Annotated in this window: 60 protein-coding genes, 1 tRNA gene and 2 rRNA genes (2 of these 63 cut by a window edge); 14 read left to right on the top strand and 49 right to left on the bottom strand. The window is 62.5% G+C overall.

Annotation, left to right across the window (positions count from 1 at the left end; all coding sequences use genetic code 11):
- The 3 genes from H7X45_RS00725 to H7X45_RS00715 all read left to right on the top strand — a co-directional run.
- On the top strand, window positions 1-559 hold the 3' portion of the coding sequence (locus H7X45_RS00725; protein ID WP_187335679.1) for a phosphotransferase family protein. It extends 515 nt beyond the left edge of the window; the window shows 559 of its 1,074 coding nt (coding positions 516-1,074); the start codon falls outside the window, past its left edge; it ends in the stop codon at window positions 557-559.
- Entirely contained in the window at window positions 556-1,758 is a 1,203-nt protein-coding gene (locus H7X45_RS00720) for a serine hydrolase domain-containing protein (protein ID WP_187335678.1), read from the top strand. The genes H7X45_RS00725 and H7X45_RS00720 overlap by 4 nt, the downstream gene beginning before the upstream one ends.
- A gap of 109 nt (window positions 1,759-1,867) precedes the next feature.
- Entirely contained in the window at window positions 1,868-3,910 is a 2,043-nt protein-coding gene (locus tag H7X45_RS00715; RefSeq protein ID WP_187335677.1) for a 3-hydroxyacyl-CoA dehydrogenase NAD-binding domain-containing protein, read from the top strand.
- A gap of 83 nt (window positions 3,911-3,993) precedes the next feature.
- Here H7X45_RS00715 and H7X45_RS00710 read toward each other — a convergent pair whose 3' ends face one another.
- The 38 genes from H7X45_RS00710 to H7X45_RS00525 all read right to left on the bottom strand — a co-directional run bounded on the left by H7X45_RS00710 (window position 3,994) and on the right by H7X45_RS00525 (window position 30,198).
- A complete protein-coding gene (locus H7X45_RS00710) occupies window positions 3,994-4,566 on the bottom strand; it encodes a hypothetical protein (RefSeq protein ID WP_187335676.1) in 573 nt (190 codons plus the stop codon).
- A gap of 225 nt (window positions 4,567-4,791) precedes the next feature.
- Window positions 4,792-5,211, bottom strand: coding sequence for a 50S ribosomal protein L17 (rplQ, locus tag H7X45_RS00705; RefSeq protein WP_187335675.1), 420 nt, complete (start codon window positions 5,209-5,211; stop codon window positions 4,792-4,794).
- A 168-nt stretch (window positions 5,212-5,379) separates the two neighbouring features.
- Window positions 5,380-6,438, bottom strand: coding sequence for a DNA-directed RNA polymerase subunit alpha (locus H7X45_RS00700; RefSeq protein ID WP_187335674.1), 1,059 nt, complete (start codon window positions 6,436-6,438; stop codon window positions 5,380-5,382).
- Between the two features lie 147 nt (window positions 6,439-6,585).
- Entirely contained in the window at window positions 6,586-6,975 is a 390-nt protein-coding gene (gene rpsK / locus H7X45_RS00695) for a 30S ribosomal protein S11 (RefSeq protein ID WP_187335673.1), read from the bottom strand.
- Between the two features lie 115 nt (window positions 6,976-7,090).
- Complete coding sequence (gene rpsM, locus H7X45_RS00690; protein WP_022672835.1) at window positions 7,091-7,459, bottom strand: 30S ribosomal protein S13; 369 nt, start codon at window positions 7,457-7,459, stop codon at window positions 7,091-7,093.
- 201 nt (window positions 7,460-7,660) lie between these two features.
- Window positions 7,661-8,566, bottom strand: a complete 906-nt coding sequence (rimK, locus tag H7X45_RS00685) for a 30S ribosomal protein S6--L-glutamate ligase (RefSeq protein WP_187335672.1) — start codon at window positions 8,564-8,566, stop codon at window positions 7,661-7,663.
- Complete coding sequence (locus H7X45_RS00680; RefSeq protein WP_246449526.1) at window positions 8,563-9,054, bottom strand: ATP-dependent zinc protease family protein; 492 nt, start codon at window positions 9,052-9,054, stop codon at window positions 8,563-8,565. The genes rimK and H7X45_RS00680 overlap by 4 nt, the downstream gene beginning before the upstream one ends.
- Window positions 9,051-10,370, bottom strand: coding sequence for an NADP-specific glutamate dehydrogenase (gdhA, locus tag H7X45_RS00675; protein ID WP_187335671.1), 1,320 nt, complete (start codon window positions 10,368-10,370; stop codon window positions 9,051-9,053). Before gdhA ends, H7X45_RS00680 begins: the two co-directional genes overlap by 4 nt.
- Window positions 10,371-10,482: 112 nt before the next feature.
- Window positions 10,483-11,121, bottom strand: coding sequence for an SRPBCC family protein (locus tag H7X45_RS00670; protein WP_187335670.1), 639 nt, complete (start codon window positions 11,119-11,121; stop codon window positions 10,483-10,485).
- A gap of 87 nt (window positions 11,122-11,208) precedes the next feature.
- Complete coding sequence (locus H7X45_RS00665) at window positions 11,209-11,862, bottom strand: adenylate kinase (RefSeq protein ID WP_187335669.1); 654 nt, start codon at window positions 11,860-11,862, stop codon at window positions 11,209-11,211.
- Window positions 11,863-11,941: 79 nt separating this feature from the next.
- On the bottom strand, window positions 11,942-13,321 hold the full coding sequence (gene secY / locus H7X45_RS00660) for a preprotein translocase subunit SecY (RefSeq protein WP_187335668.1): 1,380 nt from the start codon (window positions 13,319-13,321) through the stop codon (window positions 11,942-11,944).
- Window positions 13,322-13,526: 205 nt separating this feature from the next.
- Window positions 13,527-14,057 carry a 50S ribosomal protein L15 gene (gene rplO, locus H7X45_RS00655; protein ID WP_187335667.1) on the bottom strand — a complete coding sequence of 177 codons (531 nt, stop codon included), beginning with the start codon at window positions 14,055-14,057 and terminating at the stop codon, window positions 13,527-13,529.
- Window positions 14,058-14,207: 150 nt separating this feature from the next.
- Window positions 14,208-14,399 (bottom strand): 50S ribosomal protein L30, encoded by a 192-nt coding sequence (rpmD, locus tag H7X45_RS00650; protein ID WP_187335666.1) that lies wholly within the window; start codon window positions 14,397-14,399, stop codon window positions 14,208-14,210.
- Window positions 14,400-14,405: 6 nt separating this feature from the next.
- Complete coding sequence (gene rpsE / locus H7X45_RS00645) at window positions 14,406-15,191, bottom strand: 30S ribosomal protein S5 (protein WP_232343565.1); 786 nt, start codon at window positions 15,189-15,191, stop codon at window positions 14,406-14,408.
- Between the two features lie 2 nt (window positions 15,192-15,193).
- Window positions 15,194-15,547: a 50S ribosomal protein L18 gene (rplR, locus tag H7X45_RS00640; RefSeq protein WP_187335665.1), complete on the bottom strand. Its 354-nt coding sequence runs from the start codon at window positions 15,545-15,547 to the stop codon at window positions 15,194-15,196.
- Window positions 15,548-15,550: 3 nt separating this feature from the next.
- Window positions 15,551-16,084: a 50S ribosomal protein L6 gene (gene rplF, locus H7X45_RS00635; RefSeq protein WP_187335664.1), complete on the bottom strand. Its 534-nt coding sequence runs from the start codon at window positions 16,082-16,084 to the stop codon at window positions 15,551-15,553.
- Window positions 16,084-16,488, bottom strand: a complete 405-nt coding sequence (gene rpsH, locus H7X45_RS00630; protein WP_022672847.1) for a 30S ribosomal protein S8 — start codon at window positions 16,486-16,488, stop codon at window positions 16,084-16,086. Before rpsH ends, rplF begins: the two co-directional genes overlap by 1 nt.
- 11 nt (window positions 16,489-16,499) lie before the next feature.
- Window positions 16,500-16,805 (bottom strand): 30S ribosomal protein S14, encoded by a 306-nt coding sequence (rpsN, locus tag H7X45_RS00625; RefSeq protein ID WP_187335663.1) that lies wholly within the window; start codon window positions 16,803-16,805, stop codon window positions 16,500-16,502.
- Between the two features lie 43 nt (window positions 16,806-16,848).
- Window positions 16,849-17,427 carry a 50S ribosomal protein L5 gene (rplE, locus tag H7X45_RS00620; RefSeq protein ID WP_187335662.1) on the bottom strand — a complete coding sequence of 193 codons (579 nt, stop codon included), beginning with the start codon at window positions 17,425-17,427 and terminating at the stop codon, window positions 16,849-16,851.
- The gene (gene rplX / locus H7X45_RS00615; protein WP_187335661.1) at window positions 17,420-17,740 is read right to left on the bottom strand and encodes a 50S ribosomal protein L24; all 321 of its coding nucleotides are present in this window, start codon (window positions 17,738-17,740) and stop codon (window positions 17,420-17,422) included. The genes rplE and rplX overlap by 8 nt, the downstream gene beginning before the upstream one ends.
- A 2-nt stretch (window positions 17,741-17,742) precedes the next feature.
- Window positions 17,743-18,111: a 50S ribosomal protein L14 gene (rplN, locus tag H7X45_RS00610; RefSeq protein ID WP_187335660.1), complete on the bottom strand. Its 369-nt coding sequence runs from the start codon at window positions 18,109-18,111 to the stop codon at window positions 17,743-17,745.
- Between the two features lie 69 nt (window positions 18,112-18,180).
- The gene (gene rpsQ, locus H7X45_RS00605; protein WP_187335659.1) at window positions 18,181-18,477 is read right to left on the bottom strand and encodes a 30S ribosomal protein S17; all 297 of its coding nucleotides are present in this window, start codon (window positions 18,475-18,477) and stop codon (window positions 18,181-18,183) included.
- 16 nt (window positions 18,478-18,493) lie between these two features.
- Window positions 18,494-18,712, bottom strand: a complete 219-nt coding sequence (rpmC, locus tag H7X45_RS00600; protein ID WP_187335658.1) for a 50S ribosomal protein L29 — start codon at window positions 18,710-18,712, stop codon at window positions 18,494-18,496.
- 2 nt (window positions 18,713-18,714) lie between these two features.
- Window positions 18,715-19,146, bottom strand: coding sequence for a 50S ribosomal protein L16 (gene rplP, locus H7X45_RS00595; RefSeq protein WP_022672854.1), 432 nt, complete (start codon window positions 19,144-19,146; stop codon window positions 18,715-18,717).
- Window positions 19,147-19,177: 31 nt separating this feature from the next.
- Window positions 19,178-19,873 carry a 30S ribosomal protein S3 gene (gene rpsC / locus H7X45_RS00590; RefSeq protein ID WP_187335657.1) on the bottom strand — a complete coding sequence of 232 codons (696 nt, stop codon included), beginning with the start codon at window positions 19,871-19,873 and terminating at the stop codon, window positions 19,178-19,180.
- Between the two features lie 3 nt (window positions 19,874-19,876).
- Window positions 19,877-20,257, bottom strand: coding sequence for a 50S ribosomal protein L22 (gene rplV / locus H7X45_RS00585; protein WP_187335656.1), 381 nt, complete (start codon window positions 20,255-20,257; stop codon window positions 19,877-19,879).
- A complete protein-coding gene (gene rpsS / locus H7X45_RS00580; RefSeq protein ID WP_187335655.1) occupies window positions 20,257-20,532 on the bottom strand; it encodes a 30S ribosomal protein S19 in 276 nt (91 codons plus the stop codon). The genes rplV and rpsS overlap by 1 nt, the downstream gene beginning before the upstream one ends.
- Window positions 20,533-20,535: 3 nt before the next feature.
- On the bottom strand, window positions 20,536-21,375 hold the full coding sequence (rplB, locus tag H7X45_RS00575; RefSeq protein WP_187335654.1) for a 50S ribosomal protein L2: 840 nt from the start codon (window positions 21,373-21,375) through the stop codon (window positions 20,536-20,538).
- A 1-nt stretch (window position 21,376) separates the two neighbouring features.
- Complete coding sequence (locus H7X45_RS00570) at window positions 21,377-21,694, bottom strand: 50S ribosomal protein L23 (RefSeq protein WP_187335653.1); 318 nt, start codon at window positions 21,692-21,694, stop codon at window positions 21,377-21,379.
- A complete protein-coding gene (gene rplD / locus H7X45_RS00565; protein ID WP_187335652.1) occupies window positions 21,687-22,316 on the bottom strand; it encodes a 50S ribosomal protein L4 in 630 nt (209 codons plus the stop codon). Before rplD ends, H7X45_RS00570 begins: the two co-directional genes overlap by 8 nt.
- A 3-nt stretch (window positions 22,317-22,319) precedes the next feature.
- A complete protein-coding gene (gene rplC, locus H7X45_RS00560; RefSeq protein ID WP_187335651.1) occupies window positions 22,320-23,219 on the bottom strand; it encodes a 50S ribosomal protein L3 in 900 nt (299 codons plus the stop codon).
- A 276-nt stretch (window positions 23,220-23,495) separates the two neighbouring features.
- Window positions 23,496-23,807 (bottom strand): 30S ribosomal protein S10, encoded by a 312-nt coding sequence (gene rpsJ / locus H7X45_RS00555; protein ID WP_022672862.1) that lies wholly within the window; start codon window positions 23,805-23,807, stop codon window positions 23,496-23,498.
- 129 nt (window positions 23,808-23,936) lie between these two features.
- Window positions 23,937-25,127: an elongation factor Tu gene (gene tuf, locus H7X45_RS00550; protein WP_187335650.1), complete on the bottom strand. Its 1,191-nt coding sequence runs from the start codon at window positions 25,125-25,127 to the stop codon at window positions 23,937-23,939.
- A gap of 158 nt (window positions 25,128-25,285) precedes the next feature.
- Entirely contained in the window at window positions 25,286-27,358 is a 2,073-nt protein-coding gene (fusA, locus tag H7X45_RS00545) for an elongation factor G (protein WP_187335649.1), read from the bottom strand.
- A 124-nt stretch (window positions 27,359-27,482) separates the two neighbouring features.
- On the bottom strand, window positions 27,483-27,953 hold the full coding sequence (gene rpsG, locus H7X45_RS00540; protein ID WP_187335648.1) for a 30S ribosomal protein S7: 471 nt from the start codon (window positions 27,951-27,953) through the stop codon (window positions 27,483-27,485).
- 23 nt (window positions 27,954-27,976) lie between these two features.
- Window positions 27,977-28,348 carry a 30S ribosomal protein S12 gene (rpsL, locus tag H7X45_RS00535; protein ID WP_187335647.1) on the bottom strand — a complete coding sequence of 124 codons (372 nt, stop codon included), beginning with the start codon at window positions 28,346-28,348 and terminating at the stop codon, window positions 27,977-27,979.
- A gap of 297 nt (window positions 28,349-28,645) precedes the next feature.
- Complete coding sequence (locus tag H7X45_RS00530) at window positions 28,646-29,167, bottom strand: isoprenylcysteine carboxyl methyltransferase family protein (protein ID WP_187335646.1); 522 nt, start codon at window positions 29,165-29,167, stop codon at window positions 28,646-28,648.
- Complete coding sequence (locus H7X45_RS00525; protein WP_187335645.1) at window positions 29,164-30,198, bottom strand: type III polyketide synthase; 1,035 nt, start codon at window positions 30,196-30,198, stop codon at window positions 29,164-29,166. Before H7X45_RS00525 ends, H7X45_RS00530 begins: the two co-directional genes overlap by 4 nt.
- 220 nt (window positions 30,199-30,418) lie before the next feature.
- Here H7X45_RS00525 and H7X45_RS00520 point away from each other — a divergent pair, with 220 nt between their 5' ends.
- The 3 genes from H7X45_RS00520 (at window position 30,419) to H7X45_RS00510 (ending at window position 35,694) form a co-directional block, all read left to right on the top strand.
- Window positions 30,419-32,872, top strand: a complete 2,454-nt coding sequence (locus tag H7X45_RS00520) for a TonB-dependent receptor (RefSeq protein WP_187335644.1) — start codon at window positions 30,419-30,421, stop codon at window positions 32,870-32,872.
- A gap of 78 nt (window positions 32,873-32,950) precedes the next feature.
- The gene (locus tag H7X45_RS00515; RefSeq protein ID WP_187335643.1) at window positions 32,951-34,000 is read left to right on the top strand and encodes a DUF3667 domain-containing protein; all 1,050 of its coding nucleotides are present in this window, start codon (window positions 32,951-32,953) and stop codon (window positions 33,998-34,000) included.
- Window positions 34,001-34,062: 62 nt separating this feature from the next.
- Window positions 34,063-35,694, top strand: coding sequence for an alkaline phosphatase D family protein (locus tag H7X45_RS00510; RefSeq protein ID WP_187335642.1), 1,632 nt, complete (start codon window positions 34,063-34,065; stop codon window positions 35,692-35,694).
- Window positions 35,695-35,905: 211 nt separating this feature from the next.
- Here the strand turns inward: H7X45_RS00510 and H7X45_RS00505 are convergent, their stop codons facing one another.
- On the bottom strand, window positions 35,906-37,312 hold the full coding sequence (locus H7X45_RS00505) for a DEAD/DEAH box helicase (RefSeq protein WP_187335641.1): 1,407 nt from the start codon (window positions 37,310-37,312) through the stop codon (window positions 35,906-35,908).
- 162 nt (window positions 37,313-37,474) lie between these two features.
- Here H7X45_RS00505 and H7X45_RS15295 point away from each other — a divergent pair, with 162 nt between their 5' ends.
- Entirely contained in the window at window positions 37,475-37,972 is a 498-nt protein-coding gene (locus tag H7X45_RS15295) for a hypothetical protein (RefSeq protein WP_343061091.1), read from the top strand.
- A gap of 86 nt (window positions 37,973-38,058) precedes the next feature.
- Window positions 38,059-39,558 (top strand): glutamate--tRNA ligase, encoded by a 1,500-nt coding sequence (gene gltX, locus H7X45_RS00495; protein WP_187335640.1) that lies wholly within the window; start codon window positions 38,059-38,061, stop codon window positions 39,556-39,558.
- Here gltX and H7X45_RS00490 read toward each other — a convergent pair.
- Window positions 39,555-39,875 carry a hypothetical protein gene (locus H7X45_RS00490; protein ID WP_187335639.1) on the bottom strand — a complete coding sequence of 107 codons (321 nt, stop codon included), beginning with the start codon at window positions 39,873-39,875 and terminating at the stop codon, window positions 39,555-39,557. The genes gltX and H7X45_RS00490 overlap by 4 nt on opposite strands.
- 478 nt (window positions 39,876-40,353) lie before the next feature.
- Between H7X45_RS00490 and H7X45_RS00485 the strand changes: the two genes are divergently transcribed.
- Complete coding sequence (locus tag H7X45_RS00485) at window positions 40,354-41,064, top strand: Crp/Fnr family transcriptional regulator (protein WP_187335638.1); 711 nt, start codon at window positions 40,354-40,356, stop codon at window positions 41,062-41,064.
- 140 nt (window positions 41,065-41,204) lie between these two features.
- Here the strand turns inward: H7X45_RS00485 and H7X45_RS00480 are convergent, their stop codons facing one another.
- The 5 genes from H7X45_RS00480 to H7X45_RS00460 all read right to left on the bottom strand — a co-directional run bounded on the left by H7X45_RS00480 (window position 41,205) and on the right by H7X45_RS00460 (window position 47,118).
- On the bottom strand, window positions 41,205-41,552 hold the full coding sequence (locus H7X45_RS00480; RefSeq protein ID WP_187335637.1) for a response regulator: 348 nt from the start codon (window positions 41,550-41,552) through the stop codon (window positions 41,205-41,207).
- Window positions 41,553-41,600: 48 nt separating this feature from the next.
- Window positions 41,601-42,644 (bottom strand): HWE histidine kinase domain-containing protein, encoded by a 1,044-nt coding sequence (locus tag H7X45_RS00475; RefSeq protein ID WP_187335636.1) that lies wholly within the window; start codon window positions 42,642-42,644, stop codon window positions 41,601-41,603.
- Between the two features lie 99 nt (window positions 42,645-42,743).
- Window positions 42,744-43,580 (bottom strand): oxygenase MpaB family protein, encoded by an 837-nt coding sequence (locus H7X45_RS00470; RefSeq protein WP_187335635.1) that lies wholly within the window; start codon window positions 43,578-43,580, stop codon window positions 42,744-42,746.
- A 335-nt stretch (window positions 43,581-43,915) separates the two neighbouring features.
- Entirely contained in the window at window positions 43,916-46,432 is a 2,517-nt protein-coding gene (locus H7X45_RS00465) for an ABC transporter permease (protein WP_187335634.1), read from the bottom strand.
- Window positions 46,429-47,118 carry an ABC transporter ATP-binding protein gene (locus H7X45_RS00460; RefSeq protein ID WP_187335633.1) on the bottom strand — a complete coding sequence of 230 codons (690 nt, stop codon included), beginning with the start codon at window positions 47,116-47,118 and terminating at the stop codon, window positions 46,429-46,431. The genes H7X45_RS00465 and H7X45_RS00460 overlap by 4 nt, the downstream gene beginning before the upstream one ends.
- On the opposite strand from H7X45_RS00460, the gene H7X45_RS00455 reads away from it, so the two are divergent.
- A complete protein-coding gene (locus H7X45_RS00455; RefSeq protein WP_187335632.1) occupies window positions 47,117-47,842 on the top strand; it encodes an arylesterase in 726 nt (241 codons plus the stop codon). The genes H7X45_RS00460 and H7X45_RS00455 overlap by 2 nt on opposite strands.
- An 86-nt stretch (window positions 47,843-47,928) precedes the next feature.
- Entirely contained in the window at window positions 47,929-49,362 is a 1,434-nt protein-coding gene (locus H7X45_RS00450; protein ID WP_187335631.1) for a helicase HerA domain-containing protein, read from the top strand.
- Between the two features lie 22 nt (window positions 49,363-49,384).
- Here the strand turns inward: H7X45_RS00450 and H7X45_RS00445 are convergent, their stop codons facing one another.
- A complete protein-coding gene (locus H7X45_RS00445; protein WP_232343332.1) occupies window positions 49,385-49,780 on the bottom strand; it encodes a hypothetical protein in 396 nt (131 codons plus the stop codon).
- 29 nt (window positions 49,781-49,809) lie between these two features.
- Between H7X45_RS00445 and H7X45_RS00440 the strand changes: the two genes are divergently transcribed.
- From H7X45_RS00440 to H7X45_RS00430, 3 genes are all read left to right on the top strand, one after another.
- Complete coding sequence (locus H7X45_RS00440) at window positions 49,810-50,811, top strand: EamA family transporter (protein WP_246449524.1); 1,002 nt, start codon at window positions 49,810-49,812, stop codon at window positions 50,809-50,811.
- A gap of 191 nt (window positions 50,812-51,002) precedes the next feature.
- Window positions 51,003-52,043 (top strand): alpha/beta hydrolase, encoded by a 1,041-nt coding sequence (locus tag H7X45_RS00435; protein WP_246449522.1) that lies wholly within the window; start codon window positions 51,003-51,005, stop codon window positions 52,041-52,043.
- A gap of 145 nt (window positions 52,044-52,188) precedes the next feature.
- A complete protein-coding gene (locus tag H7X45_RS00430; RefSeq protein WP_187335629.1) occupies window positions 52,189-52,647 on the top strand; it encodes a GNAT family N-acetyltransferase in 459 nt (152 codons plus the stop codon).
- Window positions 52,648-52,723: 76 nt separating this feature from the next.
- On the opposite strand, the gene H7X45_RS00425 is transcribed toward H7X45_RS00430, so the two are convergent.
- The 3 genes from H7X45_RS00425 to H7X45_RS00415 all read right to left on the bottom strand — a co-directional run.
- Window positions 52,724-52,800, bottom strand: a tRNA-Met gene (locus tag H7X45_RS00425).
- A 173-nt stretch (window positions 52,801-52,973) separates the two neighbouring features.
- Window positions 52,974-53,088, bottom strand: a 5S ribosomal RNA gene (rrf, locus tag H7X45_RS00420).
- Between the two features lie 133 nt (window positions 53,089-53,221).
- Window positions 53,222-54,904: ribosomal RNA gene (locus tag H7X45_RS00415) — 23S ribosomal RNA — on the bottom strand (it continues 1,109 nt past the right edge of the window).

Below are 54,904 nucleotides of genomic sequence, written 5' to 3'. Positions count from 1 at the left end.
TTTCGAACGCCAGGTCGGACGCTGGACCAAGCAGTACCGGGCCAGCGAAACCGAGGAAATGCCGGAGATGGAGCGGCTGATCGAATGGCTGCCCGCCACCCTGCCGAGCCAGGAGCGGACCAGTATCGTTCATGGCGATTACCGTATCGACAACGTAATCTATGCTCCGGACGATCCGCGCATTGCCGCGGTGTTGGATTGGGAGCTGTCGACGCTGGGCGATCCGATGGCGGATGTCGCCTATCTGCTGATGAACTGGGAGACGCCGACGGAAGGGCGCGCGGGGCTGGCGGGCCTGGACCTCGACGCGCTGGGCATTCCGAACATGCGCGCCATGCTCGATCGCTATGCCGAGCGCACCGGACGGGAAAAAATCGAGGACCTGAACTGGTATTTCGCGTTCAACATGTTCCGTCTTGCGGGCATCGTGCAGGGCATCAAGAAGCGCATCATCGACGGCACCGCGTCCAGCGCGCACGCGAAGCAGACCGCTGAGCGAATGCCATTCCTGGCGCAGGCGGCGTGGATGTTCGCCCAGCGTGCCGGAGCGAAGGCATGAGCGACCGCTTCGATCAGAGCCGTCTGGAACGCATCGCGCCGTTCCTGAAGCAAAAATATCTCGATACCGGCAAGCTGCCCCATGCGGGCGTCCTCGTCGGCCTGAAGGACGGCCCGTCCTATCAGTCGCTGCAGGGCGATGCGCGCGAGGGACAGCCGCTGGCGGAAGACACGATCTACCGCATCGCCTCGATGACCAAGCCGCTCACCTCGATTGCGTTCATGCAATTGGTGGAACAGGGCAAGGTCGCGCTGAGCAATTACGTCCATGATGTCATTCCGGAATGGAAGGATATGGGCGTGTTCGTGGCGGGCGGCGGCGAAGCACCGTTCCAAAAGCGCCGCCCCAAGCGGCCGATGCAGATGCTCGATCTGCTGCGCCATACCTCCGGCCTCACCTACGGCTTTCAGGAGCGCACACCCGTCGACGCCGCCTATCGGCGCGAGCAGCTCGACAGCTTCAACGCGCAATATGATCTGGAAACCTTCCTCAAGAAGCTGGCCGATTATCCGCTGCTGTTCGATCCGGGCGAGGCGTGGAATTACTCCGTGTCCACCGATGTGCTCGGCGGCCTGATCCAGCGCATCGCGGACCAGCCCTTCGACGAGTATCTGAAGGAAAACATTCTCGATCCGTTGGGCATGGAAGACACTTTCTTCCAAGTGCCGCCGGATAAGGCGGACCGGCTGGCCGACGCTTACTATTTCCACTCCGCCGAGACGAAGAAACTGTTCGATCCGGGCGGCCCAACCAGCCGCTGGGCGCGCCCACGCGCCATGCCTTCGGGCGGCGGCGGCCTGGCCTCCACCATGGGCGATTATGAGCGCTTCTGTCGCATGCTGCTCGGCCAGGGTGAATATGAGGGTGCGCGGGTGATCGGCCGCAAGACGCTGGACTTGATGACCGCGAACCATCTGCCCGGGGGCAAGGACCTGACCGAGCTGTCGATCAGCCTGTTCTCCGAAGCGGACAATGCGGGCATCGGTTTCGGTTTGGGCTTTGCCACTACGATGGAACCGCACAAGACGCTCACCCCCGGCTCGGCAGGCGATTTCTACTGGGGCGGCATGTTTTCCACGGCGTTCTTCGTGGATCCGGCAGAAGAGCTGTTCATGATCTTCATGACGCAGCTGATGCCCAGCTCGACTTATCCCGTTCGCCGGGAACTCAAGACGATGATCTACGCTGCCCTGGAGTAGCGTTTCATACCACACACCGCAGGGCTGAGCTTGTCGAAGCCCGCCTGTCCCTCACCGCAACGCGCCCTTCGACAAGCTCAAAGGGCCACGGAAGCAGAGAAAGAAAAATATGACCGACTCCCCCATCTCCACCACCCGCGAAGGCGACATCCTGGTCGTCACCTCGAACAATCCGCCTGTGAACGCGCTCGGCGCGGCGGTCCGCACCGGCCTCAGCGCCGCACTGGACGAGGCCGAGGGCGATGATAGCATCAAGGCGCTGGTCCTGCGCTGCGAGGGCCGCACCTTCTTTGCGGGCGCGGACATCACCGAATTCGGCAAGCCCCCGGTCGAGCCGCTTCTGCCCGCAGTGATCGAGCGCATGGAAGCGTTCGGCAAGCCGATCGTCGCCGCGATCCACGGCACTGCGCTTGGCGGGGGCTGCGAGACCGCGCTCGGCTGTCATTACCGGATCGCCGTGCCCAGCGCCAAGATCGGCACGCCCGAGGTGAAGCTCGGCCTGTTGCCGGGTGCCGGCGGCACGCAGCGTCTACCGCGCGTGGCGACGGTGGAGCTGGCGCTGGAGATGACCGCCAAAGGCGATCCCATCTCTGCAAAGAAAGCGCATGAGGCGGGCCTGATCGACCGCATGGCGGGCGAAGAGTCCTTGCGCGAAGACGCCATCGCCTTCGCCAACGAGATCAAGGATGCTCGTCCCATTCCACGCGTCAGCGAGATGGAAGCGAGCGCCGAGGACGGCGTGTTCGACAAATTCCGTGAAGCCAATGCGCGCAAGTTCAAGGGTTTCGACGCGCCTGAAGCGAACATCAAATGCGTCGAGGCGGCCACGACCATGCCGTTCAAGGAAGGCATCGCGTTCGAGCGCGAACAGTTCGGCAAGCTGATGTTCGGCAGCCAGTCCGCCGCCATGCGCCACCTGTTCTTCGCCGAGCGAAAGGCATCGAAAATCGACGACGTGCCGAGCGACATCCAGCTGCGCGACGTCAAGAAGGTCGGCGTCATCGGCGCCGGCACCATGGGCGGCGGCATTTCGATGAACTTCCTCCAGGCCGGCTATCCGGTCACCATCGTCGAGATGAAGCAGGAAGCGCTCGACCGCGGCGTGGGCGTGATCCGCAAGAATTACGAAAACAGCGCCTCCAAGGGCCGGTTTACCAATGAACAGGTCGAACAGTGGATGGGACAGCTTACCGGCTCGCTCGATCAGGGCGATCTGGCCGATTGCGACCTCATCATCGAGGCGGTGTTCGAGAATATGGACGTGAAGAAGGAGATCTTCACCAATCTCGACAAGCTGGCCAAGGAGGGCGCGATCCTGGCGTCCAACACCAGCTATCTCGATATCAACGAGATCGCGAGCGCGACCAACCGTCCCGGCGATGTCGTGGGCATGCACTTCTTCTCGCCCGCCAATGTCATGAAGCTGCTGGAGGTCGTGCGCGGCGATAAGACCGAGAAAGACGTGCTCGCCACGGTGATGGATCTCGCCAAGAAAATCCGCAAAGTTGCGGTGGTCGCAGGCGTCTGCGACGGCTTCATCGGCAATCGTATGCTGAAGCCGCGCCAGGTCGAGGCGCAGAAGCTGCTGCTGGAAGGCGCCACTCCGGCCCAGATCGACAAGGTGCATACCGATTTCGGCATGCCGATGGGCCCGTTCCAGATGAGCGATCTGGCGGGCGTGGACATCGGCTGGCACCGTGATCCGAACCGCATCGAATCGATCCGCGACGCACTGTGCGCCGAGGATCGCTGGGGCCAGAAGAAGGGCGCGGGCTTCTACGATTATGACGAGAAGCGCCGTCCCTCCCCTTCCCCGCGCGTGGCCGAAATCATCGAGGATTTCCGGACGAAGGCGGGCACAGAGGTGCGCGAGATCAGCGACGATGAAATTATCGAGCGCACGCTCTATCCGATGGTGAACGAAGGTGCGCTGATCCTCGAAGAAGGCATCGCCCAGCGCGCGAGCGACATCGATGTGGTGTGGATCTACGGCTATGGCTGGCCGGTCTATCGCGGCGGTCCGATGTTCTGGGCGGACCTGGAGGGTGCCAAGAAGATCCTTGCGGGCCTGGAAAAGCATGAAGACAAGTTCGACTTCAAGATCTCCAAGCTGCTCCGCGAAAAGGCGGAAAAGAAGGAGCGCTTTAACTAAGCGCTCTGCCGCTTAGGCGCTGAAAAACGGAAAGGCCCGGTCTCTCGACCGGGCCTTTTCTTTTATCGGCTTGGAAAGGCCGATCAGATCCCGCGGATATTCACATCGACGACGCGGCCACGCTGGACGGTGCAGGTGAAGCTGCCACGATCGTAGTTGTTGCGATAGCGATTGCCCCAGCGATTGCCGCGGCGATCATACTCGTTCACCACAATGTCTCCGCGAACTCGAACACCGCGGCGGATACGATCGACATCGTCGATCTGCGTCACGCGGACGTCGCTGCCGTAACGGCGGCCCTCATATTGAGCGGCCTGGATGCATTGCTGGATCACCTGCTGGCCCTGATTGTAACGACTGCTGCCCCGATAATAGCCGTTATTATAGCCATCATTGTAATAGCCGCCGGTCGGATAGCCATTGGTGCGATAGCGCGGATCGTTATAGCGGCGATCATAACGATCGTCGTTGTCGCTTGCCGCTGCGATTACAGCAGCAAGGCCGCCGAGGATCGCCACACCGGCGATCACTTCTCCAGCGCTCACGCCGCCGCGATCACGGTCGCGGTAATATTGCGCGTTGGCCGGGGCCGCGGCGGAAACAAGCACGGCCGCACCGACGGCCGAGCCAATGAATGCCTTCTTCAGATTTTTCATGGTCGTGCTCCTATTCGTCTTCCCCACTGTGCCTATGGTTATAACGCGGTCGTTGTGACCCCGTTCTGAACCTGTACGGCAGCATCTGTTCATAAACTAAGCGAGAAGCCTGAACATAAAAGTGGGTTGCTGATAGAGCAACGCAGCAGACAGCAAAAAGGCCATGACGCCCGTCGGCGCCATGACCCAATGCTTGTTCTAATGATGTCAGATGAACGAGAGCTGTCAGGCTTCCTCGAAATCTTCTTCCGTCATCACGGGGCCGCTGTCCTGCCCGCGTGCCTGTTCGTCACGGTCGATGAATTCGATCACCGCCATCGGCGCCATGTCCGACTTGCGGAAGCCGGCCTTGACGATGCGGGTGTAACCGCCGTTACGGCTCGAATAGCGATCGGCCAGCGTGTCGAACAGCTTGGTGAGCTGCGTTTCGTCCATCAAGCGGCTCTGCGCGAGGCGGCGGTTCGAAAGACCACCCTTCTTCGCCAGGGTCACCAGCTTTTCGATATAGGGGCGCAGTTCTTTCGCCTTGGGCAAAGTGGTGACGATCTGCTCATGCTTGATCAGCGCGGCCGACATGTTGCGCAGCAGGGCTGCACGGTGCGAGCTGGTCCGCTGAAGCTTACGACCACCCATTTTATGACGCATGCGATATTCCTTTTCGTTCGTAAGGAGGCCGTATGAGGTACCTCAGTCCCGGCGGCGCTTCGGGAGGCCGCCCTATCCCTGAACCGAAGTCCCGAGCCTAGCGAAGGACGTTTCTCCTAATCGAGAAACGCCCTTCGACAAGCTCAGGGCTTCGGCTAATCCTGACGCTTAGCCCAGCAGTTCCTGCTCGAGCTTCTTGGCCATCTCTTCAATGTTCTCCGGCGGCCAGCCGGGGATGTCCATCCCGAGGCGCAGGCCCATGCTGGACAGCACTTCCTTGATCTCGTTCAAGGACTTGCGGCCGAAGTTCGGCGTGCGCAGCATCTCGGCTTCGGTCTTTTGAACCAGATCGCCGATATAGATGATGTTGTCGTTCTTGAGGCAGTTGGCGCTGCGGACCGACAGTTCCAGCTCGTCGACCTTCTTGAGAAGGTAGCGGTTGAGTTGATTGGCATCGGACTCCTCACCCATCGGCGAAGCGGCCTGGCCGACCGGGGCGCTGGACTGCGTCATCGACTCTTCGAAGTGGACGAAGATCTGCAGCTGGTCCTGCAGGATGCGTGCGGCATAGGCCACCGCGTCCTCGGGCGTCACCGTGCCGTCGGTCTCGACGGTCAGGCTCAGCTTGTCGAAGTCCAGCTCCTGGCCGACGCGAGCGTTCTCGACCTTGTACGCCACCTGACGAACGGGCGAATAGAGGCTGTCCACGGGGATCAGGCCGATCGGGGCATCGGCCGGACGGTTGGCAACGGCGGGGACATAGCCTTTGCCGGTGTCCGCGGTCAGCTCCATGTTCAGCGTCGCGTCTTCGTCGAGATGGCAGATCACCAGATCTTTGTTCATCACTTCGATGTCGCCGGACACGGCAATGTCACCGGCCTTCACTTCGCCGGGACCGGTCTTGGAAAGCTGCAGGCGCTTGGGGCCTTCGCCTTCCATCTTCAGCGCGATCTGCTTCACGTTCAGGACGATGTCCGTCACATCCTCGCGCACGCCGGCGAGCGAAGAGAATTCGTGCAGCACGTTCTCGATCTTGATCGAGGTGATGGCCGCGCCCTGGAGCGAGGAAAGAAGCACGCGACGCAGCGCGTTACCCAGCGTCAGACCGAACCCGCGCTCGAGCGGCTCGGCAACCAGGGTCGCCTTGCGCTTGATATCGCCAGTGGACTTCAGGTCCAGGTTGCTGGGCTTCTTGAGTTCCTGCCAGTTCTTCATATTGACAGCCATGGAATTCCCCTAATGTTCGGGCCCCGGGAGCAAAGAGGACCCTCATGTGAATATGCGCGGGGCGGGAAATGAGCAGCGCCGTCCGCCCCCGGCCGGCGATCCGGACAGCCGCCCCTGCAGGATGCGGCGTCCGGACCCGTGAGGGGGTTAGACCCTCCGGCGCTTGGACGGGCGCACACCGTTATGCGGGATCGGGGTCACGTCGCGGATCGAGGTGATGGTGAAACCCACCGCCTGCAATGCGCGCAGAGCCGATTCGCGGCCCGAACCCGGACCCTTCACTTCGACTTCGAGCGTACGGACGCCGTGATCGGCGGCCTTCTTGCCTGCGTCCTCGGCCGCAACCTGCGCGGCGTAAGGTGTCGACTTGCGGCTGCCCTTGAAGCCCATCATGCCCCCGCTGGACCAGCTGATCGCATTGCCCTGCGCGTCGGTGATGGTGATCATCGTGTTATTGAAGCTGGCGTTCACATGGGCGACGCCGGCGGAAATGTTTTTGCGTTCGCGCTTGCGAATACGCTGCGGTTCACGTGCCATTCTACTCTTCCTTCAAATCTTGAAGGGGGATGCATGATATTCCCGGAAAGACCGCGCGATGAGCGAGAAAGCTTCGCGCGGCAAAAAAGAGAATTCAGTCCCCCGGACTGAATTCTTACTTTTTCTTACCGGCGATCGGCTTGGCCTTGCCCTTACGGGTGCGCGCATTGGTGTGCGTGCGCTGACCACGAACCGGAAGACCACGGCGATGACGAAGGCCGCGATAGGACGCGAGGTCCATCAGGCGCTTGATGTTCATCGCGGTCTCGCGGCGAAGGTCGCCCTCGACGGTGTGCTCTGCGTCGATCGTTTCGCGGATCTGCAGAACTTCGGCGTCGGTCAGGTCCTGAACGCGGCGGCTATGGTCGATGCCAAGCTTGTCGGCGATCTCGACGGCCTTGGTGCGGCCGATTCCGGTGATGTAGGTAAGCGCAATGATAACGCGCTTGTTGGTGGGGATGTTGACCCCGGCGATACGTGCCATGTATTCGTAAACTCCTGCTCCACAGGGAGGGCCCGGACGGGCACCCTATCTCATCGCGTGAAACCGAACGCACGAAAGCCAGCGGCGCACGTGGCGCTGCTGGTGACTTCCGTTGTCCGGATGCGTGGCGATGTAGGACCCTGTCCAGCGCCTGTCAAGCGGTGCGGAACCGCCAGGCCCACAATTGCGACGCCCGACCCTTCAGCCCTTGCCCTTGGTCTTGGTCTTCCCGCTGGCCATGTGCGTTTCCATGAATTCGATGATCCGCGATGCGACATCGATGCCGCTGGCGTTCTCGATGCCCTCAAGACCAGGCGAGCTGTTCACTTCCATGATCACCGGTCCGTGATTGGACCGCAGGATATCGACGCCCGCAACGTTCAGCCCCATTACTTTGGCCGCGCGCACTGCGGTGGAGCGTTCTTCGGGCGTGATCTTGATCGATTTGGCCGTGCCGCCGCGGTGGAGGTTGGAGCGGAAATCGCCCTCTGCGCCGGTACGCATCATGGAGGCGACCACCTTCCCGCCGATCACGAAGATGCGGATGTCGCTGGAGCCGGCTTCCTTGATAAATTCCTGCACCAGGATGTTCACATTGGCGCCGCGGAACGCCTCGATCACCGATTTGGCGGACTTCTCCGTCTCGCCCAGCACCACACCAATGCCTTGCGTGCCTTCGAGCAGCTTGATGACGACGGGCGCGCCGCCCACCATCTTCAGAACTTCGTCGGTCTGCTTCGGATCGTGCGCGAAGGCAGTGACGGGCAACCCCAGGCCGTGTTTGGCGAATATCTGCATCGAGCGCAGCTTGTCCCGGCTGCGGCCGATGGCGACGCTTTCGTTGAGCGGCCAGACGCCCATCATTTCAAACTGGCGCAGCACGGCCAGGCCATATTGGGTGATCGACGCGCCGATGCGCGGGATCACCGCGTCATAGCCAACCAGTTTTTCGCCATTGTGGCGGGCGCCGGGGCGGTGCGAGACGATGTCCATCGTCACGCGCAGGGTGTTCAAAATGTCGATTTCGTGCCCGCGCTCTTTCGCCGCCTCGACCAGGCGCTTGTGCGAATAGAGGTTGGCGTTACGCGCCAGCATCGCAATTTTCATGAATCTCTCTCCTCGGGGCGTCCGAGCATCCAGCGCCGGGAGCAGTTGACCAGGAAGCCCCGCGCCAACGCCCGTCGCCCGATGAGAATCGGAAAGGCCATGGCCCGCCTATTGGCGAGAGTTAAGTGTCCGGTCCATGCAAATTCACCGATGCGCATGCGCGTCTCGATCACATAGCGCAGCTGCACCTCTCCATTGGAGGATTTGATCTTTCGGCGCGCGACGGCGGGCGCGGTGAACATCCGCTCCGGCTCATCCTGATGCACGCGCGACCAGAACTCGACCAGCAGTCCCTCATCGGTCTCGATCGGGTTAAGTCGCGTCGCATGGATCGAAGACGTTGCCGCGCCGGTGTCGATCTTTGCGCGCACATGCTCAAGGCCCAGATCGGGAAGCTGGACCAGCTCGGCCCACCCGATTTCGATCGGCTCTGCCATCTTGGCGCGCGGCTCGCGCACCCGTTCGGGCAGTTCCCATTCGCCCTTCACAGTACGCCGTAAGCGAGCATGGCGTCGGCTACCTTTTCGAAACCGGCGATATTGGCACCGCGGCGATAATCGATGCTGCCGTCATCGCCCTTCCCCGCCGTGCGGCACTTATGATGAATATCGGCCATTATGTCGGTGAGCAGCGAATCGAGCCGCTCGCGCTCCCAGCTCATGCGCTCCGCATTCTGGCTCATCTCGAGCCCCGAAACGGCAACACCGCCTGCATTCGCCGCCTTGGCAGGGGCCAGGACGACGCCTTCGCCACGCAGCAGCTCCATCGCGTCGGCGGTGGTGGGCATGGTCGCGCCCTCCACGACGAAACGCACATCATTGCCGCACAGCTCCTTGGCCGCGTCCTTGTCGATCTCGTTCTGCGTGGCGCAGGGCATCGCGACGTCCGCTTCCACGGACCAAGGCGTCTTCCCGTCATGATATTCGATGCCGTCAAATTCGTCGGCCGCCTCGCTGATGCGCCCGCGCCGCTCGAATTTCAGTTCCTGGATCCATTCCAGCTGGTCGCGGTTCAGCCCGTCCTTGATCTCGATCGTACCGTCGCTGTCCGAAAGCGTCAGCACCTTGGCATCACAATCGAGCAGCTTCTGCGCAGCATAGAGCGCCACATTGCCGCTCCCCGAAATGATCGCCGTCTTGCCCTCCAGTTCCTCATCCTCGGCCTTCATCATTTCGCGCAGGAAGTAGACCGCGCCGAAACCCGTCGCCTCGGGCCGCATCTGGCTTCCGCCATAGGAAAGCTCCTTGCCGGTCAGCACACCTTCCCAGCGCCCGGTGATCCGCTTGTATTGGCCGAAGAGATAGCCGATCTCCCGCGGCCCGACGCCTATGTCGCCTGCGGGCACATCCACCTGCGGGCCGATATGGCGATAGAGTTCGGTCATGAAGCTCTGGCAGAAGCGCATGACCTCCGCATCGCTTTTGCCATGCGGATCGAAATCCGATCCGCCCTTGCCGCCGCCCATTGGCAGGCCAGTGAGCGAGTTCTTGAACGTCTGTTCGAAGGCGAGGAATTTCAGAACGCTTTCGTTCACGCCCGGCGAGAAGCGCAGCCCGCCTTTATATGGGCCGATCGCATTGTTGTTCTGCACCCGCCATCCCCGTTGCACGCGGATATCGTTATCGTCATCCTCCCAAACCACGCGGAAGCTGGTGATCCGGTCGGGCTCGGTGATCCGCTGCAAAATCTGCGCTTCGTGATAGTCGTCGCGATCCTCGACCCAGCCATAGATGTCTTCGGCGACTTCCTGGACGGCCTGAACGAACTCGGGTTGGTTTGGATTGCGATCCTTCACGCTCTGCATGAAGTCTTCGATGCTGGGGCATTTGCTAGAGATGGGAGGCCTCTTTTCCGGCTTTGGTTTCCTACGGAAATCCAACCGGCTTCAGCGCTCTTCGGTTCCGCTCCGCGCCCGATCACTCCTCGTCGTCGAGCGCTTTCTTCTCGTCAGTCCCAGCGGGCTTTTCAGCCGGCCCTGCTTTCTTCTCTCCCGATGACGAAGCACCGCCGCCCAGCAGCTTTGCTAGCCGGGCGAGCTGCTGCCCGATGACACCATCGACCGCGGGCGCGATCTCGTCGATCGGATAGCGCATATAGCCGCCCACCACATATTCGAAGGTGATCCGCGTGCCGCCGTCCACCGGCTTCAGGCCGACGGAGAGCGTCGCCGCCACCCCTTCGGACTGGAGCGGGCCGAGCGCGCCCACCATGCGCAGCACCTTGCCCGGCTCGGCATAAACCACGCGCATATGCTCTACACTGCCGCGATTTTCGAGCTTGCCGTCCTTGGTGACGCGGATACGCTCGCAAAAACAGCCGCCCGCCTGCATATCCATGAAGAAGTTATCGGCATCGCCTGTGAAGCTGTGCCGCGAATCCCACCAGCGATTGGGCGCGCCGAGCGCCTCCCACACTTCATCGGGAGAGGCCTTCACCTGCGCCTGGTGCTTGATCGCGAAACCCTGGGGCGAGGTGGAGTCCACCTCAGCGGCGGCGGGCGTGGCAGATGCGGCGGCGGCGAGCGCCAGAGCGGCGGATGCGAAGAGCTTTTTCATGTCGGCGAGTTTAGCGCCGCCCCGGCGGCCCACAAGCCATTACATCCGCTCGAGCTGCGCCAGTCGAAGCCGGGCAGCGCTGCTTGCTCAGTCGGCGAGCACTTTCTCGATCGCAGCGCGCACCTCTTCGATGCCGCCCATGCCGTCAATGCGCGAGACGATGCCCCGCTTTTCATAGATCGGCAGGATCGGCGCGGTTTTGGCGCGATATTCGGCCATGCGCTTGCGCACGGTCTCTTCATTGTCGTCGGGCCGACGCTTGAACTCATGGCTACCGCACTCGTCGCAGGTGTTTTCCACCTTTGGCAGCTTATAACGGTCATGATAGCCTTCACCGCAGACGGCGCAGGTGAACCGCCCGGTGATGCGATCGACCAGCGCGTCTTCGTCCACTTCCAGCTCGATCACATGATCCAGCTTGCGGCCGCGCGCTTCGAGCAGTTCGTCGAGTGAATGGGCCTGCGGCTCGGTGCGCGGATAGCCATCGAAGATCGCGCCCGCATCGGGGCCGATCTGGTTGAGCCGGTCATCGATAAGCGCCGAAACCAGATCGTCCGAAACCAGTTCACCCGCGTCCATCACAGCCTGGACTTTTTTGCCCAGATCGCTGCCCGATTTTACTGCGGCCCGAAGCATGTCCCCCGTCGATAGCTGAACCATCGCATGGTTTGCTTCCAGAAGATGTGCCTGCGTCCCCTTGCCGGCGCCCGGAGGCCCCAAGAGAATGATGTCCTTGGCCATGATAAATCCCCGTTCCGGCGCGTTTCAACGTCGCGGAGCGGCAGCGCAAAAGCGCCGCCGAATCCCCTCTCGGCCTCCCTTATAAGCGGGAGCGCCCGCCCTTCAACTTCGCCTTTTTGATAAGGTCGCCATATTGATGCGCGATCAGATGGCTCTGAATCTGGCTGACCGTGTCGATCGTCACGTTCACGACGATCAGCAGGCTGGTGCCGCCGATCACGAAGAACTGCGTCTGGCCCGTCGCGCCGATCACATATTCCGGCAACAGGCAGACCAGAGCCAGATATGCAGAGCCGAGCACGGTGATGCGCGTCAGCACATAATCCAGATAGTCCTGCGTGTTCTTGCCGGGGCGGATGCCCGGAATGAAACCGCCCTGCTTTTTCAGATTGTCCGCGGTCTCTTCCGGATTGAAGACGACGGCGGTGTAGAAGAAGCAGAAGAAGACGATGCCAAGGCCGTAGAGCAGCAGATAGAGCGGCTGACCATGGGCCAAATACTGATTCACCGTGATGATGGCGCTGCCGAAGGTGGTGTCCGGGCTAAGGTTGCGGCCGGCAAAGTTCGAGATCGTCACCGGCATCAGCAGCAGTGAGCTGGCGAAGATCGGCGGGATCACGCCCGCGGTGTTCACCTTCAGCGGCAGATGGCTGCGATCCGCCTGCATCATTCCGCGCTGCGTGGCGCGCTTGGGATACTGGATCAGCACCCGGCGCTGGCCGCGCTCCATGAAGCAGATGAGCAGGATCAGGACGACGAACATGCCGACGAACATCAGCACGGTGCCCGCGCCCAGGCTGCCTTCGGCAAGGCCGGCGGTCAGCTGACCGATCAGCTTCGGGATCTGGGCAATAATGCCCGCCATGATGATCAGCGAGATGCCGTTGCCGATGCCGCGGCTGGTGATTTGTTCGCCCAGCCACATCAGGAACATCGTGCCGCCGACAAGGCTAATGACCGCCACGACGCGGAACATGATGCCTGGCTCCACCACGGCCTGAAGTCCCGAAGACGCCGCCAGCGTCTCAAGACCCGCGGCCAGGAAGTAGCCCTGAATGGCGGTGAGGAAGACGGTACCGTAGCGGGTGTACTGGTTCAGCTTCTTGCGGCCCGCCTCACCTTCCTTCTTGATTGCAGCGAGCGTGGGCGAAAGCGCCGCGGCCAGCTGCACCACGATCGAGGCGGTGATGTACGGCATGACGCCCAGCGCGATGAGACTCATGCGCTGCAGCGAACCGCCGGAGAAGGTGTTGAAGATGTCGAGCACGCCGCCCTGTGCGTTGTTCGCATAGAGCGCGTTCAACGCCACCGGATCAATGCCGGGCAGCGGAACGAAGCTGAGCAGACGGAAAACGATGAGGGCGCCGAGCGTAAACCAGAGCCGCTGTTTCAGCTCGGTCGCCTTGCCGAATTTCGACAGGCTGATGTTGGCGGCCATTTGTTCGGCTCTGGAAGCCATGCGATCCTACCTTTTCGTTGCCTGACCGCGACTCCCGGCGCGGATGAGGCCTACTCCCGATGGGGCGCTATATCGGAGCATGCGGGGGCGCTGGCAAGGGCAGCGTGAAGCCGGGCCGGCGGCAACCGAATAGCAAAGGGCCCCGGGCCTGCCGACAATGTGCATACGCATCACCGTTCAGCAGGGCCGGAGCCCCTGAATTTGCTTACTTCTTGGCCTTGGCGGCCTTCTTCGCGTCGCTCTTGGCCTTTTTGGCCTCGCCGTCCGCGTTCACTTTGCGCTCGATCACCTGGACCGAACCACCGGCCTTTTCGACCGCTTCGATCGCGCCCTTGGACGCGCCGGCCACGACGAACTTGGCCTTCGTGGTCAGCTCACCCTTGGCGAGGAGGCGCACACCGTGCTTGCCGCCGCGCGCGAGACCGGCGGCCTTCAGCGCTGCGTGGTCGATGTCCTTGCCGGCGTCGAGCTTCTTGGCGTCGATGAACTTCTGCACCATGCCGAGATTGACCTCCGCATAGTCCTTGCCGAACGGGTTGTTGAAGCCGCGCTTCGGCAGGCGCATGTGGAGCGGCATCTGGCCGCCCTCGAAGCCCTTGATGGCGACGCCCGAACGGCTCTTCTGGCCCTTCTGGCCCCGGCCGGAGGTCTTGCCCTTGCCAGATCCGATGCCGCGTCCCACGCGCATCTTGGATTTGCGGGCACCGTCATTGTCGCGGAGATCGTTCAGTTTCATAATTCGCACTCGCTTTCGCTTTGTTCGCGCTGAAAAAGATATCCCCTCCCGCGAGCGGAAGGGGCGCTATCGGGATCGACGCCGAAGCGCAAAGCTTCGATCGACCGTCCCATTCTTGCTCCCCTCTCGCAAGCGAGAGGGGAAATCAAGTTATTCTACCACTTCCACCATGTGGGGAAGCTTGGCGATCATGCCGCGCACCTCGGGGGTGTCTTTCAGTTCGACCGTGCGGCCGATCTTGCCGAGGCCGAGGCCGGCGAGCGTTTGGCGCTGCTGCTTCGGGCGGCGGATCGGCGATCCGGTCTGGCGCACCTTGATCGTGGCGTTTTCGTTCTTAGCCATCGTTTCTTACTCCGTGACCGCCGCGGCTTCCGCCTCGGCCGTCTGCTGGTCCGCTCCGCCGCGTCCGAGCAGGTCTACCACCTTCTTGCCGCGGCGAGCCGCAACCGCCTTGGGACTGGTCTGATCGGTCAGCGCCTCGAAGGTGGCGCGGATCATGTTGTAGGGGTTGGACGTGCCGACCGACTTGGTCACCACATCGGCCACGCCGAGACTTTCGAAGATGGCGCGCATCGGGCCACCTGCGATGATGCCGGTACCGGCGGGTGCCGTACGGATCGTCACCTTGCCGGCGCCGAAACGACCATTGCCGTCATGATGCAGCGTGCGGCCTTCCTTCAGGGGAACGCGAACCATGGCCTTCTTCGCCGAAGCGGTCGCCTTGTTGATGGCTTCCGGAACTTCGCGAGCCTTGCCATGGCCGAAGCCGACGCGGCCCTGGCCGTCACCGACCACCACGAGAGCGGCGAAACCGAAGCGCTTACCACCCTTCACGGTCTTGGAGACGCGGTTGATGTGGACGAGCTTTTCGATCAGCTCTTCGCCCTGCTCTTCCTGATTGCGTCCACCGCGACCGCCACGGCGATCGTCGCGTCCACCACGGCCGCCGCGATTGTCGCGTCCGCCGCCGGGACCACCGCGGCCACGGCCACGCGCGCCCTGGCGCCCGGTGTCGTTGCGGGTGTTCTCGATCGTCTGCTGGTTCGCCTTGGGATCCAGGATCGCCTCGGGCTGATTGCCTTCGCCGGTCGTGCCGGGCTTGGCTGCGCCTTCGTTCTGGTTTTCGTCAGCCATCATTAAAACTCCAGTCCGCCTTCGCGCGCGGCATCCGCCAGCGCCTTGACCCGGCCATGAAAGAGGAAGCCGCCGCGATCGAACACGACATTCGTCACGCCCGCCTTCTTCGCAGCCTCGGCCACGCGCTTGCCGACTTCGGCAGCGCCTTCGGAGGTGGCGGCGTTCTTGTTCTTCGCACCCTTATCGAGTGAGGAAGCGGACGCGATGGTCTTGCCTTCCTTGTCGTCGATGACCTGAGCATAGATATGCTGGCCGGTACGGTGGATCGAAAGGCGCGGACGCGAAAGGCCCTGCTTGCGGAGCTTCGCACGGACGCGGGCCCGGCGGCGTTGGAAAAGAGACATTTTCGCCATGGCTTACTTCTTCTTCCCTTCCTTGCGGAAGATATACTCGCCGCGATACTTCACGCCCTTGCCCTTGTAAGGCTCCGGCTTGCGCCAGCGGCGGATCTCGGCGGCAACCTGACCGACCTTCTGCTTGTCGATACCGGAAATCTCGACCGTGGTCTGATCCGGCGTCTTGATGTCGATGCCATCAGGGATGGCGAAATCGACGTCGTGGCTGAAGCCGAGCTGCAGCTTCAGGGTCTTGCCCTGAACGTTCGCGCGGTAACCAACGCCGCTGATCTCGAGCACCTTGATGAAACCCTCGGTGACGCCGTCGACCAGGTTCTGCACCTGCGTGCGCTGCATGCCCCAGAAGGAGCGCGCACGCTTCGTCTGGTTCACCGGTGTGATCGAGACTTCATTATCGTTGAGGTCGTATGTCACCAGATCGAGCGTGGGCATGGACAGCTCGCCTTTCGGTCCTTTGACCGAAAGCTGGCCCCCGTCCATCTTCGCCGTCACGCCCGAAGGCAGTGCGACCGGCCTTTTACCAATGCGGCTCATCAGAATACCTCCGCGAGAACCTCGCCGCCGACATTCTGCTCGCGCGCTTCCGCGTCGGACAGAACACCCTTGGGCGTCGAGACAATGGTGATACCGAGGCCGTTGCGGACCCGCGGCAGATCCTGGCTGCCGGAATAAACGCGGCGGCCGGGCTTGGAGACACGCGCGACATGCTGGATCGCGGGCTGGCCCTCAAAATATTTCAGCTCGATGCGAATGCCTTCGTGCTGGCTGCGACGGCCGATGTTTTCGGCAGTGTAGCCACGAATATAGCCTTCGCGCTGGAGTACGTCGAGCACACGCTGGCGCAGCTTGGAGGACGGTGAGATCACGCTGTCCATCTTCGCCTGCTGGCCGTTGCGGATACGGGTGAGCATATCGCCCAGGGGATCGGTCAATGCCATGATTTAAATCCTTACCAGCTCGACTTGGTCACGCCGGGGATCAGGCCCTTATTGGCCAGATCGCGCAGCTGAATACGGCAGAGCCGAAACTTGCGGTAATAAGCGCGCGGACGGCCGGTAGTCTCGCAGCGGTTGCGCACGCGGGTCGGATTGCCGTTGCGCGGAATTTCCGCCATCTTGAGACGCGCGATCAGACGCTCGCTCTCGTCGAGAGACTGGTCATTCGCCTGCGCTTTAAGCTTCGCGTACTGGCCGGAATACTTCTTCACCAGCTTCTTGCGACGCTCGTTCTTATTGATGGAACTCAGTTTCGCCATGACTTAAGTTCTCTTCCTTTCTTCGGGAAAAGAGGCGCCTTGTTCAGGCTGCCTCCTTCTCCTGGTTTTCATCCTGGGGGAACGGGAAGCCGAACAGCTTCAGCATCTCACGTGCTTCGTCATCGGTCTTGGCCGACGTCGTCACGATGATGTCCATTCCGCGCACCTGATCGATCGCATCATAGCTGATCTCGGGGAACACGATCTGCTCCTTCAGACCCATGGCGAAGTTGCCACGGCCGTCGAAGCTTTTCGGGTTTAGGCCCCGGAAGTCGCGGATGCGGGGCATCGCGATGGTAATCAGACGATCGAGAAACTCGAACATGCGCTCACGGCGAAGGGTAACCTTCACACCGATCGGCATGCCTTCACGCAGCTTGAACTGCGCGATCGACTTCTTCGCCATGGTGATCACCGGCTTCTGGCCGGCGATCAGCTGCATTTCCTCGAGAGCGCTCTGGACCTTCTTCTTGTCCTGCGAACCCTCGCCAACACCCATATTGATCGTGATCTTCTCGATCGCGGGCACGGCGAAGCGATTGGCGTAACCGAACTTCTCGGTCATCGCCTTGACGATTTCCTCGTCATACTTCTTGCGGAGGCGCGGCGTATAATCAGCCATCGATAGTCTCCCCGGACTTCACGGCGACGCGAACGCGCTTACCGTCTTTTTCCTCGAAACGAACGCGGGTCGGCTTGCCATCCTTGGGATCGGCGAGCGCAACGTTCGACATGTGCAGCGGAGCCGGCTTGCGGTCGATGCCGCCCTGCGGGTTTTCCTGAGTCGGCTTGCGGTGACGGGCATGCACGTTGATGCCGTCGACGAGCAGCTTGCCGTCCTTCGGCATCACCTGCGTCACTTCACCGGTGCGACCCTTGTCCTTGCCGGCGAGTACGACGACCTTGTCGCCCTTTTTGATCTTGGCCATTCCCATGGTCAGAGTACCTCCGGAGCCAGCGAAATGATCTTCATGTGGCGCTTGGCGCGCAGCTCGCGAACCACCGGGCCGAAGATACGCGTACCGATCGGCTCCTGGTTGTTGTTGACGAGCACGGCGGCGTTGCCGTCGAAGCGGATGACCGAACCGTCGGGACGGCGCACGTCCTTGCGGGTGCGCACGATGACGGCACGGTGAACGTCGCCCTTCTTCACGCGGCCGCGGGGCTGCGCTTCCTTCACCGACACAACGATGATGTCGCCGACGCTCGCGGTACGACGCTTCGACCCGCCCAGCACCTTGATGCACTGGACGCGCTTGGCGCCGCTGTTGTCCGCGACGTCTAGAGTGGATTGCATCTGGATCATGGATCCGATTCCTTCTTCTGGGCCTGCCGGGACTAAGCCCGGTGGTTCCTACTTACGTGACAATCGAACTCAGGCTTCCGCCGGCTCGACGACTTCGCTCACTGCCGCCGGCGCATCGGCCTCGGCGCGGCCGCCAACCTGCTCGACAACGCGCCAGGTCTTGTTCTTGGAGACGGGCTTCGTCTCTTCGATGCGAACCACCTCACCCGTGCGGAACTTGTTGTCCTCGTCATGGGCGGAGTACTTCTTCGAACGACGAATGATCTTGCCGTAGAGCGGGTGCTTCACCTTCCGCTCAACGAGAACGACCACCGTCTTGTCCATCTTGTCCGACACGATGGTGCCGGTGAGTACGCGCTTGGGCATGTTCTTCTATCCTTCCTCAGGCGCTCTTGTCGGACGCGGCCTTGGCCGTCCGCTCGGTCTGCAGCGTCTTGATGCGCGCGATCGAGCGGCGCACTTCGCGCACACGCGCGGGCTTTTCCATCTGGCCGGTCGCGTTCTGGAAGCGCAGGTTGAACTGCTCCTTCTTCAGCTGACCGAGCTCGGTCTGGAGCTCGTCGTCGCTCTTGGCGCGAAAATCTTCCACTTGCTTGCTCATGTTCAGCCTTTCAGGTGCGATTCGTCGCCCAGACGGGCCACGACCTTGGTCTTGATCGGCAGCTTCATCGCGGCACGCTCGAACGCTTCAGCGGCGAGCGGACCGGCAACGCCGTCCAGTTCGAACAGGATACGGCCGGGCTTCACGCGCGCCGCCCAATATTCCACCGAACCCTTACCCTTACCCTGACGGACTTCGGCAGGCTTCTTGGAAACCGGCACGTCCGGGAAGACGCGGATCCAGAGGCGACCCTGACGCTTGATGTGACGCGTGATCGCACGGCGAGCCGCTTCGATCTGGCGCGCGGTGATCCGCTCGGGCTCCATCGCCTTCAGACCATAGGAGCCGAAATTCAGGGTAGTGCCACCCGGCGCCTTACCCTTGATCCGGCCCTTAAAGGCCTTGCGATACTTCATCTTCTTCGGTTGCAGCATGTCGCTCTACCTTATCCTTTAACGCTGGCGATCAGCGGGCCGGACGGACGCCGGAGGTCTGTGCCTCCATCATCAGCCGGTCGGTCGCCATCGGATCATGGGCCATGATCTCGCCCTTGAAGATCCAAACCTTGATGCCGATAATGCCATAGGCGGTCAGCGCCTCGGCTTCGGCATAATCCACGTTCGCACGCAGCGTGTGCAGCGGCACGCGGCCTTCGCGGTACCACTCGGTACGCGCGATCTCGGCACCGCCGAGACGACCGGCACACACGATCTTGATGCCTTCAGCACCCAGACGCAGCGCGGACTGCACGGCGCGCTTCATGGCGCGGCGGAAGGCGATACGGCGGATCAGCTGATCGGCGACGCCCTGCGCAACGAGCTTGGAATCAACTTCCGGCTTGCGGATTTCGACGATGTTCAGCGACACGTCGCTTTCCGTCATCGCGCTGAGCGCACGGCGCAGCTTCTCGATGTCCGCACCCTTCTTGCCGATGATCACGCCGGGGCGTGCGGCATAGACGGACACGCGGCACAGCTTGGCCGGACGCTCGATCACGACCTTGCTGATCGCGGCCTGCGGCACGGTTGCCATGATATGCTGACGGATCTTGAGATCCTCCATCAACAGACGGCCATAGTCATGGCCTTCGGCGAACCAGCGGCTGTCCCAGGTCCGGTTGATCTGGAGGCGAAGGCCGATCGGATTGCTCTTATGACCCATCGCTTAGGCCTCCTCTTCCTGCTCGCGCACCACGATGCGGATGCGGCTGAACGGCTTGATGATCTGGCTGGCGCGGCCACGAGCACGGGCGCGGAAGCGCTTCATGCGGATCGATTTGCCCACGCTGGCTTCCGACACGACCAGCGCGTCGACATCCAGATTGTGATTGTTCTCCGCGTTCGCAATGGCAGAAGCGAGCACCTTGCGCACGTCTTCGGCCATCGCCTTCTTGGAGAACTGCAGCACGTTCATCGCGTCCTCGACCTTGCGGCCGCGGATCAGGCCAGCGACCAGGTTGAGCTTCTGCGCGGAGCCCTTGACCATCGTGCCGACGGCCAGTGCTTCGTTCTCTTCCACGCGGCGGGGGTTCTTTGCCTGTCCCATCAGCGCTTGCCCTTCTTGTCGGCGCCGTGACCGTGGAAGGTCCGCGTCGGCGCGAATTCGCCCAGCTTGTGGCCAACCATGTCCTCATTAACGGACACAGGGATGAACTTCTGGCCGTTATAAACGGTGAAGGTCAGGCCGACGAACTGCGGCAAGATGGTGGAGCGGCGCGACCAGGTCTTGATCGGTGCGCGGCTGGATTTTTCCTGCGCGTCTTCCGCCTTCTTCAGAAGGTAGAGATCGACGAACGGGCCTTTCCATACGGAGCGTGCCATGGATTACCTCTTCTTCTTCGCGTGACGCGAACGGATGATCATCTTGTTCGACGCCTTCTTGCGGTCACGCGTACGCATGCCCTTGGTCGGCTTGCCCCACGGGGTAACCGGATGACGGCCGCCCGAGGTCCGGCCTTCACCACCGCCGTGCGGGTGATCGACCGGGTTCTTGGCAACACCGCGGGTCAGCGGACGCTTGCCGCGCCAGCGGTTGCGACCGGCTTTTGCCAGCGTCGTGTTCGAGTTGTCGGGGTTCGAAACCGCGCCGACCGTGCCCATGCAATTGCCGTGCAGGTAGCGCTGCTCGCCCGAGTTGAGCCGCATGATGACCATACCGCGATCGCGGCCGACCAGCTGGGCGTACGTGCCCGCGCTGCGAGCGATCTGGCCGCCCTTGCCCGGCTTCATCTCGATATTGTGGCAGATCGTGCCGACCGGCATCTGGCTGAGCAACATGGCGTTGCCCGGCTTGGTATCGGTCTTCTCACCAGCGACGATCTTGTCGCCGACGTTGAGACGCTGCGGCGCGATGATGTAAGCCTGCTCACCGTCCGTGTAAGTCACCAGTGCGATGAAGGCCGAACGGTTGGGGTCATATTCCAGACGCTCGACCGTTGCTTCCACGTCCCATTTGCGACGCCTGAAGTCGATCACGCGATACTTCTGCTTGTGACCGCCGCCGATGCCGCGCGAGGTGACATGGCCCTTGTTGTTGCGGCCGCCGGTCTTGCGCTTGCCTTCGGTCAGTGCCTTGACCGGACCGCCCTTGTGCAGGCCCTTCCGGTCGACAAGCACCAGGCCGCGGCGGGCCGGACTGGTCGGTTTATAGCTCTTCAACGCCATCTCAGACTCCCGTGGTCACGTCGATGCTCTGGCCTTCAGCCAGGGTAACGACGGCCTTCTTGACGTCCGAACGGCGGTAAGGCTGGCCTTTCCAGCGCTTGGTCTTGCCCTTCTGGACCATCGTGTTCACGCGCTCGACCTTCACGTCGAACAGCGCTTCCACCGCCGCCTTGATCTGCGGCTTGGTGGACGTGCCGGCGACCTTGAAGACCACCGCATTGTTCTCGGAAAGAAGCGTCGACTTCTCGGTGATGTGGGGCGCCACGATCACGTCGTAATGACGCGTATCGATATCGCCTTTCGCTTTCGCCTTAGCCATTGAAACGCGCCTCCAGCTTCTCGACCGCGGCGCGGGTCAGCACCAGCGTCTCGGCCCTAAGGATATCGTAAACATTGGCGCCGACCGCAGGCATCACATTGATGCCGAACAGATTGGCCGAAGCCTTCTTGAAGCCCGCATCGACGCTTTCGCCGTCGATCACCAGAACGCGCTTGCCGAAGCCGAGGCCAGCGGCCTGATCCTTCAGCGCCTTGGTCTTGGCATCCTTCATCTCGAGCGTGTCGAGAATGATGATGCTGTCGCTTTTGGCCTTGTCGCTCAGCGCCATTTTGAGGCCGAGTGCACGGACCTTCTTGTTGAGCTGCGGGTCGAAGTCACGCTTGCGCGCACCGTGAGCCTTACCGCCGCCGATGAAGATCGGGGCAGCGCGGTCACCGTGACGAGCCGTACCGCCGCCCTTCTGGCGACCGAACTTCTTGCCGGTGCGGGCGACGTCGCTGCGCTCACGGGTCGGGCGGGCGGTGCCGCGCGCCTTCTCACGCTGCCAGGTGACGACGCGGTGCAGGATATCGGCACGCGGCTCGAGCCCGAACACGTCGTCGGAAAGCTCGATGTCGTTGCCGGCTTTCTTGCCGTCGAGGGTCTGAACCTTCAGCTTCACGGCTTAGCCCTCCTTCTCTTCGCCATCGACAGGCTTGTCGCTGTCGGTGGGCTGGTTTTCTACCTTCTCGGCATTCGCCTGCGCTTCGGCCTGCAGCTCCTGACTGCGCTCCAGCTCGGCGGCGGCCGCCGCGATTTCCTCGTCAGACGGACCCGCCTGACGCTCATGCTCGGCAGCGCTCTCAATCATGCCGGCATCGGCACTCTCGTGCGAGAACTGGTCCGCGTTGCGGCGCATGGCACCGGGGAACGGCAGACCTTCCGGCATCGGCACCTTCACCGAGTCCTTGACGATCAGCCAAGCACCCTTGGAACCGGGCACCGAGCCGCGCACGAAGATCAGACCGCGATCGCTGTCGGTGCGGACGATTTCGAGGTTCTGTTGGGTCCGAACGCGATCACCCATGTGACCGGCCATCTTCTTGTTCTTGAAGACCTTGCCCGGATCCTGACGGTTACCCGTCGAACCATGCGAACGGTGGCTGAGCGAAACGCCGTGCGTTGCGCGCAAACCGCCGAAACCGTGACGCTTCATGGCACCGGCAAAGCCCTTACCCTGCGTACGGCCCTGAATATCGACCATCTGACCGGCGACGAAATGGTCGGCGGTGACGGTGGCGCCAACGGGAAGCAGACCCTCTTCGCTGTCGACGCGGAATTCCACGACGCGCGCCTTGGGAGTCACTTCAGCCTTTGCAAACGCTTCGCGCTGCGGCTTGTTGACGTTCTTCGCCTTGCGCTCACCCGCGCCGAGAGCGACGGCAAAATAGCCATCACGCTCTTCGCGGCGCTCGCCGACGACCTGACAATTTTCTAGCGACAAGACGGTGACCGGCACGTGCTGGCCGTCCTCCTGGAAGAGGCGGGTCATCCCCATCTTTTTCGCGATCACGCCAGTGCGCATGATCAAACACTCCTTCAACAGAGGCCTGACGGGACCATTCCCGAAAGGCGTGCGAGCCCCGCCGACAATTCGACGAAGCTCGTTTCAGCCCAGATGTTCGTAACGTCGCCCCGTCCGGGCTGAGTGCAGCACCAGGCCTAACGACCTTGGCGAAGCGAGACGGGGGACGCTTGCCCGGCTATGCCCGAAGGCGGCGCCGGAGGTATCCCTCGAACCGACGGAACCAGATGGCTCCGCGATCGCAGCCCCGGAGCAAGTCCGGAGCATAGCCGGCAATTAAGCCAGCTTGATTTCAACGTTCACGCCGGCGGCGAGATCGAGCTTCATCAGCGCATCGACCGTCTGCGGCGTGGGCTGCACGATGTCGAGCAGCCGCTTGTATGTACGCACCTCGAACTGCTCGCGCGACTTCTTGTCGACATGCGGACCGCGGTTCACGGTGAACTTCTCGATACGCGTCGGCAGCGGAATGGGGCCACGGATAAGGGCGCCGGTGCGCCGTGCAGTATCGGCGATATCCCCGGTCGCCTGATCGAGCACGCGGTGATCAAAGGCCTTGAGGCGAATGCGAATATTCTGCGTTTCCATAACGTCCAAACACTACCGATGCGAAAGAGCCAAAAACAAACCGCCCCAGAAATCCCGCAGGAAACGCCGGGGCGGCTTCAAAATGTAGAGCCGCCCGAATCAACGACCCGGGCGGCTGAGGGGTCTATATTAGACCTTGATGGTGCTGACAACCCCTGCACCGACGGTGCGGCCACCTTCGCGGATAGCGAAGCGCAGACCTTCGTCCATGGCGATCGGAGCAATCAGCTTCACGCCGATCGTCACGTTGTCGCCGGGCATGACCATCTCGGTGCCCTCGGGGAGGATCACTTCGCCGGTCACGTCGGTGGTGCGGAAGTAGAACTGCGGACGATAGTTGGCGAAGAACGGCGTGTGACGGCCACCCTCGTCCTTCGACAGCACGTACACTTCTGCGTCGAACTCGGTGTGCGGCGTGATTGAACCGGGCTTGGCCAGAACCTGGCCGCGCTCGACGTCGTCACGCGCGGTGCCACGAAGCAGCGCACCGATGTTGTCGCCCGCTTCACCGCGATCAAGCAGCTTGCGGAACATTTCGACGCCGGTCACGGTCGTCTTGGTGGTGTCCTTGATACCAACGATCTCGACTTCGTCGCCGACGTTCACAACGCCGGTCTCGACGCGGCCGGTCACAACCGTACCACGGCCCGAGATCGAGAACACGTCTTCGATCGGCATCAGGAAGTCGCGGTCGACGGGGCGATCCGGCTTCGGGATGTAGCTGTCGACGGCGTCCATCAGGGCAATGATCTTTTCCTTGCCGATGTTGTCGTCGCGGCCTTCGAGGGCGGCGAGAGCCGAACCAGCAACGATCGGAATATCGTCACCCGGGAAGTCGTACGAGCTGAGAAGCTCGCGGATTTCCAGCTCGACGAGCTCGAGGAGCTCTTCGTCGTCAACCTGGTCAACCTTGTTCATGAACACGACCAGAGCCGGCACGCCGACCTGACGGGCGAGCAGGATGTGCTCGCGGGTCTGCGGCATGGGGCCGTCGGCGGCGTTCACGACGAGGATAGCACCGTCCATCTGCGCGGCGCCGGTGATCATGTTCTTCACATAGTCGGCGTGGCCCGGGCAATCGACGTGCGCATAGTGACGCTCGGCGGTTTCATACTCGACGTGCGCGGTCGAAATGGTGATGCCGCGCTCGCGCTCTTCAGGAGCCTTGTCGATGTTGGCGAAGTCGACGGCGGCGCCGCCATGGACTTCAGCCATCACCTTGGTGATCGCTGCGGTCAGCGTGGTCTTGCCATGGTCGACGTGACCGATGGTACCAACGTTTACGTGCGGCTTGTTCCGCTCGAATTTTGCTTTTGCCATTTTACCCTACCTTCTTCTGCAATGTCGTTTGCCGGGCTCCGAAGCGCCGCGCATTGGCGTCGCTTCGGCCCCAAGTCAACCATCTATACTCGGCTGTGCGCCGCCTGATGAACGGACTATCAGGCGCGAAAGCGTGCCCGATAGCCGATCCTGTGCGCTTAGGCCAGCTTCTCTTTCACTTCGTCGGCCACATTCTGCGGCACCTCTTCATAGTGCGAGAACTGCATCGTGTACTGCGCACGTCCCTGAGTGAACGAGCGGAGCTGGTTCACATAACCAAACATGTTGGCAAGCGGCACGATCGCGTCAACCGCCTGCGCGATACCGCGCGTGTCGGTACCCTGAATCTGGCCACGGCGGGAGTTCAAATCGCCGATCACGTCGCCCAGATACTCTTCCGGGGTGATGACCTCCACCTTCATGACCGGCTCGAGCAGCTTGATGCCGGCCTTCTGCGCCACTTCGCGCATCGCCGCACGGCCCGTGATCTCGAACGCCAGCGCCGAGGAGTCGACGTCATGGGTCTGACCATCGATCAGGCGGATGTCGAAGTCGATGATCGGGAAGCCGATCAGCGATCCGGTCTCAGCCGTCTCACGCATGCCCTTTTCGACCGACGGGATATATTCCTTCGGAATCACACCACCCTTGGTCTCGTCCATGAAGTTGATGCCCTGGCCGCGCTCACCGGGGCTGACCACAACCTTCACGCGGCCGAACTGGCCCGAACCACCCGACTGCTTCTTGTGGGTGTAATCGACCTCGACTTCACGCTTCAACGATTCGCGATAGGCCACCTGCGGCGCACCGACGTTCGCTTCTACCTTGAATTCGCGCTTCATGCGATCGACGAGGATGTCGAGGTGAAGCTCGCCCATGCCCTTGATGATCGTCTGGCCCGATTCGTGATCGGTCGAAACGCGGAAGGACGGATCCTCGGCGGCCAGACGATTGAGCGCGACGCCCATCTTTTCCTGGTCGGCCTTGGTCTTCGGCTCCACCGACAGCTCGATCACGGGATCGGGGAACTCCATGCGCTCCAGGATGATCGGCTTGTTCGATGCGCAAAGCGTATCGCCCGTCGTCGTCTCCTTGAGGCCCGCGATAGCAACGATGTCGCCGGCATAGGCCGCCTCGATGTCTTCGCGGTTGTTGGCATGCATCAGCAGCATGCGGCCGATCTTTTCCTTCTTGTCCTTCACGGAGTTCAGGACGGTGCCCTTCTCCAAGACGCCGGAATAGATGCGCGCAAAAGTCAGCGTGCCCACAAACGGATCGTTCATGATCTTGAACGCGAGGGCGCTGAACGGCGCTTCGTCGCTGGACGGACGGCTGTCTTCCTGATCGCTGTCGGGCAGCACGCCCTTAATCGCCGGAACGTCGAGCGGGCTCGGCAGATAGTCGACCACGGCGTCGAGCAGCGGCTGAACGCCCTTGTTCTTGAACGCGGAGCCACAGAGCACCGGAACGAACGCCTGCTCGAGCGTACCCTTGCGGATCAGCTTCTTCAGCGTGTCGACGTCGGGCTCATTGCCTTCCAGATAGGCTTCCATCGCCTCGTCGTCCTGCTCGACGGCGAGCTCGATCAGCTTCTCGCGATATTCGGCAGCCTTGTCCTTCAGGTCGTCCGGGATATCGACATAGTTGAATTCGGCGCCGAGGCCTTCCGATTCCCAGATGATGCCGCGATTGTGAACGAGGTCCACGAGCCCCTGAAGGTCGCTCTCGATGCCGATCGGCAGATAGAGAACGGCCGGGGTCGCGCCCAGACGATCGATGATCGACTGCACGCAGAATTCGAAGTTGGCACCGGTGCGGTCGAGCTTGTTGATGAAGCACATCCGCGGCACCTTGTACTTGTCCGCCTGGCGCCACACCGTCTCGGACTGCGGCTCCACGCCGGCCACGCCGTCGAAGCATGCAACCGCGCCGTCGAGCACGCGGAGGCTACGCTCCACCTCGATGGTGAAGTCCACGTGGCCGGGGGTGTCGATGATGTTGATGCGGTGATCGTTCCAGAAACAGGTCGTCGCGGCGGACGTGATCGTGATGCCGCGCTCCTGCTCCTGCTCCATCCAGTCCATCGTGGCGGCGCCGTCATGGACTTCGCCGATCTTGTAGGACTTACCGGTGTAGAACAGGATCCGCTCGGTCGTCGTGGTCTTACCGGCGTCGATATGCGCCATGATGCCGATATTGCGGTATTTTTCGAGCGGATAATCGCGGGCCATGATGGCTACTCCAGGGGATGTAAGATTACAGGTCCGATTCGGAGAACCGGATTTTCGGGGGCGATATAGGAAGAGGGGCCGGTGTTTGCCAGCCCCTCTTCCCGTCATTCAGATGATCGAGCGCTTACCAGCGATAGTGCGAGAAGGCGCGGTTGGCTTCGGCCATCCGGTGCGTGTCTTCACGCTTCTTCACAGCGTTACCACGGTTGTTGGCAGCATCCATCAGCTCGCTCGACAGGCGGGCAGCCATGGTGGTCTCACCGCGGCCGCGCGCAGCCGAGATCAGCCAGCGAATGGCAAGAGCCTGGGCGCGCTCGGGGCGAACCTCGACCGGCACCTGATAGGTCGCACCGCCGACGCGGCGGCTGCGGACCTCGATGCCCGGCTTGATGTTGTTGAGCGCATCATGGAACAGCTGGATCGGATCGGCCTTGGCGCGTGCCTCGACCGTGTCGAGAGCACCATAAACGATGCGCTCGGCGGCAGATTTCTTGCCGTCATACATCAGGTTGTTCATGAATTTGGAAAGGACCACATCACCGAACTTAGGGTCGGGAAGGATCTCGCGCTTTTCGGGGCGACGACGACGTGACATATCTTATCTCCTGAACCCGGTTCTTACTTAGGACGCTTCGCGCCGTACTTCGAACGGCTCTGCTTGCGATCCTTGACGCCCTGCGTATCGAGCACGCCGCGAAGGACGTGGTAACGAACGCCGGGAAGGTCGCGCACACGGCCGCCGCGGATCAGCACAACGCTGTGCTCCTGCAGGTTATGGCCTTCGCCCGGGATGTAGGAGATGACTTCGCGCTGGTTGGTCAGGCGAACCTTGGCCACCTTACGCAGAGCCGAGTTCGGCTTCTTCGGCGTCGTCGTATAGACGCGGGTGCAAACGCCGCGCTTCTGCGGGTTCTGCTCCATCGCAGGGACCTTGCTCTTGGCCTTCTGCGGAACGCGACCCTTGCGGATCAGCTGGTTGATAGTCGGCATAAATGCTTCACCTTGTATCTATGTCTTGCCAGGCATCGGAACGGAAAACCGTTTCTCCCGAACCCCGGCGGCGGTTACTAGAACGCATGGCAGCGTGTGGTGACGGCGGGGCCAGCCCGTTGATCCGCCCGCCCCATGCGCGCTTGTTTCAGCCTGTTACTGGCTTGGGTTCCCGTATAGGGACCGGCAGAGCGGTCGCCAAACGGAAGCGCGGCCTTTAGAAGCTTGCACGGCAAAGGTCAACGCCTGTTCGCGAGGCATCGGACAGCGCTGCGGCCGCCCTACGAACGCATACGATCAGTCGGCGCGCCGGTGCCCCAGCACCCGGTTTTCCATCCGGATTCGCCAGACAAGCAGAGCCGCGTTCAGAAAGGTGAAGACGATCGCCACCGTCTCCTCATTCATGATCAAAGGCACCAGCGCGATCTCCGCCACCACCACCAGATAGTTGGGGTGCGGGAAGAACCGGTACGGGCCCTTTCGGATGCGCGGAAAGTTGGGCGAGCTGATGAGCCGGGTGGTCCAGTAACGCCCCAGCGTGAACAGCGCCCAGTAACGCAGCGCCTGGGTCAGCGCGAATAGCAGCAGCAACAACAAATCGGGCCGCGGGTTCGGCACGGCAAAGATGACGATGGAAATCAGCCACGCACTGTGGAGCGCAATGAAAAGCCGATAGCCTTTGCGCCCGAACTCGTGCGCGCCCTCTTTAATCAGCGCCCGCGTGTTGCGCTGCGCGATCGCAAGCTCGGCAATCCGCTGCAGGAAGACATAGGCAATCAGCAGCACCGCCCAGGCGGGCCATTCGACGATGGGCGTCATGGTCTCAGCACTCCGATCGCACCGGTAAAGCCGGGGCCGAGTGCGGTTAGCAGAAGCGGCTTCGACTGTCGCTGCGCCATTAAGCGGTCCAGCACAAACAGCACCGTGGGAGAGGACATATTGCCATATTCCCGCAGCACCGCGCGTGTTGCCGGCAGGCGCTCCTCAACCGGCGCGGCGGCGGGTGCGAAATAGTCGGCCAGCGCATCGACCACCCTGCCCCCGCCCGGATGGCAGGCGGGCTCCGCCAACGCGTCCAGGGTCAATCCTTCGTCGGCCAGATAGGCATCGCACAGAGGCGCAAATTCCTGGGCGACGAACGCCGGGATGTTCTTCGCCAGCACCAGATCGAAGCCGGTGTCGCCGATCTCCCACCCCATCATATCGATGCTGTCCGGCCAAACGCGCTGGACGAAGCGACCGAAGCGAGGGCCCTGCCCCTCCCCGGTTACCACGGCTGCGGCGCAGCCATCCGCGAACAGCGCGGCGGCCACCACGTCCTTCTTGTCCATGCGCTGATGATCATAAGCCAGGCTGCACAGCTCCATCGCCACGAACAGCGTGGTCTTGCCCGGCGGCGTCAGATCGGCGGCAACGGAGAGGCCAAGCACGCCGCCCGCACAACCATAACCGAACAGCGGCACCGTGCGCGTGTCCTGATCGAAGCCCATCAGTTCCACCATGCGGCTCGGCAGGCTAGGCGTCAGCGTGCCCGTTGTTGAGATGAAGACGATGGTATCGATATCCGCAGGGACCAACCCCGCATCATCCAGCGCCTTGCCAGCCGCGCGGCGAAACAGGTCCTTGCCCACCTCTTCATAGGTCGCGGCGCGTTCCGGCCAGCTACGCGGGCGCATGTAGAAATCAACCGGACGGGCGATGCGGCGCTGCTCGATCCCCGTATTGACCAAAATCGCTTGCATGCGCCCCGGCATCGGCATGCCGCGTCCGGCCTCGATGATCGAAAGCACCTCGCTTTGCAGCAGCACGGTGTCCGGAACGGCGGTGCCGATCGATCGCAGATGGGCCAAAAATGAACGCTCCGATAAAATCACCCGGTCCCAGGACCGTGCGTACCTTACGGGTCTAGCCCGGCAAAAGCCGCCCGTCGCCTGCCAAAATGTTGGTTTCAGGCAACATCACGAAATTTTCACTGGCCCGACTTCGCCGCGACACAGGACCTACGCCGCCGCGTAACACCGCATCCTCACTGGCGTGCGCACAATAACCGCCAACAGAGGGCCCTCTTCCATGCGTTTTACATCCCACGCCGCCATCGCCATTTCGCTCGCCGCCTTCGGCTCGGCCGCTGCGCAGGCTCAGGCAGCCGATCCTGCTGCCGACGGTGCAGAAAGCGCCGCGATCGATTCGGAGATCGTCGTCACCGCGCAAAAACGCGCAGAGTCGATCAGCGATGTGCCGCTCACCGTGAGCGCGCTGAGCGGAGAGGCTCTCAAGGAAATCGGCGTCGATGAGTTCGATGAGGTCGCCGCCTATATTCCCGGCCTGATCGTGCAAGAGCAGAGTCCCAACAATCCCGGCTTCGTGATCCGCGGCATTACATCGGATTCCGGGAGCGCGCAGATCGCGCCGCGCGTTTCCATCTACTATAATGGCGTCGACGTCTCCCGTTCGCGCGGCTCCTATTTCGATCTGTTCGATATTGAACGGATCGAGGTGGTGAAGGGCCCGCAGGCGACGCTGTTCGGCACCGCCTCGACGATTGGCGCGATCAGCGTCATCACCAATCGTCCCACGCCGGAAGAAAGCGCCTCCGCCTCGGTCAGCTACGGCAATTTCAACGCGGTGCAGGCCAATGCCGTGGTAAACGGCGGCACCGAGTTCATTTCCGGGCGCCTCGCCGCCGTCTACAAATATCGCGACGGCTATGTGCGCAATATCGGCGGCCAGCCGGGCACGGTCAGCGGCAATCAGGTCGGCATCGAGCAGGACGATCTGAACGGGGTGAATCAGTTCGGCTTGCGCGGATCGATCCGCGTCAATCCTGCCGCGGGCGGGCATATCGATTTCATCGCCACCTACGAACAGCAGCGCAATCCCGGCACCGCATTCAAATCCGGCACGCTGCCGCCCACTGGCGGCGACACCAGCCCCTACAGTTTCGCGGAACTCGGCGGATCGCCGTTCAGCGAAAGCGTTCTCGGCCTGCCCAAACTCGGGCTGAACCGCGAGGTCTACGACGCCAATCTCAGCATCGAATTCCCGATCGGCGATGCCTGGCAGCTCGATTCGATCACCGGCTATCGCAAGTTCGATAGCCTGGAAGTGTTCGATGCGGACGGTTCCGGCCTGTTCTTCCTGGAATTCGCAGAGGACGCGAAGGGCCAGCAGATGAGCCACGAGACCCGCATCAGCTATGACAGCGACCGCTTCCGCGGTTTTGCGGGTTTCAACATCTTCCATGAAGAAGGCACGCAAGGGGTGCCCTTCTCTACCGATGAAGGCACGTATATCGCCTGCGCGCCCTTCCCCGCCTTCGCACCGGTTCAGGCCGTACTCTCTGGCGCACAGGGCGGCGCCAATCCATGCTACAGCGCGCCCGCCGGCTACACCGCGCCCAATGCCAGCGCTATTCTGACGCGCGGGGCGGCCAGCATCATTCCCTATTCCAGCGTCTTCGAAAATGGCGGCAAGAACACGAGCTACTCGGTCTTTGCAGACGGCACGGCGATCTTCGGTCTACTCGAGCTGACGGCGGGGCTGCGCTATCTCTACGAGGAACGCCAATCGACCTACTTCTCTCGCCAGCCGGGTAGCCAGGTATTTGCTGGCCTCGGCGTACCGGGCGTGTCGCTACTCGGCGCGGTGGACACCGCCGGGCAGACATTCCGGGCGAGCGACGATTTCGACGCCTTCCTGCCGCGCTTCAACGCGCTTTACCGCGTCACGCGGGACGTGAACGTTTACGCCACCATCTCCAAGGGGCGCCGCTCGCCGGTGCTGAACCTCACCGCGCGCGGCCCGCGCGCCGGAGAGACCGGTCCGCAGCCCAGCCTGACCATCGTGGATGCGGAAACGGTCTGGAACTATGAAGGCGGGATCAAGGGCAGCTTCGGCGGGTTCACCGGCTCGATCGGCGCCTTCTATCAGGATTACAGCAACTTCCAGACCAGCCTCATTACCCAGCAGGATACGGTGGATCAGAATGGCAACCCCATTCCGGCCGGCACCGTCATTCCGGTCAATGCCGGTCAGGCAACAAATTTCGGCATTGAGGTGGAAACCAGCTACCGCGTGTCGCGCGCGCTGCGTCTGTTCGCCAACTACGCCTATATCGACGCCAAGATCGGCGAGCCGGCGGAGGGTACGGCCAGCCAGTTCTCCTTCCAGGACAGCCGTTTCCGTCTGACGCCCGAACATAGCGCCTCGGGCGGGATCGAATTCAACGCGGACCTGGGCGGCGGCACGGCGATTTTCTTCACGCCCACCGCCACCTATCAGAGCCGCGTGTTCTTCGAGGTGCCGAACGATCCCTCCACCAGCCAGGACGGCTATGTCCTCGTCAATCTGCGCGGCGGCGTGACGTTCGACGACGGCCGCTATGAGATCAGCGGTTTTGCGCGCAATCTGCTCGATAAGGAATATCTTATCGATGCCGGCAATACCGGCGGCTCCTTCGGCACCACCACCTATATTGCCGGCGAACCGCGTCTGTACGGGATCCAGCTCGCCGCTCGCTTCTGATAGCAAACGGCCATCACATTGCCCTGACCCGGCGGGGCTGATAATCCCGCAGAGGCAGGGCAATGGGGGCACTTCGGGGTGAACGACGAAAGACAGACGGACCTGTCCGAAGATGGGCACACGGCGGAAACCGCCTGCCTCAATTGCGGCACAGCGCTCATCGGATCGCACTGCCATGCCTGCGGGCAGCACGCGCATGTCCACCGCACACTGTCCGCGCTCGGTCATGATTTCCTCCATGGCGTGCTGCATTTCGAAGGTGCTTTCTGGCACAGCGCGCCGCTGCTCGTCTGGCGCCCGGGCGAACTGACCCGCAGATATATCGACGGCGAACGCAAACGCTTCATCTCCCCGATGGCTCTGTTCCTGTTCGCGATCTTTCTGATGTTCGTGATCTTCAGCTTCACCGGCGGCCCGTTCGAAAACATGCAGAGCCCGGAAACCGATGCCGCCTATCAACGGGAATCGGAACAGCTCGATCAGAAGATCCAGAAAGACTCGGCGGCACTGAAAGCGCTCCCACCCGGCGATACCGGACGCGCGGGGTTGGAAGAGGCGCTGCGTGAGGAGATGGCGGCCCGCAATGGCATTGCCATGCTACGTCAGGAGCCGATGCCTTATCCGGAGATGATCGGCGTAGATGAGAGGGTCGGCCAAAGCGGAACCGACGCGATCAACACCGGCAGCCCTTTTCTGGATCATATCCTTGAGAAGGCAGTCCACAAATTTCAGGCCAATCCGGGGCTGATCCAATATAAGATGCAGTCGAACGGCTATAAATTCGCCTGGCTGCTGATCCCGCTGTCTCTGCCCTTCATATGGCTGGTGACGATCGGCGCCAAAAGCGTGCGCTTCTACGATCACGCCGTCTTTACGACCTACTCGCTCAGTTTCATGGTGCTCCTGTTCCTGGCGCTGACGCTGCTCGGCAAAGCGGGCGTTTCTTCGGGTCTACTGATACCCATCGGCCTGATATTCCCGCCAATCCATCTCTACCGCCAGCTGCGCCACGCTTACGGGTTTTCGCGGCTTTCCACGTTGCTGCGTCTCGCTGTCCTACTTTCCCTTATCCCAGTGATCGGCCTTATCTTCACCTTCCTGCTTCTCGGCCTCGGGCTTGCGGGATAGGTCATGCTGCGGTCACGGAGCGCGTGCATGAGGTGCGCACGCCAGACACAGAAGGATTTCGCATGACCCTCCAGATCGATCGGCGCCTGTTGTTGCAGGCAGGCACCTTCGGCATCGGCGCGCTGACCATTCCCGGTGCCGCCTTCGCCTTCCAGTCCGCCACCGGCTTCTCCCACGGCGTAGCGTCGGGCGAGCCGAGCCAGGATTCGGTGTTGCTCTGGACGCGCTATGTCGGCAGCAGTGATACGCGCCTGACCGTGGAAGTCACCGATCCGGCCACGGGTAAGGTGGTCGGCGGCGGTTCGACCACCGCCTCTTCGACACGGGACTATTGCGCCAAGCTGGTGGTCGACGGCCTGCAGCCCGGCCGATGGTATTATTATCGCTTCGTTGCCCCCGACGGCAGCGCCTCGCCGCAAGGGCGCACACGCACATTGCCCGATGGCGAGACCGATAAATGGCGCATGGGCGTGTTCAGCTGCTCCAACATGCCTTTCGGCTATTTCAACGCCTATGCCGCCGCCGCGGCGCGCGACGACCTGGATATCATCATGCATCTGGGCGATTATTTTTACGAATATGGCCCCGGCACCTATCCCGATGTCGCGCTGCCGGGCCGCGCGGTGCAGCCGGATCACGAAATCCTGACGCTCACCGATTATCGCCTGCGCTATCAAAGCTACCGCGCCGATCCGGATCTGCAGCGGGTCCACCAGCTATGGCCGATGCTGGCGCAGTGGGACGATCATGAGATTGCCAACGATGCCTGGGAACATGGCGCGCAGAACCATCAGCCGAACGAGGGCGATTACGAGATGCGCAAGCGCATCGCGCGGCGCACCTACCGCGAATGGATGCCGGTGCACGATCTGCCGGACACCGAGGACCAGTGGAAAAGCTATCGCGTGGGTGATCTTGCCACCATCTTGCTGACCGAAAGCCGCCTGCACGCGCGGGCCAAGCAGTTCGATCTGTCCGAAGTGCTGCAGGGCAAGGGCAATATCGAGGCCGCGCTCGTGGAATTTCGCGAGCAGACCTATCGCGATCCCGCACACACCATGCTGGGGCTGGATCAGGAGGGCTGGTTCGCGGATCAGCTCAAGCGCTCGGTCGGCGCGGGGGAGAAATGGCAGGTCTGGGCGCAGCAGACGGTCATGGGCACCTTGCTGATGCCGCAGCAGACGCTGGATTGGATTCCGGAAAGCGCACCGGACTATGTGAAGCAGCGCTCCGCCGTCGGCGCGCTGGCGAGCAAGGCGGGCCTGCCCTTCAATTTCGACAGTTGGGACGGCTATCCCGCCGCGCGCAGCCGGGCGTTCAAGGCGGCGCAGGACGCGGACGCCGATCTGGTGGTGCTATCGGGCGACAGCCATAATGGCTGGGCGTTCGATCTGACCGAGGACGGCGGCCCGGTGGGCGTGGAATTTGCCGGCCACAGCGTCACCTCGCCCGGCATGGAGAGCTATTTCTCCACCGTGCCCGTAGCGACGCTGGAGGCTGCGATCCGCGAAACCAATCCGATGCTCAAATGGGCCAATTTCGGCAAACGCGGCTATATGACGGTGGAACTGACGCCAACGGCCGCCAGCTGCGACTGGAATTTCGTGAGCGATATCGCTGAGCGCTCCAGCACGATCACCGGTTCGCAAAACCTCACCGCGCGGCGCGGCGAACGCGCGCTGACCCAAGCCTGATCCCCGCGCCGCTCTCTCCGGCAGGAGAGGTTAGCGCTGTTCTACACAAAAGCCGCCGCACTAAGGTGCGGCGGCTCTTTCCAATCGTCGATCAGTTTTAGTTGCGAAAGACTCCAGCAAGAAGCCGTAGCGGGAAGGTGAAAGCCCTACCCCGTATACGGACCCTTGCGACTTTCCAGTCAGAACAAGCGCCCGCAACTCGCAACGAGACTTAGCCCTGAGGGCGTCCGCCGCCACCGCCACCGCCGCCGCGGTTCGTACGGCGACGTCGGTTACCGCCGCCGGGCTTGCCGGCGGACGGGCCGCGGTTCTGGCCACCGGCGCGCTGGCCACCCTTGCCCTCGCCGCCACGACGATCGCCGGAGGGCTTGCGCGCTCCGTCGCGACCGGCCGGCTTACCCTTCGCACCCGCAGGACGCGGTTTGAAGCGCTGCTGGCGCTGGCCGCCCATCTGCGGCGGGGGAAGCTCCTCAATCTCGGGCTTGTCGAAGCCCTTGGGGAGCGGAGCGATTTCCAGCTTCATCTTGATGGTGCGCTCAATATCGCGCAGCCACTGGCGTTCTTCCGGCCCCACCAGCGCGATCGCGGTGCCGCTGGCATCCGCGCGCGCCGTCCGGCCGATGCGATGCACATATTGCTCCGGCACGTTCGGCAGTTCGTAGTTGAACACGTGGGAAACGCCCGAAACGTCGATACCGCGCGCGGCGATATCGGTCGCGACCAGCACGGAGACGCCGCCGCGGCGGAAGGCGTTCAGCGCCTTTTCGCGCTGCGGCTGGCTCTTGTTACCGTGGATCGCGACGGCATCGATACCCACGCGCTCCAGATGCTTCACCAGCCGATCCGCGCCATGCTTGGTACGCGTGAACACGAGCACGCGGTCCGGGTCTTCGCTGCGCAGGAGGCTCGCCAGGATCTGCGGCTTGTCTTCGCTGCGCACGAACAGGCCATATTGGTCCACCTTTTCGGCGGTGGTCGACTGCGGCGCGACGGAGACCTTGGCAGGATCGCGCAGGAATTGCTGGCTTAGCTCGGCAATGGTCTTCGGCATGGTGGCCGAGAAAAATAGGCTCTGGCGCTTGTACGGCAGCAGCTTCACGATGCGCTTCAGCGGCTGCATGAAGCCGAGGTCCAGCATCTGGTCGGCCTCGTCCAGCACCAGAATCTCGACCATCGAAAGGTCGAGCGAATTCTGGTCGTACAGGTCGAGAAGACGGCCCGGCGTTGCTACCAGCACATCCACGCCCTTGGCCAGCGCGCGCTTCTGCCGATTGATCGGCACGCCGCCGAACGCGGTGGTGACATACAGCCCCGTGCCGCGGCCATAAGTGACCATGCTGTCGGCGATTTGCTTCGCCAACTCCCGCGTCGGCGCGAGCACCAGCATGCGGCACTGGTTGCGCCCGGTGCCGAGCTTCTTTTCGTTCAGGCGGTGAAGCGAGGGCAGCGAGAAGGCCGCCGTCTTGCCCGTGCCGGTCTGCGCGATGCCCAGGATGTCCCGGCCTTCCAGCGCCAGCGGAATTGCCTGCTGCTGGATCGGCGTCGGCTCTTCATAGCCTTCGCTCTTAAGGGTGTTCTGAAAGGTCGCGCCGAGCGCGAAATCGGAAAAATTGGTCATGAAATCTTTCGAAATAAGGCGGCTGCCTGGAAGCGCCTCATCCGGTTCGCCGCAAGACCTGCGGGTACGGATGATCGCGCCGCGCATGCGGCCGGATCGCTAAAGAAAGCGACCCGCGTGATCAGGCTGCCGTGAAAAAGTTTGCGATGAAGGATACGGCCGATGCCGGAAATTTCCGGCCCACACGCTGCGCGCATCCAAAAGCAGCCCTGCCGCCCTCGCTCAAGCCCACATGGATGCTGCGGCGCAAAAAGTCAATCGAAACGGATTCCGTCCCGTCCCGGCGCAATGATGGTGCAGCGCACAAAATTGCTTGCAACCACCTGCCCGCCTCATCATTCTTACACCATGGAACCGAACCAGATCGTCCTAGAAGCCATCGCCCGCCAGAAGTGCATCACGGCGACGTACAACAAGCAGAACGTCAAGCTGGCCCCCCATGTGCTGTGGACCCGGCATGACGATCTCTTCGTCGACGCGGTCGCGCTGGAACGCGATGGCAAACCGCCGCGCGAATACAAGATGGGCACCTACAAGATCGACGGGCTTAAGGATCTCGCGGTCCATGAACAGAGCTTCCTGCCCGCCACCACCTACAATCCGAACGACGAGAAATATGCGGCGGGCAAGCTGTTTGCGCTGGAGCCGCTGAAGGTCTGATCTTGGCGCTTTGCCGCCACGCTGGTAGGAGCGCGCTCGAACATCGCCCTTCCTGCACCTGAACGCAGCACCGAAAGCTCTTTCCCATGACCACCGTCCGCACCCGCGTCGCGCCTTCGCCGACCGGCGATCCGCATGTCGGAACCGCCTATATCGCGCTCATGAACTGGCTGTTCGCCAAGAAACATGGCGGGCAGTTCATACTGCGCGTGGAAGATACCGATCAGGTACGCTCGACGCCGCAATCGGAACGGATGATCCTGGAGGCGCTGCGCTGGCTCGGCCTGGGCTGGGACGAAGGCCCCGATGTCGGCGGCCCCCACGGCCCCTATCGCCAGTCCGAACGCACCGCGCTCTATCAGGAGCATGCTGCAAAGCTCGAGGCCGACGGCCACGCCTTCAAATGCTATTGCACGGCGCAGCGGCTCGATGCGATGCGCAAGCAGCAGATGAAAGCGGGCGAACCGCCGCGCTATGACGGCCGCTGCCTCACCGAAGAAGGCCGCGCGCAGGCCAAGGCGGAGAGCCCGGACGGCAGCTTCGTCCTGCGCATGAAAGTGCCGAGCGAGGGCGTGTGCACGTTCAAGGACGAACTGCGCGACGATCCGATCAGCATCGAATGGTCGAAGGTCGACATGCAGATCCTGATGAAGTCGGACGGTTTCCCGACCTATCACATGGCCAATGTGGTCGACGATCACGCGATGGGCATCACGCATGTGATCCGCGGCGAGGAATGGATCAGCTCGGTGCCCAAGCACGAGCTTCTGTACCGATATTTCGGCTGGCAACCGCCAAAGTGGGCGCACCTCCCGCTGCTGCGCAACGCGGACAAGTCCAAGCTGTCCAAGCGCAAGAACCCGACCAGCATTCTGTTTTTCCAGCGCGCCGGCTATCTTCCGGAAGCGCTCATCAACTTCCTGGGCCTCGCCGCAAAATCGGCTTCCGAGGGCGACGAGATGACGTCGCTCGCCGAACTGCGGGAGGATTTCGCACTCACCAACATTTCGCTGGGCGGGCCGGTGTTCGATGTCGGCAAGCTGGACTGGCTCAATGCCCGTTATTTGCGCGAAACGATGGATGCGCCACAATTCCTTAGTCGCGTGCGCGAATGGGCGCTCAACGAGGAGTATCTGCTGCCCATCGCTGAAATGGCGCAAAGCCGTGTCGAGAAGCTGGGCGATCTGGGCGGACTGGTGGCGATGTTCTTCCAGAACCGCCTCGACATGGACGACGCCAAACTGCGCGACGTGAAGATCGAGGCCGAGCAGCAGCGCCAGGCTTACCAACTTGCCCTGTGGCAGTTCGACAAGCTGGCCGAATGGGACAAGCCTTCGGTCGAGGGCGTATTGCGCGACACGGCAACCCGGCTGGACCTGAAGTTCAAGTTCATGGTCCGTGCCTTTTTCATCGCCATCACCGGCAGCCCGACCTCGGTTCCGCTGTTCGAGGCAACCGTGCATCTCGGCCGCGACATCGTGCGCGAACGCCTGCGCCATGCGCTCGAAATCCTGGGCAACCCGTCCAAGAAGGAACTGAAAAGCTGGGAAGAACTGCTGAACCGCCCTCTGCCGGAAGAGGCTTAATTCGCCAGAAGGTCCTGCAGTTCTTCGACCATCGCGATCATGCCGAGCAAATAAGCTGCCTCAATGCCCTCCGTGGCCCGTTCGGCAGTTCCGCGGTCCGTGGAAAGACGCCGCGTAAACTCCATCACGCGCGCGGCCATCAGTTCGATCCCGGAGCGCTGGTCATGTTCGCCCTCCGGCTCGGTACGATTGCGGGCAACGGTTTCGATGCGTTTTTCAAGCTGGAAGAGGATATCGTCCGGCGCCCAATTTGGCTGCGCGCACGGATCGAACTGGAAGGTGCGTATCAGCGCCCTCGTGCGCTGAAACCGCGCCATCAGTGGATCCCTTACCGATGGAAAGCTTGCGGAAGATCGAGCTGTCTTACCGACAGGCCTCGCGAACCGATGCGAAATATCCATTAGAATTGTTCCCCCAATTCCATTTTTTATCGAGTTATATCCCTGCCTACCTAATCTCGCGCGAAGTGCAGGTTGCCTGCACGAAAATCCGACAAGTTGATCAAGCATTTAGCCGACAAAGTCTCTCAGACAGACGACCGTTAAAATTTCCGGCGCGACCAATCATAAATTAGGTCATCTACAAACCGCCCTCACTCCAGATTTTTTCCGTTAAAGCTCAGTAGATTACCGTTTCTACGGCGGCAGCAGAAAAAATATAGAAACAATCTGTCAATAGTTTCTTTGTTTGTTCGCAACCTATCGGTGTTCGACAAAATGCTTTTAGCGTATGTTGCAGTACATTGACCGAATTTCGAAAGGGCATCTACAACTCCCGATCCAAGGGGTTCTCGGTATGCAAACATCCAATCTACTGGTGCGCCTGATGATCGAGGCATCGGACGGCAGGCCGTTGCCGGTCGCGAAGCAAATGTCGTTCAAGGCAGGGGCGCGCATCCCAGACGAACTTCTGTACGGCGAACACGCATTCATCATTGAAAAGGGCGTGGCAGCTACACTGCTGCTATCCCCCCGGACAGGCCGCACGTCGGAGGTCAGCATGTGCGGCTTCGAAGGTCTTTTCCCCTTGGGCCTTGTATTAGATATGCATCCACCGCGGGGTTACGTGGTTTTGCCTCAGTTGGGCGACCTGGAAGCCAATGTAGTCGATGTCACGGCATTCCGAGAATGGGTCGCAGGCCAGTCAAAACTTGAGCGTATGCTCTTGGATTATCTGTATTTCCAGCTCGTCGAGAAAAACACGACGATCGCCTGTATGGACCAGCAGGGCGTTGAAGAACGCATTTGTCGATGGCTGCTAATGTGTCACGATCGCACCTTCGGCGATTTCATCCGCATAACGCATGAGGAGATCGCCCAGATGATATCCTCCTACCGACCCACGGTGACTAACACCGTGCATCAGTTGGAGGAAACCGGCGCGATCAAACTGTACCGTGGCCAGATCGAAATGCTGAATCGCCACAAGCTGATTGAAATCTGCGACGGCACCTACGGTCCGGCCGAGCAATTCTATCGGCAGCATCTCGCGCCGTTCGGCAAATAGCCTCGCACCAATCCGGTGCGGATCGGTCCGACTAGGCCGCGATTATGACGATTACAGTTGCCGATCTTTTGACACGGCGATTACATAAGCTGCGAAAATTAGGAAGGCTCAGCGATACTTACCCGGGCCTTCGAATACCTTCAGTTCAGCACGGCTTTCGGCGGCATGTGCGCAAGCAGCATCTCGGACGTCACCGGTTTGCCGACAACCACGCTATCCCTAGCCCACGGCCCGATCTGATCCCGCGTGTATCCCGTCAGAATGAGAAACGGGATACCACGCCGATGCAGATCATTGGCAATCGGCTCTGCGCTTTCCCCGCCAAGATTGGCGTCGAGAATCGCGAAATCGGCCTCATGCTGTTCCAGAGCCTCGAGCGCGGTCGAAAGATGCTGGGCGTTGGCCGCCACCTGATAGCCGGCGCCAAGGAGCGTCATCTCGATATCCGCTGCGATCAACGGCTCGTCGTCGATAATCATTACACGCATAGCGACGGCCGACCTCCTTTCGGCATTCCGAGCCGAACTATAGCCTAATCAGTCCAGAACGGGAACAGTAATCTTCGAAAGCGGGCAATCGAGCGCCCAAGCGCGCTGTCCTTCACCCGATTCCCATGCGGTGGAGCCGTAAAGCGCGGCGGGCGTCATCTGATCGAGCACCAACGCGCTGAACGGGTTGAGCGCTGGACGCGGTTCCATCTCGCCGTCGACCTCCGTCCAGCGAAGGTGGAACTGATCACATTCGATCCGCCAGTTTAGGCCGAACCGCCGCGGCACGTCTTCGGCGTTCAGCCGCGCCGCGCCCCCGCATCCCAGTTCGAACAGGGCCAGCCCCAGCGTCTGCGCCGTCTGCGGGCTCAGTTCCACCCGCTCGCCGTCGATTTGGATCAGCTCTTCGGGCAGATCGCCGAACTCGACCAGCTGGACATGCGCCAGCTTGGCGAGATCGACCCCGCCCCAGTTCGTCGCGATGAACAGATCCTGCGTAGCCGAGAGCGATCCGATGCGCCGCGCGATCTCCATCGCGACGTCCTCCGGCGCGGTGTGCGCGGCGATGTGGCGGGCGACCGATTGGACGATGGCCAGCAGGTTCTTGGTGCGGTGGTTGACCTCGCCGAGCAGGGTGTCGATCCGCGCCCGGTGCTCCAGCACCACGCTGCTGTCGATACCGCTGGGCACGATGTGGCGGATGACGCCATCCGCGTCGCGCAGCGGCTTGACCTGGAAGTCGATCCATAGCTGGCTGCCATCACCGAGCTGCGCGTGCAGCTCCCTCCCGCGAGTCTCGCCTTGCACTGCGGCACGGCAGGCCTCGTGGATCCAGGTGCGCGCCGCCTCGTCATGCGCCCACCAGGGCCCCTCCCAGTAGTACTGACCGCGCGCTTCTTCGAGCGTAAGGCCGCCGAGCTCGAGCGACTTGCGGTCGACCGTCAGGATGCGGCCCTCGGCATCGCACAGCGCGGAGAAGCCCAGCGCCTCGTCCATCACGCCGCGCAGCAGGCGTGCGTTCAGCGCGCCACTTTCATCGGGGAAAGCGGTGTGCGCCTGAGGCGACTGAATGGGGGAAAACCTGCGGGTCACTGGACTGGACAAGCGCCCCAGACGACTGCTTGTTCCGCCGGTTCGACCGCGCCGCGTCGAATGCGTCCCTATCTGCGACATAAGCGCCACGCCCGCGGATCATGGCGCAGCGAGAGCCCAGCGAAGCGTGTGGGTGAGCCCGAACGCGCCGGTGCGCAGCAGCGGCCGCGTGAGCGGTGGGACCGAAAGCCCGTGCATCCGCCGCGCCCAGCCGGGCAACAGATCGATCCCCGCCTGCACGCTGAGCGATTGCATCGGCGCGAGGCTCGCCCGCTCCGGCCGGTAATCGAGCAGCGCGCGCTTCGCCGCCTCGGTGCGCTCATCCACCAGCAGCTCGGCGCGAAAGCCGTTCAGATAGGTCATTGCGCCGCGCCGGTCGGTCGGCAGGTCCACCCCGCCCAGCCGCGTGTTGATCCGCGCGATCTGCGCGAAATAGGCGTCCTGCCGCGCGCGGCTCATCATCGGTTCACGGTAGCGCATCCAGGCGCCGAGGAAGCTCACCGCCTCGGTGATGTGCACCCACCCGAGCAGGCGCGGATCGTCGGCGCGATAGGGCGTGCCGTCCGGCAGCGTGCCGGTGACATAGCCGTGGATGCGCCGGACTTGGTCGATCGCGGCCTCGGCCTGTGCACGGTTGCCGTAGGTGGTGGTGGCGATGAAGCGCGCGGTGCGCCGCAGCCGCCCCTGCATGTCGCGCCGGAAATCGCTATGGTCCCACACGCCGGCGAGCGCCAGCGGATGGAGCATCTGCAGGAACAGCCCCGCGATGCCCCCGATCATCATGGTCATCACATCGCCATGCACGTCGCGGATCACCGCGCCTTGCGGGAACAGCCCCTCGCCTTCATAGACCGAGGCATCGTCCCCCTCCTCGCGGAACAGGCTGCGCACCTCCTCCGCGATCGCGCCACGCAGCGAAGGGAGCCGCGGCGTCATGCGAGGAATCCAGCTTCACACACTTCACACTGTCCTGCGGCGGAAAATCGTTCAGCTTTCCGACCGCCGTTATGAACAGTTGACGTGGGCCGAAGGTGATCCGCGATGGTCATGAGCGCGAACATAACCGAAACAGCGGGTGTAGGACAGCGCTTTGCGGGCCTTCTCGCCGCATCGTCATTGCGAGGCCGCAGGCCGAAGCAATCCAGGGCCGTTGCAGCGCCGTATCCGCCCTGGATTGCTTCGTTGCCCTTCGGGCGCCTCGCAATGACGAGGGGCTATGAGGCGCGCTCTTCGCTCGCAATGACGGAGTGCTACGGCGAGCCCCATCCCCCTCACAACGCCCGCAGCGCACGCGCCGGGCGCACGCGCATTAGCGGGACCGATCCCGCCAGCCCGATGCCGAGCGTCAGCAGCGCGCCGCCGCCGAGCACGGCGATCACCGTGCCCCAGTCCGGTCGCCAGCTGAATTCGAACAGCTGCACGATCACCACCCAGGCACCCAGCCCGCCCAGCGCCAGCGCCAGCAGCGCCAGCGCCAAGGCCAGCATCGCATATTCCAACCCTTGCGCGCTCAGCACTTGGCGCCGCGTGGCGCCCAGCGTCTTCAGGATCACGCTGTCATAGCTGCGCGCCTGGCGGGAGGCGGCGATGGCGCCCACCAGCACCGCGATACCGGCCAGGATCGCCACCGAAGCCGCAGCCAGAATGGCATTTGCCATCTGGCGCATCAACGTGGTGATCTGCCCCACCACCTCGCCCACCGGAATGATCGACGACGACGGAAAGGCCTCCACCAGCGCGCGCTGCAGCCCGTCGGTGCGGTCCGCCGCGATGGTCGCCGCCACATTATGCGGCGCGGCCTTCAGCGTATCGGGCGTCACCACCATCACATAGTTGAAGCCCATCGTGTCCCAATTCACCTTGCGGGTGGAGGCGAGCTTGAACGTAATCTCCCGCCCCAGAATCGAGACTGTGATCGGATCGCCCAGCTTCAGGCCGAGCGTCTTCGCCGCCTCTTCGTCGAGCGAGATCAAAGGCGGCCCGCTATAATCCTTCGGCCACCACTGCCCGGACGTCAGATTGCTGCCTTCCGGCAGAACATCGGAATAGGTTAGGCCCCGCTCGCTGCGCAGGAACCAGGCACCTTCCGGTATCTCCTTCAGATCGGCGACGCGGATGCCCTTGTAGGCAGTGATCGAACCGCGCAGCGTGGGCACGATGTTGAGATCGGCATTCGGCGCGTACTCGTCCACGATCTGCCGAAACCGGCTTTCCTGATCCACCGGCACGTCGAGCACGAAATAGTCCGGCGCACGCTCGGGCACCACGGACGCAATCTCGTTGTTCAAACTGGTCTGGATCGCCGCCAGCGTGACGAACAGCGTGAGCGCAAGACCCAGCGCCACGACCAGCGCGGGCGTCTGCGATCCGGGCCGATGAAGGTTGGTGAGCGCCAGCCGCCACAGCGGATTGCGCGGACGCGGCACGCGCGCGGCGATCTTGGCGATAGCCCAGCCGATAGCGAGCAGGATGGCGAGGACAAGCGCGCTCGCGCCCAGCACCGAGGCGGCGAACAGCGGATCGCGCGCCGTACCGACTGCCAGCGCGGCGATGGCGATGACGGCGAGCAGGACCGGCCAGCGCGCCAACCAGTTACCGGGGCGCCAGCCGCCGCGCCCGCGCTCCACCACGCCGCGAAACAGCGAGGCGGCGGGCAGCAGCCGCGCGCGCGCCAGTGGCGGCAGCGTGAAGACAATTGCGATGAGCGCGCCGAAGATCGCCGCCTTGGCGAGCGGCAGTGCGAACAGCCCCAGTTCGGGCCGCACCGGCAGCAGATCGCCGATCATCCAGGCCAGCAGCGGCACCAGCGCCGCGCCGACGATCAGGCCGAGCAGGATCGCGCCCGCCGCCACCGCGCCAACCTGAAGGCCGTAAATACGGGCGATATCGCCGGAACGCGCACCGAGCACCTTCAGCGTCGCGATGCCGGGCCGCTTGCCGCCGAGATAGGATGCGACGCCATTGCCCACGCCGATTCCTGCGATGATGAGCGCGGTGAGACCGATCAGCTCCAGAAACTGACCCATCCGTTCGAAGAAGCGAAAGGCACCGGGCGAGGCGCGGTCCCGCGTGCGGAAGTCGAGGCCTGCGGACGGAAAGGCGCTTTCGATGCGCTCCGTCACCGCATCGGGCGCGAGGCCGGGGCGCGTCCGGATGCGATATTTGCTTTCATACATGCTGCCCGGCTGGATCAGCTCGGCGCGCTGCAGCCCGGCAAGCGAGCCGATCGCGACGGGGCCGAGCGTAAAGCCCTCGCCCACCCGGTCCGGCTCCTCCCCGATGATGCCGCGCACGGTATAATCGGCCTCACCATAGCGCAGGCGCGATCCCGGACGCAGGTTCAGGCGGTCGGCAAGCGTCTGGTCGATCAGGATTTTGTCGTCGCCAAGCGCGGGTGCGGCGCTGCCGTCGGCCAGCGTCAGCGTGCCGTAGAGCGGATAGCGACCATCGACGCCCTTGAACTCGGTCAGCACGGATTCGCCGCCTTCGGGCGCGCGGGCCATGGCGCGCATCCGCACCGTCTCGCTGACCGTCCCGGCCTGCGCGAACGCCGAGCGCTCCTCGTCATTGGCGGTGCGCTGGCTCATCTCCACTTCGACATCGCCGCCGAGCAGTTCGCGGCCCTGATCGGTCAGTGCCCCGGTGATCGAGGCGGTCAGGCTGCCGATCGCCGCCAGGGTCGCGACGCCCAGGAACAGGCAGAGGAATAGTAGGCGCAGGCCACGCAGGCTGGCGCTGAGGTCGCGCCGCGCCAGCCGCCAGGCGGCGGACCAGTTCAGCGCCTTCATGCCCGCCGGTCCGAGACGATCCGGCCGTCCTGCATTTCCAGCACCCGCTCGCAGCGTTCCGCCAGGCTTTCGTCATGGGTGATGATGATCAGCGTGGCGCCCGCTTCGGCGCGCCGTTCGAACAAGAGCTCGACGATGCCCTCGCCGGTCGTGCGGTCCAGATTGCCGGTCGGTTCGTCGGCGAAGATGATCGAGGGCCGCGGCGCGACGGCGCGGGCGATGGCCACGCGCTGCTGCTCGCCGCCCGAAAGCTGGGCGGGATAATGGGTGAGCCGGTGGCCGAGGCCGACCGCTTCCAGCTCCGCTCGCGCGCGTTCGAACGCGTCCGGGGCCCCTGCCAGTTCCAGCGGCACGGCGACATTCTCCTCCGCCGTCATGGTGGGCAGCAGATGGAAGCTCTGTAGCACGATGCCCAGCCGTTCGCGCCGCACCAGCGCCAGCGCGTCCTCGTCCAGCGCGGTGAAATCCGCGCCCGCCACGCGCACCTCCCCGCCGCTGGCCTGTTCCAGCCCCGCCAGGATCGCCATCAGCGAACTTTTGCCCGAGCCCGAGGGCCCCAGCAGCGCAACGCTGTCGCCCTGGCGCACCTCGAGATCGATACCGTGAAGGATATCGACGCGCGCGGCGGCATCGCCCAGCGACAGCGTGACATTGCGGGCGCCGACGACGATAGAGGATTGCGACATGTGGGAGATTCGACCTTTGCGATTTCGGTCCGTTCTATATGTGGCGGCGGCGCTGCTTTTCCAGCCGCTTGCCGCCTGTTCCTCCGAAAGCGACACGGCCACCGCGCCGGTGCAGAGCAGCGCGGAGGCAACGCCCGAAGCCGACGCGAGCGCGCCCGCGGCGGACGAAAAGCTGGTCGTGGCCTTCGGGGACAGCCTCTATGCGGGTTATCAACTCGATCCCGGCCAAGGCTTTGCGCCGCAGTTGGAGGCCGCGCTGGATGCGGACGGCGTGCCGGCGCGGGTGGTGAATGCAGGCGTTTCCGGCGATACCACGGCGGCGGGTTTGCAGCGCCTGGCCTTCACGCTCGACGGGCTGGTCCGCAAGCCCGATCTCGTACTCGTCGGCCTTGGCGGCAACGATATGCTGCGCGGCATCGATCCGCAGCAAACGCGCGAAAACATGACCGCGATCATGGAGGAGCTGAAAAAGCGCGGCATTCCCGTAATGCTCACCGGCATGCTCGCCCCGCCCAATCTGGGCCCGGACTATCGCACCAAGTTCGAGAGTATCTACCCAGATCTCGCCGCGAAATATGACGCGCCGCTCTATCCGTTCATCCTCGACGGCGTGCTCGGCAAGGGCAATCTGATGCTGGGCGACGGCATCCATCCCAATCCGGCGGGCGCAAAGCTGATCGCGGACAAGGTGGCCCCGCAGGTGGAAGCCGCGCTGAAGCGCTGAACCGCGCCGCTATCCACAGGCTTTTCCCCCACCCATTTCGCCGCGGGTCTTGGGGGCGGCGCGCACAGGCGGTAGCGTGATCCGCGATGAGCCACGATATCGTCATAGGCCATGAGGCATCCGGCGCGGCCGTTCCGATCGATATCGAGGAACTGCTGGCAAGCCGCCTGCTCGTGCAGGGCAATAGCGGATCGGGCAAATCGCACCTCCTGCGCCGCCTGCTAGAGGAAAGCGCCAAGCTGGTGCAGCAGGTGGTGATCGATCCGGAGGGCGATTTCGTGTCGCTCGCCGATCATTTCGGCCATGTCCTGATCGACGGCGCCAGCTATGCGCCTGCCGAGATCGAGGCGCTCGGTGCGCGCATCCGCGCTCACCGCGCCTCCGTCGTGCTCGCGCTGGAGGGGCTAGAGGTGGAACAGCAGATCCGGTGCGCCGCGCAGTTCCTGAACGCGCTGTTCGATGCGCCGCGCGAACATTGGTTCCCCGCGCTGGTGGTGGTGGACGAGGCGCAGCTGTTCGCCCCCGCCGTCGCCGGGGAAATCAGCGAGGACACCCGCCGCCTCACCCTGTCGGCGATGACCAATCTGATGTGCCGCGGACGCAAGCGCGGGCTGGCCGGCATCGTTGCCACGCAGCGACTGGCGAAGCTAGCCAAGAACGTCGCGGCGGAAGCTTCCAACTTCCTGATGGGCCGCACCTTCCTGGATATCGACATGGCGCGCGCCGCCGATCTGCTCGGCATGGAGCGGCGACAGGCCGAGCGCATCCGCGATCTGGAGCGCGGGCACTTCCTGGGCCTCGGCCCCGCGATCAGCCGACGCCCCGTGGCGGTAAAGATCGGGCCGGTGCAATCCGGCCCGCGCACCGCCGCGTCCGGCCTGCTCCCCCTGCCGGAGGTGAAGGCGGAGGATATGGAGGCGCTGCTGCACGAGGAACTGGCCGCCGCCACGCCGCCGCCGCCCCCTCCTCCGCCGCCGCGCCCCGCCGAAGAGCTGGTCAGCGACATCGCCGAGTTCGCCCGCGCGCCCGATCCGCCGCAGACGCTGGAATCCTCCGCCGATGCCCGCGACGCGATGGACGCCGTCCTCACCGCAATGGCGCGCGAGGCGAACGCCACCTTCCGCTCGCCGAGCCGGCTCTATCAGGATTTCGCGACGCGCGTGCGCCAGCAGAAAATCGGCCTCGTGCCGCCGGATCTGAACGAATTCCGCCGCCGCTTCTCCATCGCCAGCGCCGATCTGGACCGGCTGGACGCGGCCACCCGCGCCACCATCCTGCAGCTGGCGGGCGATTTGTCGGACGATGTGCTCGCCCCTTTCCTCGTCATCGCGCGCGCCGCTGCCGAGGGACTGGACTCGCCGGATGAGGACGAGCTGGCCCGTGTCTACGGCAGCAGCTCGCCGGGCCGCATCCGCCGCCTGCTCGAACATTTCGAAAAAACCGGCCACATCGTGGTGCGCACGGAATTCGGCGGCGGGCGGCGCATCTTCGTGCCGGGCCTGGCCGATATCCTGGCCTGAGCCCCGCTGAGCGATCCGCGCTTTACTGGGCCTGCGGTTGCCGCCGCTCCGCGAACCATTGCCGCAGCATCGCCGCGGTGCAGCCGAACTGGCCGCCGGTGCCCACCGCGCTGCAGCTGCCCGGGATGGTGTAGCGCAGCGAATCCTCCATCCCCTCCACCTTGTCGGTCCAGCTGCGGTCGGTTGCATCCAGATGTTGCTCGCGCACGCCTTCGGGAATGCGATAGCGCTCCGATTCCGGATGATGCGCGCACACGACGATCTCGTCATCCTCCCCCTTCGGGCAGGCATCATTGCCGTACACCGCGACGGGGATCGCCCGCACCACGGTGCCGTCGGGCAGCACCTCGTCCTGCGCAGACGCCGGGGCGGACAGCGCCGCCGCCATCAGTAGTGAGACAAAGATCGCTCGGCGCATCGTCATTCCTTTCGCGCCCCCCTTAGCCTATGCAGTCCCCGATACAGGAACGCCGCGCCGCGCGCGCCGATCCCGCTATCAGCGAATATGCCGACGCCCGGATGAACGGGCGCGCTCCCCCCACCGGAAAGTCCCCACCTATGCGCCTTCGCGATATTCTGCTTGCCGTTGCGGTGATGGCCGTATGGGGCACGAATTTCGTGGTGATTCACGAAGCGCTGGCGGTGCTGCCTCCCTTGCTGTTCGCCGCCCTGCGCTTCACCCTCGCCTTCGCGCCCGCCGCTTTCTTCGTGAAGCGCCCGCCAGTGCCCTGGGCGCAGCTGATCCTCTACGGCCTGTTGATCGGCGTCGGCCAGTTCGGCGTGCTGTTCATCGCGATGGACGGGCAGATCACGCCCGGCCTCGCCTCGCTCGTTGTACAGATGCAGGTGTTCATCACCATCGGACTGTCGGTCTGGCTGACCGGCGAGCGGCTGAAGGCGATGCAGATTGTCGCGCTCCTGCTCGCCGCCGGAGGCATCGGTTTGATCGCGCTGCATATCGAAGGCGACACCACCATTTTGGGCCTGCTCCTCGTGCTGTTCGCCGCGGCGAGCTGGGCGGCGGGCAATATGGTCGCGCGGCGCAAGGGCGATGCCGACATGCTGGGCTATATCGTCTGGAGCAGCCTCGCCCCCGCGCCGGTGCTGCTGATCCTGGCGCTGATGGCCGAAGGGCCGGGCACGGTCATTGCAGCGGTGCAGGCGGCGGGCATCAGCGCTTGGGCGGCAATCGCCTGGCAGGCGGTGGGCAACACGCTGTTCGGCTACGGCGTCTGGGCGACCCTCCTCGCGCGCTACCCCGCCGCGACAATTGCCCCCTTCGCGTTGCTGGTCCCCGTCTTCGGCATCGGCGCCTCGGTGATCCTGCTCGGCGAGCCGTTGCCGATGTGGAAGCTTATCGCATCCGGCATGGTGATCGCCGGGCTCGCCGTCGGCTTCGTCGACACGAAGAAGCTGGCACGCAGATTGTCGCGCGGCCAGCAGGGGTGATGCCTATTCTACGCCACCCACACCACATCTGCTCCTCTTTCCAACAACTAAGCTCTGCCCGGTAATCGAACCAACGGCACGGTCGGCACATCCCGCCGGTCCGCTCACTCTAGTCGCGCTACCTCGCTGGAATGGAGCTGCTGAGAAAGCTAGCTGACGACTGATAGCCTGTTGGCCGTGCTGGCACTAGGATGGGCACCATTGTCGATCCATCGGGGGAAGATTTTATGTTGTCGCGGCTGGCCATGACGTTTCTCCTCCTGTTCAGCGCAACCGGATCGGTCGCCGCTCAGACTGCGGATGCCGACAGCTCGCCTCTAAGGATCGAGGTGCCGAAGGTGGAGCGCGAGGGTATTTGGCAGCCGACTGCCGGCGGAACGCAGGTGCCGCTCTGGCCTGAAGATATTCCTCTCGCAAAACCCGACAGCGGCGACCATCCCGAGGCAACCGGCAACGGCTCTCCCTTGGTCGGCGGAAGAATGTGGCACTGGGCCAGCTATATCACCCGGCCTACAATGACGATCTACACACCCGAAGGCCGCAACACTGGAACCACGATGATGGTTTTGCCGGGCGGCGGCTTTTACGCTGTCGCCATGGATCTTGAGGGCACCGAGATTTGCGACTGGGTGGTGCAGCAAGGCATTACCTGCGTCCTGCTGAAATACCGCACGCCGCAAGTCTGGCCGAAGATCGATGGAAAGCAACAGCGGCCCGAGGTGTTGTTGGGCCTCGAAGACGCTCAGCGTGCCATGGGCTTGCTACGTCAGAATGCCGCGGCCTACGGGATCGATCCGCACAAGATCGGCGTGATCGGATTTTCCGCTGGCGCGTATCTGGCGGCAAACATGAGCAACACCTACACGCGCACCTACCCGCCCGGCGACGCCGCCGATGAGGCGTCTCCGCGGCCCGATTTTGCGATCATCGCATATACGGCCCGCATGTGGGACAACAGCAAGGGCAAGAATAGTCTCGAACTGAAACCCTGGGTAAAGATCAACCCTGAGGCACCTCCGACGCTGATTATTCATGCGATGAACGACCCCGTGGACGACATCCGGCAGCCGATGGCCTACGCTCTGGCGTTGAACGATGCAGGCGTACCGGTGGATATGCGGCTCTACGCCAAAGGCGGGCACGCATTCGGAATGCGGCCAACGGGCGATCCGATTACGAAAGAGTGGCCCGAGCAAGTAAAGCAGTGGCTCGAAAATCTCGGAATGCTTTGACCGCCGGCGCGACTTGCAAGCGACGCGAGGTCAGAAGGTAGCATGTCCACGTTAGGCTTAAAGCTCGGCCAGGACCTTCGCTCCCTGACTAGCAACTCTTCCCGGTTTCGCGCGCTGTCTCCATTCATCCTCGAGGACCATTCCGATGCCGCTACACTTTCGCGCCGCCACACTCGCGGACATTCCTGCGATCATTGAGATGCTGGCGGACGATTTTCTAGGCGCCTTACGCGAGGATTATCGGACCGCGGGCTTTGCGCGCTACGAAGCGGCCTTCGCGCGGATCGATGCGGACCCGAACCAGTTTCTGTGCGTCGTCGAGGAGGAGGACGGCACTCTGGTGGGCACGCTCCAGCTCAGCTTTCTAGCTGGTCTCATTCAGAACGGTGCGACGCGTGGTCAGATCGAGGCGGTTCGTGTAGCGTCGGATCGGCGCGGTCGTGGGATCGGGGAGGCGATGATCCGTTGGGCGATCGAGGAGTGCCGCGCGCAAGGCTGCTCGATCGTTCAGTTGACGACAGATCGGCGTCGGACCGAGGCGCATCGTTTTTACGATCGTCTTGGGTTTGCGGCGTCGCATCTTGGATACAAGCTGGCGCTCTGATCGGGCGCGGCTTTAAGGCTGCGGATTCCGGGCACAAAAAAACCGGCCAGTCGCAAGACCGCCGGTGTGTTGAGTTTGGTTGCGGGAGTAGGATTTGAACCTACGACCTTCAGGTTATGAGCCTGACGAGCTACCGGACTGCTCCATCCCGCGACACTTTGTGTGTGCCTCAAGCGCCGGCATGGACATCCGTCCACTTGGCTTTCCTCGCGCCTTCGGCGCTGCGGGCGGCCATTCGGCCTTGCGAAGCCTTGCGGCTTCGTTGGCTCCCCAATGAAGGGGTCTCAACATTATGAATGGGTTTTCCCTTAAGCGCCGGCTGCAATGCCTGGCGACGACCTACTCTTCCGGTGCTTAAGCAACAGTACCATCGGCGCTGTCTGGTTTCACGTCCGAGTTCGGGATGGGATCGGGTGGGTCACAGACGCTATGGTCACCAAGCAATGAAGCCGGCGCATAAGGGGTTTAATCGATGCACGTTTACACTGTTCTATCAGGCGTATCGGGCTGAAGTTCGTCCACCGGACGGTGCGAGGATCATTGCTGATCCGCACTGTCGTTGATGGTGGGACTCTTCAAGCGCGAATTGAGTAATTAGGACTGGTTAGCTCCATGCATTACTGCACTTCCACACCCAGCCTATCAACGTCGTGGTCTACGACGACTCTATGAAATCTAATCTTGAGGGAGGCTTCCCGCTTAGATGCTTTCAGCGGTTATCCCGTCCATACATAGCTACCCTGCTGCACCGCTGGCGCGATGACAGGTACACCAGAGGTATGTTCAACCCGGTCCTCTCGTACTAGGGTCAACTCCTCTCAAATTTCGACGCCCACGGCAGATAGGGACCAAACTGTCTCGCGACGTTCTGAACCCAGCTCACGTACCACTTTAATTGGCGAACAGCCAAACCCTTGGGACCTGCTCCAGCCCCAGGATGTGATGAGCCGACATCGAGGTGCCAAACGATTCCGTCGATATGAGCTCTTGGGAATCATCAGCCTGTTATCCCCGGCGTACCTTTTATCCGTTGAGCGATGGCCCTTCCACGAGGGACCACCGGATCACTATGACCGACTTTCGTCTCTGCTCGACTCGTCAGTCTCGCAGTCAGGCAGGCTTATGCCATTGCACTCTAACAGACGGTTTCCAACCGTCCTGAGCCTACCATCGCGCGCCTCCGTTACTCTTTAGGAGGCGACCGCCCCAGTCAAACTACCCGCCACAGAGGGTCCCAGCGCCGGATAACGGCGCGTGGTTAGACATCAGAAAAGCACAGGGTGGTATTTCACCTATGGCTCCACTCGGACTGGCGCCCAAGTTTCAAAGCCTCCCACCTATGCTACACAGTTCTTTCCTAATGCCACTCTGAAGCTGCAGTAAAGGTGCACGGGGTCTTTCCGTCTAACCGCGGGTACTCCGCATCTTCACGGAGAATTCAATTTCGCTGAGCATATCCTGGAGACAGTGGGGAAGTCGTTACGCCATTCGTGCAGGTCGGAACTTACCCGACAAGGAATTTCGCTACCTTAGGACCGTTATAGTTACGGCCGCCGTTTACTGGGGCTTCAATTCGGAGCTTGCACTCCTCCTCTTAACCTTCCAGCACCGGGCAGGCGTCAGACCCTATACGTCGTCTTGAAGCCGACTTAGCAGAGCCCTGTGTTTTTGCTAAACAGTCGCTACCCCCTGGCCTGTGCCCCCCGACAGTGCTTGCGCATAGCCGGGGCCTCCTTCTTCCGAAGGTACGGAGGCAATTTGCCGAGTTCCTTCAGGATACTTCTCTCAAGCGCCTTGGTATACTCTACCTGACCACCTGTGTCGGTTTCGGGTACGGTCTATACGGTGGGGCTATTTCCTGGGACAACTTCACCGCCCGGACAATCCAATAAGTCCGAACAATTTACGCCATCCGTCACACACCACCAGGCTCACGAATATTTACGTGATTCCCATCGACTACCCCCTTCGGGCTCGTCTTAGGGACCGGCTAACCCTGCTCAGATTAGCTTTAAGCAGGAACCCTTGGTCTTTCGGCGACAGTGCATCTCACACTGTTTATCGCTACTCATGTCAGCATTCGCACTTCCGATACCTCCACCCTCCATTACCAGAGAGCTTCATCAGCCTACGGAACGCTCCGCTACCGCTCGAAGTAAACTTCGAACCCTAAGCTTCGGTGCACGTCTTGAGCCCCGATACATTTTCGCCGCAGGAACCCTTATTTAGACCAGTGAGCTGTTACGCTTTCTTTAAA

This window comes from Novosphingopyxis iocasae (assembly GCF_014334095.1).
GTDB classification, from domain to species: domain Bacteria; phylum Pseudomonadota; class Alphaproteobacteria; order Sphingomonadales; family Sphingomonadaceae; genus Novosphingopyxis; species Novosphingopyxis iocasae.
Note: the sequence above shows the minus strand (reverse complement) of the source record. Positions and strands in the feature narration are given on the sequence as shown.

Excerpts from the sequence above, each read along its gene's own strand:
- H7X45_RS00665 (WP_187335669.1), bottom strand. The coding sequence starts at position 11,862 with ATGGCCAAGGACATCATTCTCTTGGGGCCTCCGGGCGCCGGCAAGGGG.
- rpmC (WP_187335658.1), bottom strand. The coding sequence starts at position 18,712 with ATGAGCAAGCAAGTGGAAGATTTTCGCGCCAAGAGCGACGACGAGCTC.
- rplO (WP_187335667.1), bottom strand. The coding sequence starts at position 14,057 with ATGAAACTGAACGATCTCCGCGACAATGACGGTGCCCGCAAATCCAAG.
- rplV (WP_187335656.1), bottom strand. The coding sequence starts at position 20,257 with ATGGGACAGGCAAAGAACCCCCGCCGCGTGGAAGAGAACGAAGCACTG.
- rplP (WP_022672854.1), bottom strand. The coding sequence starts at position 19,146 with ATGCTGCAACCGAAGAAGATGAAGTATCGCAAGGCCTTTAAGGGCCGG.
- H7X45_RS00670 (WP_187335670.1), bottom strand. The coding sequence starts at position 11,121 with ATGAAAAAGCTCTTCGCATCCGCCGCTCTGGCGCTCGCCGCCGCCGCA.
- rpsS (WP_187335655.1), bottom strand. The coding sequence starts at position 20,532 with ATGGCACGCTCCGTATGGAAAGGCCCGTTCGTCGATCTCTACCTTCTG.
- rpsN (WP_187335663.1), bottom strand. The coding sequence starts at position 16,805 with ATGGCGAAACTGAGTTCCATCAATAAGAACGAGCGTCGCAAGAAGCTG.
- H7X45_RS00520 (WP_187335644.1), top strand. The coding sequence starts at position 30,419 with ATGCGTTTTACATCCCACGCCGCCATCGCCATTTCGCTCGCCGCCTTC.
- secY (WP_187335668.1), bottom strand. The coding sequence starts at position 13,321 with ATGGCTTCCAGAGCCGAACAAATGGCCGCCAACATCAGCCTGTCGAAA.
- rpsH (WP_022672847.1), bottom strand. The coding sequence starts at position 16,488 with ATGGCATTGACCGATCCCCTGGGCGATATGCTCACCCGTATCCGCAAC.
- H7X45_RS00700 (WP_187335674.1), bottom strand. The coding sequence starts at position 6,438 with ATGGCTGTCAATATGAAGAACTGGCAGGAACTCAAGAAGCCCAGCAAC.
- H7X45_RS00710 (WP_187335676.1), bottom strand. The coding sequence starts at position 4,566 with ATGAAAAATCTGAAGAAGGCATTCATTGGCTCGGCCGTCGGTGCGGCC.
- H7X45_RS00530 (WP_187335646.1), bottom strand. The coding sequence starts at position 29,167 with ATGACGCCCATCGTCGAATGGCCCGCCTGGGCGGTGCTGCTGATTGCC.
- H7X45_RS15295 (WP_343061091.1), top strand. The coding sequence starts at position 37,475 with ATGCCGGAAATTTCCGGCCCACACGCTGCGCGCATCCAAAAGCAGCCC.
- H7X45_RS00505 (WP_187335641.1), bottom strand. The coding sequence starts at position 37,312 with ATGACCAATTTTTCCGATTTCGCGCTCGGCGCGACCTTTCAGAACACC.
- rimK (WP_187335672.1), bottom strand. The coding sequence starts at position 8,566 with ATGAAAATTGCGATGCTGGCGCGTAACGCCAACCTCTATTCGCACAAG.
- rpsQ (WP_187335659.1), bottom strand. The coding sequence starts at position 18,477 with ATGCCCAAGCGCGTACTCACCGGCACCATCGTGTCGGACAAGATGGAC.
- rplB (WP_187335654.1), bottom strand. The coding sequence starts at position 21,375 with ATGGCGTTGAAGAGCTATAAACCGACCAGTCCGGCCCGCCGCGGCCTG.
- H7X45_RS00490 (WP_187335639.1), bottom strand. The coding sequence starts at position 39,875 with ATGGCGCGGTTTCAGCGCACGAGGGCGCTGATACGCACCTTCCAGTTC.
- H7X45_RS00510 (WP_187335642.1), top strand. The coding sequence starts at position 34,063 with ATGACCCTCCAGATCGATCGGCGCCTGTTGTTGCAGGCAGGCACCTTC.
- rpsL (WP_187335647.1), bottom strand. The coding sequence starts at position 28,348 with ATGCCGACTATCAACCAGCTGATCCGCAAGGGTCGCGTTCCGCAGAAG.
- H7X45_RS00430 (WP_187335629.1), top strand. The coding sequence starts at position 52,189 with ATGCCGCTACACTTTCGCGCCGCCACACTCGCGGACATTCCTGCGATC.
- H7X45_RS00570 (WP_187335653.1), bottom strand. The coding sequence starts at position 21,694 with ATGGCTAAGGCGAAAGCGAAAGGCGATATCGATACGCGTCATTACGAC.
- rpmD (WP_187335666.1), bottom strand. The coding sequence starts at position 14,399 with ATGGCTAAGAACGAAAACGCCACGATCAAGGTGCGCCAGACCGGATCG.
- H7X45_RS00435 (WP_246449522.1), top strand. The coding sequence starts at position 51,003 with ATGGGCACCATTGTCGATCCATCGGGGGAAGATTTTATGTTGTCGCGG.
- rpsE (WP_232343565.1), bottom strand. The coding sequence starts at position 15,191 with ATGGCTGACGAAAACCAGAACGAAGGCGCAGCCAAGCCCGGCACGACC.
- rpsC (WP_187335657.1), bottom strand. The coding sequence starts at position 19,873 with ATGGGTCATAAGAGCAATCCGATCGGCCTTCGCCTCCAGATCAACCGG.
- rplX (WP_187335661.1), bottom strand. The coding sequence starts at position 17,740 with ATGGGAATGGCCAAGATCAAAAAGGGCGACAAGGTCGTCGTACTCGCC.
- gdhA (WP_187335671.1), bottom strand. The coding sequence starts at position 10,370 with ATGCAGAGCGTGAAGGATCGCAATCCAAACCAACCCGAGTTCGTTCAG.
- H7X45_RS00465 (WP_187335634.1), bottom strand. The coding sequence starts at position 46,432 with ATGAAGGCGCTGAACTGGTCCGCCGCCTGGCGGCTGGCGCGGCGCGAC.
- rpsK (WP_187335673.1), bottom strand. The coding sequence starts at position 6,975 with ATGGCACGTGAACCGCAGCGTATTCGCAAGCGCGAACGCAAAAACATT.
- rplN (WP_187335660.1), bottom strand. The coding sequence starts at position 18,111 with ATGATCCAGATGCAATCCACTCTAGACGTCGCGGACAACAGCGGCGCC.
- rplC (WP_187335651.1), bottom strand. The coding sequence starts at position 23,219 with ATGCGCACTGGCGTGATCGCGAAAAAGATGGGGATGACCCGCCTCTTC.
- H7X45_RS00470 (WP_187335635.1), bottom strand. The coding sequence starts at position 43,580 with ATGACGCCGCGGCTCCCTTCGCTGCGTGGCGCGATCGCGGAGGAGGTG.
- H7X45_RS00480 (WP_187335637.1), bottom strand. The coding sequence starts at position 41,552 with ATGCGTGTAATGATTATCGACGACGAGCCGTTGATCGCAGCGGATATC.
- H7X45_RS00455 (WP_187335632.1), top strand. The coding sequence starts at position 47,117 with ATGTGGGAGATTCGACCTTTGCGATTTCGGTCCGTTCTATATGTGGCG.
- H7X45_RS00720 (WP_187335678.1), top strand. The coding sequence starts at position 556 with ATGAGCGACCGCTTCGATCAGAGCCGTCTGGAACGCATCGCGCCGTTC.
- rplQ (WP_187335675.1), bottom strand. The coding sequence starts at position 5,211 with ATGCGTCATAAAATGGGTGGTCGTAAGCTTCAGCGGACCAGCTCGCAC.
- H7X45_RS00715 (WP_187335677.1), top strand. The coding sequence starts at position 1,868 with ATGACCGACTCCCCCATCTCCACCACCCGCGAAGGCGACATCCTGGTC.
- H7X45_RS00485 (WP_187335638.1), top strand. The coding sequence starts at position 40,354 with ATGCAAACATCCAATCTACTGGTGCGCCTGATGATCGAGGCATCGGAC.
- rpsM (WP_022672835.1), bottom strand. The coding sequence starts at position 7,459 with ATGGCACGTATCGCCGGGGTCAACATCCCCACCAACAAGCGCGTTATC.
- H7X45_RS00460 (WP_187335633.1), bottom strand. The coding sequence starts at position 47,118 with ATGTCGCAATCCTCTATCGTCGTCGGCGCCCGCAATGTCACGCTGTCG.
- rpsJ (WP_022672862.1), bottom strand. The coding sequence starts at position 23,807 with ATGGAAACGCAGAATATTCGCATTCGCCTCAAGGCCTTTGATCACCGC.
- rpsG (WP_187335648.1), bottom strand. The coding sequence starts at position 27,953 with ATGTCACGTCGTCGTCGCCCCGAAAAGCGCGAGATCCTTCCCGACCCT.
- rplR (WP_187335665.1), bottom strand. The coding sequence starts at position 15,547 with ATGGCGAAAATGTCTCTTTTCCAACGCCGCCGGGCCCGCGTCCGTGCG.
- rplE (WP_187335662.1), bottom strand. The coding sequence starts at position 17,427 with ATGGCTGATTATACGCCGCGCCTCCGCAAGAAGTATGACGAGGAAATC.
- gltX (WP_187335640.1), top strand. The coding sequence starts at position 38,059 with ATGACCACCGTCCGCACCCGCGTCGCGCCTTCGCCGACCGGCGATCCG.
- rplF (WP_187335664.1), bottom strand. The coding sequence starts at position 16,084 with ATGAGCCGCATTGGTAAAAGGCCGGTCGCACTGCCTTCGGGCGTGACG.
- tuf (WP_187335650.1), bottom strand. The coding sequence starts at position 25,127 with ATGGCAAAAGCAAAATTCGAGCGGAACAAGCCGCACGTAAACGTTGGT.
- H7X45_RS00445 (WP_232343332.1), bottom strand. The coding sequence starts at position 49,780 with ATGCGCCGAGCGATCTTTGTCTCACTACTGATGGCGGCGGCGCTGTCC.
- fusA (WP_187335649.1), bottom strand. The coding sequence starts at position 27,358 with ATGGCCCGCGATTATCCGCTCGAAAAATACCGCAATATCGGCATCATG.
- H7X45_RS00450 (WP_187335631.1), top strand. The coding sequence starts at position 47,929 with ATGAGCCACGATATCGTCATAGGCCATGAGGCATCCGGCGCGGCCGTT.
- H7X45_RS00440 (WP_246449524.1), top strand. The coding sequence starts at position 49,810 with ATGCAGTCCCCGATACAGGAACGCCGCGCCGCGCGCGCCGATCCCGCT.